This is a genomic window from Agromyces sp. NPDC056965, from assembly GCF_042673425.1.
Classification (GTDB): Bacteria; Actinomycetota; Actinomycetes; order Actinomycetales; family Microbacteriaceae; genus Agromyces.
In genome coordinates this window covers 1-41760 of record NZ_JBHURI010000039.1, presented here as the reverse complement: position 1 = coordinate 41760, position 41760 = coordinate 1, and the positions used below count along the sequence as shown (strand labels likewise).

Here is a 41760-nt window from a genome sequence, read left to right as displayed (position 1 = left end):
CTCGGTCACGGCGTGTCGCGCGATTCATCCGGCGACTCGGCGCGGCGGATGGGAGTGGGCTCGGTCAGCGAGGGCGCGGGCGCGGCGGGAGCCGGAAGGGTGGGCAGGGGAGGAACCGGGGCTACTGCTCGGCGTGCGCCTCGAGGAACCGGTAGACCGCGGAATCGTCGACGCCCGGGAACGTGCCGGAGGGCAGCGGCGAGAGCACGTGCGCGTGCAGGCGGGCGCTCGGCCAGGCCCGCCCGGCCCACCGCTCGGCGAGCTCCGACGGCGCACGGCGGCAGCACGACTCGTCGGGGCAGGTCGACACGGCGCGCTGGGTCGTCTCGCGCCCGCGGAACCACTTGGCCTGGTTGAACGGCACGCCGACCGAGATCGAGAACTCCGCGGCATCCGTGCGCCCCGTCTGCGTGGCGCACCAGAAGGTGCCGGCGGGAGTGTCGGTGTACTGGTAGTTCTCGGTCGTGCGGTTGGTGTGGCCGAACGCGGTGCGGGCGCTCCACCTCTTGCACACCCACTGGCCCTCGATCGATCCCGTGACGTCGGTCGGCAGGGGCAGGCCGTCGTTCTCGTACCCCTTCAGCAGGGCGCCGTCGCCCGCGACGCGGAGGAAGTGCAGCGTCATGTCGAGGTGGCTCGTCGCGAGGTTCGTGAAGCGCAGCGCCGCCGCCTCGTGCGTGACGCCGAACGCGTCGCGGAAGTCCTCGATGGCGAGTCGCTTCTCCTTCTTCGCGGCCTGCAGGAACGAGACGGATGCCTCGCGGGGCATCAGGCACGCGGCGGCGAAGTAGTTGATCTCGAGCCGCTGCCAGAGGAACTCCGCGTAGCTCGCCGGTCGCTCGTGCCCGAGCAGGCGGTGCGCCATCGCCTGGAGCGCCATCGAGCGCAGGCCGTGGCCGCCGGGGATCGACGCCGGCGGCAGGTAGATGCGCCCGTTCGCGATGTCGGTGATCGACCGCGTCGAGTCGGGCAGGTCGTCGACGTAGATGAGCTGGAAGCCGAGCTTCTCGGCCATGACGCTCACCTCGCGGTGGGTGAGGGCGCCCGAGCGGTGGCCGGAGGAGCGCACCTGGTCTTCGGCGAGCTGCTCGATGTCGGGGAAGTAGTTGTCGCGCTCGCGCATGCGCTCGCGCAGCTCGGTGTTGGCCCGCCGCGCCTCCTCGGGCGTCGCGATGGCCTCGCTCGCCCGCCGCTGCAGCTCCTGGTGGAGCCCGACGATCGCCTCGAGCGATTCGTCGGTGATGCCGCGGCCGGGGCGGATCGCGGGCAGTCCGAGGCTCGCGTACAGCGGGCTCGACTGCGCGCGCCCGAGTTCGAGCTCGAGCGCGGCGCGCCGGCTCGGCGCCTCGCGGGAGAGGAGGTCGGCCAGCTCGACGTCGAGCGACGCCGCGAGCGAGTCGAGCAGCGAGAGCTTGGGCTCGCGCTTGCCGTTCTCGATGAGCGAGAGCTGGCTGCCGGCCATGCCGACCGCATCGCCGAGCTGGTCGAGCGTGAGCCCGCGCCGGCTGCGGAAATGGCGGATGCGCTGGCCGAGGGTCGCGAGATCGGGGGAGCCTGCCTTCATGGCTTAAGGATAGCGAAAGATCGCACATTCTTAACGATCGATTTGGCCGAACGGATGCTCCAACAGCCCGCATTCTTGAAGTACGAACCAGTTCCGGCCCTCGGTCGGCACCTTTTGGAAAGGGACGAAGATGACCATCTCCGAGTTCTCGATCGGCACAGAGGCATCCGACTCGGCCGGCAGCATCCGTCGCGGAACCACCGACGCAGCCCTGCGCGCGTGGGTCGACGAGATCGCCGGCCTCACCAAGCCCGATGAGATCGTCTGGTGCGACGGTTCGCAGCACGAGGCCGACCTGCTGACGAAGCAGCTCGTCGCGGAGGGCAAGCTCATCAAGCTGAACCCCGAGTGGCGGCCCAACAGCTTCCTCGCGCGCACCGACCCGAAGGACGTCGCGCGCGTCGAGGATCGCACGTTCATCTGCTCGACGTACGAAGAGGACGCCGGCCCCACGAACAACTGGCGCGACCCGCGCGAGATGCGCGCGGAGCTGACCGACGTCTTCGACGGCTCGATGAAGGGCCGCACGATGTACGTCGTGCCCTTCTCGATGGGCCCGCTCGGCGGCCCCATCTCGCAGCTCGGCGTCGAGATCACCGACTCGCCCTACGTCGTGCTCTCGATGGGCATCATGACCCGCATGGGCGACGCCGTCTACCGCCTCATCGAGGCCGGCGAGCCGTGGGTGCGCACCGTGCACTCGGTCGGCTACCCGCTCATCGACGGCGTCGGCCACCGCCGCGCCGAGGCCGACTGGCCCTGCAACGACACCAAGTACATCGTGCAGTTCCCCGACTCCCGCGAGATCTGGTCGTACGGCTCGGGCTACGGCGGCAACGCGCTGCTCGCCAAGAAGTGCTTCGCGCTGCGCATCGCGAGCGTCATGGCGCGCGACGAGGGCTGGCTCGCCGAGCACATGCTGCTCATCAAGATCACCTCGCCCGAGGGCAAGGCGCACCACGTGGCCGCCGCGTTCCCGTCGGCGTGCGGCAAGACCAACCTCGCCATGCTGCGCCCGACGATCCCCGGCTGGAAGGTCGAGACGATCGGCGACGACATCGCCTGGATGCGCCCCGGCGACGACGGCCGCCTCTACGCGATCAACCCCGAGGCCGGCTTCTTCGGCGTCGCGCCGGGCACCGGCGAGACCACGAACCCGACGGCCGTGCAGACCCTCTGGGGCAACACGATCTTCACGAACGTGGCGCTGCGCCCCGACGGCGACATCTGGTGGGAGGGCCTGACCGACGAGGCGCCCGCCGAGCTCACCGACTGGCAGGGCAATCCGTGGACGCCCGACTCGGGTCGCCCCGCTGCGCACCCGAACTCGCGCTTCACCGTGGCAGCGGCCCAGTGCCCGCAGATCTCCGATGACTGGGACGCCCACGACGGCGTGCCGATCGACGCGATCCTGTTCGGCGGCCGCCGCGCGACGAACGTGCCGCTCGTCGCCGAGGCGCGCAGCTGGAAGCACGGCGTCTTCATGGGCGCGACGATCTCGTCGGAGAAGACCGCCGCCGCCGAAGGCACCGTCGGTGAGCTCCGCCGCGACCCGTTCGCGATGCTCCCGTTCTGCGGCTACAACATGGCCGACTACTGGGGCCATTGGGTCAAGATGGGTCGCGTGCTCGGTGAGAACGCGCCGAAGATCTTCCAGGTCAACTGGTTCCGCAAGGGTTCGGACGGCTCGTTCCTCTGGCCCGGGTTCGGTGAGAACTCGCGCGTGCTCGAGTGGATCGTCGGTCGCATCGAGGGCACGAGCGACATCGTCGAGACGCCCATCGGCCTGATCCCGGCCTCCGGGTCGCTCGACCTCGACGGCCTCGAGATCACGGATGACGCGCTCGAGCAGCTCTTCGACGTCGACCGCGACTCGTGGCTCGCGGAGTGCGAGCTCACCGATGCGTACTTCGGCCAGTTCGGCGACCGGGTGCCTGCGGCGCTCCGCGCCGAGCTCGCGAGCCTGCGCTACCACCTGCAGCACCAGGACGCGTAGCGTCCACGGAGGTGCCACCGCCGCGTGATCGCGGGGGTGGCGCCGCCGTGCCGCCTGCGGATGCCGCGGACGCCTGCGCTCGGGAAGGCGCGCGCCCGCGGCATCCGTCGACGGCACGGCGGCACGCCTGACGCGGTGCCGACCTGACCCGCGCTACCGTGTGCGCGAGGGGGCGCTCATGGAGTTCGGCACGGTCATCGAAGCGATCGGCGAGGTCATCGACGTGCTCGGCGTCGCGGCGATCGTGATCGGCATCGTCTACGCGGTCGTCGACGCGGCGGTGCGGGGCCTCCGCCGGGTGAACCCGGTGTACACGCGATTCCGCCGGGTGCTCGGGCGGGCGATCCTGCTCGGGCTCGAACTGCTCGTGGCCGCCGACATCATCAAGACCGTCGCGGTGACCCCGACGCTCGACTCGGTCGCGGTGCTCGCGATCATCGTGCTCATCCGGACGTTCCTCAGCTGGTCGCTCGAGCTCGAGATCTCCGGCCGCTGGCCATGGCAGAAGCGCAGCTCGCCCGATGACGAGCCGTCGCTCGCGCAGACCGAGGCGGGCTGACGGAGGTCCGCCTCAGTCGGGCGCCGTCGGCGGGGCCGAGTCGGTGACGGATGCCTCGCCGAGCGGCCACGCGCCGAGCACTCGCCGGTGATGGGCGCCCGACGAGGGCCGCATGTCGATGAGCGCGAGCTGCCGGAGCACCACCCGATCGCCGAGGCTCAGTCGGCCGTGGCGTTTCGCGGTGACGTGGGGGCGGAAGTCGGCCCGAGGATGGATGATCTCGATCCCGGCGGCGGCGAGGGCCGCGAGCCCCTTCGTGCGCAGCGCGGCGATCTCACCGCCGTCGCGGACGAGGTTCACGGGCACGTCGTGTCGGCGGCCGAACAGGGCCGGCTCGCCGGCGGTGCTGCTGATCGCCCGGGCCTCGAGTGCGACGCCGCTGAGCGCTGCCGCGATGAGCTGCGGCGGCCGGTCCGTGAGGAACGGCTCGACGAGCGTGACGTGCAGCGGCCAGTCCGCCACCGTGAACGACGCGTCCGCGGTGAGCGGCGAGAGCGGCAGGACGACGACGTAGCGCGTCATCCGCCGATTCTCGTCCACCACGGCTGAGGAGTACAGCGCGGTGTTCCCCGAGCGTGCTCAGCCGGCGTGCGGCTCGTCGAGTCGGCCGAGCAGCCGCAGCATGGCGGCGGGCGCGTAGCGGAACTCGATCGTGCCGCTCGCGCCGGGATCGGTCGGCCCGATCCAGGTGCTCGAACCCTCGTGCACGCGCACCCACCCGTTCTCGAAGAGCAGGTCGGTGCCGATGACGAAGGCCATCGCCGGGGACTCGCCCTGGCGCACGGCGATCGAGCCCTCGAAGACCTGAGATGCCGAGGCGTCCTGGTCCTCGCGGCACTGCACGCCCATGAGCGGACGTGCGATCGGCGTGGCGAAGCCGGTGACGTGGAACGGGCTGGCCTTCGCGGCATCGGCGACGACCCCGAAGTTCACGCTCGTCGAGACGAGGCTGAGCGCGGCCTGCCCATCGAGCACGAGGCGGCTCGAGACGCGGAACCGGTAGAAGAGCCGGCCCGACTCCCGTGCCGGCGGCAGCACGGCGAGGCTCGCCCAGTTGCGCGACCACGCGAGCGGTTCGCCGTCGCGGTTCGGCGGGTCGTAGAGGCTCGCGGTCAGCCGCACGGCACCGTCGGGCCGGGTCGAGGCGGCCTGCAGCGATGAGCGGCCGCGGTCGTCGTCGGGCATGACGTCGCGCACGGCGGTGAACGCCGGCAGCTGCAGCGGCTCCCAGTGCCGGAGCCAGCCCTGGATGCCGGCCTGGACACGATCGAAGGAGTTGCCGAGACCGCTTCGGGTCGTGGCGGTCTCCGCGTCGTCCCTCGAGTCGGGCAGCTCGTCGATGAGGTCGACGGGCAGTTCGTCGAGGGGTGCGAGATCGCGCTCGTTCGAGACGGTTGCGATGGTCATGGTGGTCCTCCGTGGGGCGTGGGCGCTTGGCATCCGATGGGGGGATGCGGGAGTCCACGCTACGAAGGTCGAGCCGGTGCGCCATCCGAGCGAGCACTGAGTTTCACTCGGGTTCGCACTGAGGGTGGCATCGCCGCAGCTCCGCGAGGAGCCGCGGCGACGCGCACGTCACACGAGCAACTGGTGCGCCGCGAGGTCGCGGTACAGGGGCACGGCTGCGACGAGCTCGGCATGGGTGCCCTCGCCGATCACTCGCCCCTCGTCGAGCACGATGATGCGGTCGGAGTCGATGACCGTCGAGAGCCGGTGCGCGATCACGATGAGCGTGCGACCCTCGGAGACCGCGTCGACGGCATCGCGCATCATGCGCTCGTTGACGCCGTCGAGCGAGGAGGTCGACTCGTCGAGCAGCAGGATCGGGGGAGCGGCGAGCAGCGCGCGGGCGATCGCGAGTCGTTGGCGCTCGCCGCCCGAGAGCATGATGCCGTCGTCGCCCACTGCGGCGTCGAGGCCTGCGGGGTCGCGATCGAGCACGCCGCCGAGGTTCACGGCGCGCAGCACCTGCTCGCACGCCGCGTCGCTCGCGTCGGGGCTGCCGAGCTTCAGGTTGTCGCGGAGGCTGCCGGCCAGCACCGGGGCATCCTGTTCGACGTAGCCGATCTGCGCCCGGAGCTCTGCCCGGTCGATCGATCGCAGGTCGAGGCCGCCCATGCGCACCGTGCCGACGGAGGGGTCGTAGAACCGCTCGACGAGCGCGAGGATCGTCGACTTGCCGGCGCCCGAGGGGCCCACGAGCGCGATGCGCTGCCCTCGCGGCACCTGGAAGGAGACGCCGCGCAGGACCGGCTGGCGGTCGGTGACGTCGGGCTCGGGCAGGTGCTCGTCGGCGGACTCGTTCGCGGGGTCGGCCGGATCCTGTCGCGTCGTCGCGTAGGCGAAGGTGACGTCGTCGAAGGCGATCGCCGGGGCCTCCGGCAGCACGCCCTCGTTCGCCGCGCCGACCATGAGCGCGAGCGGCGCGAGCTCCCGGTCGTGCGCGTCCTCATCGGGCAGATCGAGGATCTCCTGGATGCGGCCGAGGGCTCCGAGCGCCTGGTTCACCGAGGTGATCGCCCCGAAGAACAGCCCGAGCGGCATGATCATCATGAACAGGAAGAGGATGAAGGCGACGAGGTCGGCGACCTCGAGAGCGCCGGATGCCACGCGGAAACCGCCGACGCCGAGCACCACGAGGAACGACACCTGCATCGCGATGCCCGCGACCGGCACGATGAGGGCGGAGATCTTCGCGACCTTCACGCCCATCTGCCAGGCGCCCTCGGCGTGCGCCTCGACGTCGCGGATCTCGCGTTCGGTGGCCCCGGCCGCGCGGATCGTGCGCACGGCGCCGATCGCGCGTTCGACGGATGCCGCGACGTCGCCGACCTTCGCCTGCGCCGCGTGCGACGCCTCGCGCACGTGCCTCGACAGCAGCGTGACGGTCGTGATCGCGATCGCGATGACGAGCACGGTCAGGCCGAGCAGCACGGGGTCGATGACGAGCATCGCGATGAGCGCGCCGATGAAGGTGACCGTGCCGCCGATGGCCTCGACGAGGCCCTGCGTGAGCACCGCACGCAGCATCGTGGTGTCGCTGCCCACGCGCGAGACGAGGTCGCCGGTGCGACGCGTGTCGAACTCGGCGATCGGCAGTCGGAGCAGCTTGCCGATGAGGCGCTTGCGGCTCGACAGCACGACGCCCTCGCCGGTGCGCTGCAGCAGGTAGTGCTGGTAGCCCGTGATGACGCCGCTCACGATGACGAGGGCGACGAGCGCCCAGACGATGCCGCCGAGTGCGGCGCCGGCCTCGACGACCTGGATCACCTGGGCGACGAGCAGCGGCTGGGCGAGGCTCGCGAGGGCGCCGATGACGGAGAGGATCGCGACCCAGATGAGCACCGGGCGGTGCTCGAAGATGAACGGCAGCAGTTGCCGGAACGTGGCGCGAGGGCCGGTGGCCTCGCCGCGCCGCGAGAAGGGGGATCGTCGGGTCCGGGTGTCGCTCATGTCCTCTTCCTGGCCTGCGCGACGAGCGGATGCCGCATCCGCCCGAGTGTCGCAAAATCGCCGTCTTGCAGCTTACGTGCCCTACCTGCGTCCGTACTTCTTGTGCACCGCCTGCTTGGAGACCTCGAGCGCGAGGGCGATGAGCTGCCAGCTCGCCCCCGTTGCGCGCGCCCGCCGGACGGCGGTGGCCTCGGCGCGGTCGAGCTCGCGGGTGAGTTCGACGCGCGCGTGGTGGAGTGTGCGGAGCGCGCGGTACGGGTCGTCGCCGTCTGCTGCCGCGATCGCGGTGCGAATGGTGTTGTCGTCCATACGCGTCAACGGTAGTTGACGTTTTGCAACGCGTCAATGCAGGTTGACGTGCGGCGACGGTTGCGGCAGGGCACGATGGGGGGATGGACCCGACCACGGCCGCACTCGTCGGCATCTCGCACGGCACCGCATCGCCCGACGGGCAGGCCGCGGTGCAGCGGCTCATCGACGCCGTCGAATCGTCGGCGTCGGCCGAATCCCCGGTCACGGTGCGCCTCGGTCACGTCGACGTGCAGCAGCCGGATGTCGCGGCCACCCTCGGCGCGCTCCCGCCCGAGTCGCCCGCGGTCGTCGTGCCGCTGCTGCTCTCGGCGGGGTACCACGTGCATGTCGACCTTCGACGCGAGATCGCGTCCGTCGCCGATCGCCCCGTGCGGCTCGCCGCCGCCCTCGGCCCCGACGACCGACTCGTCGACGTGCTTCGCCGCCGTCTCGACGAGGCCGGCGCGAGGCCCGGCGATCTCATCGTGCTGGCCGTCGCCGGGTCGAGCGACGCACGCGCCGTCGACGACTGCCGGGACATGGGCGAGCGACTCTCGTCGGCGCTCGGTGCGCCGGTGACGGTCGGCTTCCTCTCCGCGGCGGAACCCCGGCTCGCCGATGCGATCACCGAGGTGCGAGCGGCAGCCGGCTCGCGCCGGGTCGTCGCGGCGAGCTACCTGCTCGCGCCGGGGTACTTCCAGGATCTCGCGGCGGCCGCCGGCGCCGACCTCGTCACCGAGCCGCTGCTGACCCCCGACGACGCCCCCGACGAGCTCGTCGACGTCGTGCTCGACCGATTCGCGGAAGCGATCGCGGCGGTGGATGCAGAGGCGGTCGCGGAGAGCTCCGGACCGGCGCGGGGAGCATAGCGCGAGTCGCCCCGCCGTACCGATTGTGACGCAGCATTGCCGTGATTGACGCCGTGTTGCCTTCCTTGCCGTGATGTGACGGCCCTCGTTCCGGCGCGCTGCCAACCCGCCTAGCCTCGGTCCAACCCGCACTCAGCGGTGACCGAGGAGAGACATGACGCAGGAGACGATCGAGGCGCCGAACCGCCCGGCGACCCGCTCCGGCGAGCGTCCGCCCCGCCCGGCGAGCCGCCCGCACGGGCAGTGGAAGGTCGACGGCACGGCACCGCTCAACGGCAACGAGGAGTGGAAGCAGGTCGACAACGGCCTGAGCGTGCGCGAGCGCATCGAGCGCGTCTACTCGAAGGGCGGATTCGCGTCGATCGATCCGACCGACCTGCACGGCCGCTTCCGGGTCTGGGGGCTGTACACGCAGCGCAAGCCCGGCATCGACGGCGGTCGCACCGCGACGCTCGAGCCGCACGAGCTCGAAGACGAGTACTTCATGCTGCGCGTGCGCATCGACGGCGGCCAGCTCACGACCGAGCAGCTCCGCGTGATCGCCGACATCTCGATCGACTTCGGCCGCGACACCGCCGACCTCACCGACCGGCAGAACATCCAGCTGCACTGGATCCGCGTCGAGGACGTGCCCGAGATCTGGCGCCGCCTCGAGGCCGTCGGGCTCGGCACCACCGAAGCCTGCGGTGACGTTCCCCGCGTTGTGCTCGGGTCACCCGTCGCCGGCATCGCCTCCGACGAGCTCATCGACCCGACCGCGCAGATCGACGCGATCACGAGCCGCTTCATCGGCGACGAGACGCTCGCGAACCTGCCCCGCAAGTTCAAGACCGCGGTCACCGGGCACCCGAGCCAAGACGTGGTGCACGAGATCAACGACGTCGCGTTCGTCGCGGTGGCGCACCCCGAGCTCGGCATCGGCTACGACCTCTGGGTCGGCGGCGGGCTCTCGACCTCGCCGCGCCTCGCCGAGCGCCTCGGCGTCTTCGTCGCCCCCGAACAGGTCGCTGACGTCTGGCACGGCGTCGCCCAGATCTTCCGCGACTACGGCTACCGGCGCCTCCGCAACAAGGCGCGCCTGAAGTTCCTGCTCGCCGACTGGGGCACCGAGAAGTTCCGCGAGGTGCTCGAGACCGAGTACCTCGACGCCCCGCTGCCCGACGGGCCCGCGGCCCCCAAGCCGCTCGCGCACGGCGACCACGTCGGCGTGCACCGCCAGAAGGACGGCCGGTTCTACGTCGGCGCCACGCCGATCGTCGGCCGCGTCTCGGGCCCGACACTCGCGAGACTCGCCGACCTCGTCGAAGCGCACGGCTCGTCGCGGCTGCGCACCACGCCGCACCAGAAGGTCGTGATCCTCGACATCCCCGAGGACCGGGTCGAGTCGCTCATCGCGGGCCTCGACGAGCTCGGCCTCTCGGCCCGCCCGAGCCTCATCCGCCGCGGCACGATCGCCTGCACGGGCATCGAGTTCTGCAAGCTCGCGATCGTCGAGACGAAGGCGTTCGCCACCGCTGCCGTGCTCGACCTCGAGCGCACGCTCGACGGGTTCGACCTGCCGCACCCGATCAGCCTGCACGTCAACGGCTGCCCCAACTCGTGCGCCCGCATCCAGACGGCCGACATCGGCCTCAAGGGCCAGCTCGTCATGAACGATGCCGGCGAGCAGGTGCCCGGCTACCAGGTGCACCTCGGCGGCGGGCTCGCATCGGCCGACCGCGACGACGCCGGCCTCGGCCGCACCGTGCGCGGCCTCAAGGTCGAAGCCGACGGCATCGCCGGCTACGTCGAACGGGTCGTCAAGCGCTTCCTCGACGATCGCGACGCCGTCGCCGACGAGACGTTCGCCGAATGGGCGCACCGCGCCGACGAGGAGGTGCTGCGATGAGCGTCTCGCTCGCCCCGCGCGCCACGGCGCTGCGCACCCACGACGAACTGCGGGCGCTCGCGGAGTCGGGCAACGTCGAACTCCGCAGCCTCGCCGCCGACGAGGCATCCGCCTACGAGGTCATCGCCTGGGTCGCGCGCAACTTCGACGCGGATGCCGCGGCCGTCGCCTGCTCGATGGCCGACGCCGTGCTCCCGCACGTCGTGGCCCAGTCGCTGCCGGGCGTCGACGTGCTCTTCCTCGACACCGGCTACCACTTCGCGAAGACGTACGAGACGCGGGATCGGGTCGCATCGGCGCTCGACGTGCGCGTGGTCGACGTGCTGCCCGAGCTCACGGTCGCTGAGCAGAACGCGAAGTTCGGGCTCGACCTGTTCGCCCGCGACGCCGCAGAGTGCTGCGCCATGCGCAAGGTCGCACCCCTGCACGATGCGCTCGGGGGCTACGAGCTGTGGTTCACGGGGGTGCGCCGCGACGAGGCGCCCACTCGCACGAACACCCCGCTCGTGACGTTCGACGATCGGAACGGCCTCGTGAAGGTCAACCCGCTCGCGGCGTGGAGCTTCGACGAGCTGATCGACTACTCGAACGCCTTCGGCGTGCCCGTGAACGAGCTGCTGACCCAGGGGTACCCGTCGATCGGCTGCGAGCCGTGCACCCGGCAGGTGGCCGAGGGCGAAGACCCGAGGGCCGGCCGCTGGTCGGGTCTCGACAAGACGGAATGCGGGTTGCACGTATGAGCGCCATCGACACCTTCCCCGTCGAGACCGGCATCGACGCGCTCGACGCCCTCGAGTCCGAGGCGATCCACATCATCCGCGAGGTCGTCGCCGAATTCGAGCGGCCCGTGCTGCTCTTCTCGGGCGGCAAGGACTCGGTGCTCGTGCTGCACCTCGCGGCCAAGGCCTTCTGGCCGGGCAAGGTGCCGTTCCCCGTGCTGCACGTCGACACGGGCCACAACTTCCCGGAGGTCATCGACTTCCGCGACCGCACGGTCGAGCGGCTCGGGCTGCGCCTCGAGGTCGCCGCCGTGCAGGACTACCTCGACGACGGCCGGCTGCAGGAGCGGGCCGACGGCACGCGCAACCCGCTGCAGACGCAGCCGCTGCTCGACGCGATCGCAGCGGGCCGGCACGACGCCGTCTTCGGCGGGGCCCGACGCGACGAGGACAAGGCGCGCGCCAAGGAACGGATCCTGAGCCTCCGCGACGAGTTCGGCCAGTGGGACCCGCGCAACCAGCGCCCCGAGCTCTGGGACCTCTACAACGGCCGCCACACCGTGGGCCAGCACGTGCGGGCGTTCCCGATCTCGAACTGGACCGAGCTCGACGTGTGGCGCTACATCGAGCGCGAGCAGATCGAGCTCCCGCCGCTGTACTACGCGCACGAGCGCGAGGTCTACCGCCGCGACGGCATGTGGCGTGCGATCTCCGAGGTCTCGCCCCCGCGTCCCGACGAGTTCGTCGAGCGACGCACCGTGCGGTATCGCACCGTCGGCGACATGAGCTGCACCGGCGCCGTCGAGTCCGCCGCGGCATCCGTCGCCGATGTCGTGGCCGAGGTCGCGACCTCGACGCTCACCGAGCGGGGTGCGACGCGTGCCGACGACCGCATCTCGGAGGCCGCCATGGAGGATCGCAAGAAGGACGGGTACTTCTGATGAGCGACGCACTGTTCCGGTTCGCCACCGCCGGCTCGGTCGATGACGGCAAGTCGACCCTCGTCGGCCGCCTGCTGCACGACTCGAAGGCGATCCTCGCCGACCAGCTCGAGTCGGTCGCCCGCACCTCCGCCGAGCGCGGCTTCGGCGGCGAACCCGGCGCGATCGACTTCGCGCTGCTCACCGACGGCCTGCGCGCCGAGCGCGAGCAGGGCATCACGATCGACGTCGCCTACCGCTACTTCTCGACCGGCCGGCGGTCGTTCATCCTCGCCGACTGCCCCGGGCACGTGCAGTACACGCGCAACATGGTGACCGGCGCCACCACCGCCGACGCCGTCGTCGTGCTCGTCGACGCCCGCAACGGCGTGCTCGAGCAGACCCGGCGCCACCTCGCCGTCGTCGCGCTGCTGCGCGTGCCGCACGTGATCATCGCCGTCAACAAGATCGACCTGCTCGGATACTCGCAGGCCGCGTACACCGCGGTCGCCGACGAGGTCTCCGCGCTCGCCGTCGACCTCGGCCTGCCCGCGGCGCATGTCATCCCGGTCTCGGCGCTCGCCGGCGACAACGTCGTCGACCGTTCGGCGAACACGCCCTGGTACGACGGCCCGAGCCTCATCGAACTGCTCGAGGCGCTGCCCTCCCTCGACGAGCTCGAGACCGAACTCGAAGCGCTGCGGATGCCGGTGCAGCTCGTCATCCGCCCGCAGGGCGCCGTGGCGCACGACGCCGAGGACCCGGAGCGGTTCCGCGACTACCGCGCGTTCGCCGGGCGCATCGCCTCGGGCACCGTGCGCGTCGGCGATCGCGTGCAGGTGTTCCCCGGGGGTGCGACGACGACCGTGACGGGCATCGACGCCGGACCGCGCGAGCTCGACGCGGCATCCGCACCCCGCTCGGTCTCGCTCCGCCTCGCCGACCAGCTCGACGCCGCACGCGGCGCCGTCATCGTGGCGGCCGGCGCACTGCCCGAACCGCGTCGCGAACTCGACGCCGCGCTGTTCTGGCTCGGGGCGGTTCCCCTTCGCCCGGGCGCCCGCGTGCTCGTGAAGTCGGGCACGACGACCGTGCAGGCGCTCGTGCCCGAGATCGTCGGACGCCGCGACCTCGACTCGCTCGATCTCGAGCCGGCCGAGCTGCTCGAGATCAACGACATCGGCCAGGTGCGTGTGCGCCTCTCGGCCGAGCTGCCCGTCGAGGAGTACGCCGCGCACCGCCGCGCCGGCGCGTTCCTCGTCATCGACCCGCAGTCGGGCGCCACGCTCGCCGCCGGGATCGTCACCGCACCGGTGACCCCAGACACCGGCGATGCCGGGAGCACCCGCACGACCACCGACACCGAAGGAGTAGCAGCATGACCGCAACATCACGCACCCGTTCCCGCCTCGGCCTGGTCGCGGGCATGATGCTCGCCGCGGCGATCGTCACCGCGGCGGTGCTCTCCCTGAGCGGCTGCGCGCCGCAGTCGGCGGCCGGGGAGGCCGCGGAAGCCTCGGCCTCGACCACGCCGGCAGCCGAGCTCCGGCTCGGGTACTTCGCGAACGTCACCCACGCCCCTGCGCTCGTGGGCCTGCAGGAGGGCCTCTTCGCCGACGCGCTCGGCGACACGAAGCTCACGACCCAGGTGTTCAACGCCGGCCCTGCCGCGATCGAGGCGCTCTCGGCCGGAGCGATCGACGCGACCTACATCGGGCCGAACCCGTCGATCAACACGTTCATCCAGTCGGGCGGGCAGTCGGCGCACATCGTCGCCGGCGCTGCGACCGGGGGAGCGGCGCTCGTCGTCCGCGACGGCATCGACTCGGTGGAGGACCTCGAGGGCACGACCATCGCGACGCCGCAGCTCGGCAACACGCAGGACGTGGCGCTGCGCTCGTGGCTCGCAGGCGAGGGCTTCGAGACCGACACGACGGGCGGCGGCGACGTGCACATCACGCCGACCGAGAACGCGCAGACGCTCACGCTCTTCCAGCAGGGCGGCCTCGACGGCGCCTGGCTGCCCGAGCCGTGGGTCTCGCGACTGATCGTCGACGCCGGTGCCCACGTGCTCGTCGACGAGGCCGATCTGTGGGAGGACGGCGCCTTCCCGACGACCGTGCTGCTCGTTCGCGCCGAGTTCCTCGAGGAGCACCCCGAGACGGTGCAGGCGCTGCTCGAGGGCCACGTGGCATCCGTCGCCTGGCTCGGCGACCACGCGGCCGAGGCGCCGACCGTCATCAACGCGGCGCTCGAGGCCGACACGGGCAAGCCGCTGGCCGACGAGGTCATCACCCGGGCGCTCGAGCACGTGACCTTCTCGGTCGACCCGCACGCCGAGACGTTCGAGACGCTCGTCGCGAACGGACTCGAGGCGGGCACCCAGAAGGACGGCTCGATCGACGGGTTGTTCGACCTGCGGCTCCTGAACGGGCTGCTCGAAGCCGGCGACGCCGAACCGGTCTCGGCCGGCGGCCTCGGCGAGGAGTAGAAGCGATGAGCGGGCAGACGGCCATCCGCATCGAGCAGCTCGGCAAGCGCTTCGGCGCCGGCCCGCTCGTGCTCGACGACGTGAACCTGACGGTCTCGACCGGAGAGTTCGTCTGCCTGCTCGGAGCCTCGGGGTGCGGCAAGTCCACGCTCCTGAACCTCATCGCGGGCCTCGACCGCCCGACGACCGGAACCATCGACGTTCCGGCAGAAGGCGCCGCGGTGATGTTCCAGGAGTCGGCGCTCATGCCGTGGCTCACCGCCCGCCAGAACGTCGAGCTCGCGCTGCGCCTGCGCGGCGTCGCACGCTCGGCACGGCGGGGCGAGGCGCTCGAGCTGCTCGACACGGTCAACCTCGCGGATGCCGCGGAGAAGCGCCCCCACGAGCTCTCGGGCGGCATGCGCCAGCGCGTCGCCCTCGCCCGCGCACTCGCGCAGGACCGGCCGGTGCTCCTCATGGACGAACCGTTCGCCGCCCTCGACGCGATCACCCGCGACCTGCTCCACGAGGAGCTCGAGCGCGTCTGGCGCCGCACGGGGCGCACCATCGTCTTCGTCACACACAATGTCCGCGAAGCTGCTCGGCTCGGGCAACGGGTCGTCCTCCTGTCGTCCCGGCCCGGCCGAGTCGCGGGCGAGTGGCGCATCGCCGAGACATCCGGCCGTCGCATCGAGTCGCCCGAGGTCGCGGCGCTCTCGATCGAGATCACGGAACAGCTCCGGAAGGAGATCCGCCGAAATGCCGCATGACATCGTGACCGAGGCTCCGCTGCTCGACGAGTCCGCGCTCGCAGAGGCCGAAGCCGGCACGCCGGGCCCGTCTCGAACCGCCCAGGACGACCTCCGCAGCCTCGAGGCGGGCCTCGACCGCCTGCAGACCGACCCCGAGCACGCGCCCGGCATCTGGCAGCGCTTCGTCACGAGCGTGCTGCCGCCCATCCTCTTCGTCGTCGCCCTCGTCGCGGCGTGGCAGCTCTACGTCGTGATCGCGCAGCCGCGCCCCGACATTGTGCCCGGCCCGCTCGACGTCGTCGCCGCGATCTCCGGGGCCTGGGAGTCGGGCCGACTGCAGCTCGCCGTCGTCACGAGCCTCGAGCGCGGGGTCGTCGGATTCCTCATCGCCGTCGTCGTGGGCACCCCGCTCGGGCTCCTGCTCGCCGAGGTGAAGCCGCTGCGCCGTGCCATCGGCCCGATCATCTCGGGCCTGCAGGTGCTGCCGTCGGTCGCGTGGGTGCCGGCCGCGATCATCTGGTTCGGCCTGACCGACGCGACGGTCTACTTCGTCGTGCTCATGGGGGCCGTGCCGTCGATCGTGAACGGGCTCATCGCGGGGGTCGAGCAGGTGCCGCCGCAACTCCGCCGAGTCGGCACGGTGCTCGGCGCGGGGCCGTCGCGGCTCGCCGCCTTCATCGTGCTCCCCGCGGCGCTCCCCGGCTACGTCGCCGGACTCAAGCAGGGCTGGGCGTTCTCGTGGCGCTCGCTCATGGCCGCCGAGATCATCGCCGTCGGCGGCACGATCGGCTTCGGACTCGGCTCGATGCTCGACCAGAGCCGCGAACTCGCCGACCTCGCCGGCGTGCTCGCGACGATCCTCGTGATCCTCGCGATCGGCATCCTCATCGAACTCGTGGTCTTCGCCCCGCTCGAACGACGGATGCTGCGCCGCCGCGGCCTGCTGGGAGGCACCCGATGACCGCGGAGACGCGCGGCGACGTCGTGCGCGGCGACGTCGTGCGCGGCGACGTCGTGCTCGTCGGGGCCGGGCCGGGCGATGCTGGGCTCCTCACGATCCGGGGCCTCCGTGCGCTCGAGGCCGCCGACGTCATCGTCGCCGATCGGCTCGGCGCCCGCGGCGTGCTCGACGGACTCGCCGCCGAGGGTGTCCGGCTCCGCGCCGAGGTCGTCGACGTCGGCAAGCTCCCCGGCCATCACGCCGTGCCGCAGGACGCGATCAACGCGCTGCTCGTCACGCTCGCCCGGGATGGCAAGCGCGTCGTGCGCCTGAAGGGCGGGGACCCGTTCATCTTCGGCCGCGGCGGCGAGGAACTCGCCTTCTGCCGCGACCACGGCATCGACGTCGAGGTCGTGCCCGGCATCACGAGCGCCATCTCGGTGCCCGCGATCGCCGGCATCCCGCTCACGCACCGCGGCCTCGCGACGACCTTCACCGTCGTCACGGGCCACGACCAGATCCAGTCGCTCGGCGGCGGCCGCGACCACACGGTCGTGCTGCTCATGGGCATCGGCACCCTCGCGAACTCCGCGATCACCCTCGCCCGCGGTGAACGCGGCGGCGACTGCCCCGTCGCGATCGTGGAAGACGGCTACGGGCCGGCACAGCGCGTCACCGTCGGTACGCTCGACACGATCGCCCTGCAGGCGGCGCGGCGCGGCATCCGCTCGCCCGCGGTCGTCGTCGTCGGCGATGTCGTGGCCCTGAGCCCGTACGCCGAACCGCTCGTCGAAACCAGTGCAACCCACCGAAAGGCCCAGCAGCAATGACCCGATCCCTCCGCGTCGCGATCGTCGGCGCCGGCCCGGCCGGCATCTACGCCGGCAACATCCTGAGCCGGCAGGTCGCCGAGGCCGACGGCGAGGTCGCGATCGACCTGTACGAGTCGCTGCCGGCGCCCTACGGCCTGATCCGCTACGGCGTTGCGCCCGATCACCCCCGCATCAAGGGCATCGTCAACTCGCTGCACGAGATGCTCGACGCCGGCACGATCCGCCTCATCGGCAACGTCGAGGTGGGGCGCGACATCACCGTCGACGAACTGCGCGAGCGCTACGACGCCGTCATCCTCGCCACCGGCGCCCTGCGCGACGCTCCGCTCGACATCCCGGGCATCGACCTGCCCGGTTCCTTCGGCGCGGCCGACTTCGTCGCCTGGTACGACGGCCACCCCGACGTGCCCCGCACCTGGCCGCTCGAGGCGCAGTCCATCGCCGTCATCGGCAACGGCAACGTCGCGCTCGACGTCGCCCGCGTGCTCGCGAAGCACCCGAGGGACCTGCTGTCGACGGACGTCCCGGCGAACGTCGTCGAGGGGCTCGAGGCGTCGCCCGTCACCGACGTGCACGTCTTCGGCCGCCGCGGCCCCGGCCATGTGAAGTTCACGCCGATCGAGCTGCGCGAGCTCGGCGAGGTGCCCGACGTCGACGTCATCGTCTACGACGCCGACTTCGTGCGCGCCGAGAACGACCCGCACGCCGAGCAGCTGTTCGCATCGAACAACCAGGTCAAGGTCATGACACGCACGCTCAACGGCTGGCGCAAGCCAGAGGGCCACGAGTACACCGCCTCGCGACGCCTGCACCTGCACTTCCTGCACGCGCCCGTCGAGGTGCTCGGCACCGACGCCGTCGAGGCCGTGCGCTTCGAGCTCACGCGCCCCGTCGGCGACGGCTCGGTCGAGGGCACCGGCGAGTTCGCCGACATCCCCGTGCAGGCGATCTACCGCGCCGTCGGCTACGCGAGCTCGCCCGTCGACGGCGTGCCGTTCGACGACCGCACTGCCGTCATCCCCAACGAGGGCGGCCGCGTGACGGATGCCTCGGGCGCGCACCTGCCCGGCGTCTACGCGACCGGCTGGATCAAGCGCGGCCCCGTCGGCCTCATCGGCCACACCAAGGGCGACGCGCTCGAGACCATCACGAACCTGCTGGCGGATGCCGCGGCACGGGTGCTGCCCGAACCGACCGTCGCCTCGGGGCCCGACCGCGACGAGGTGTTCGAACTGCTCGAGGCGCGAGGCATCCGCTTCACGACCTGGGCCGGCTGGCTCGAACTCGACGCGCACGAGCGCGGCCTCGGCGCGGCGTGGGAGCCGGCTGCGGCCGCCCACCACGGCATCGTGCGCGAGCGCGTGAAGGTCGTGCCCCGCGACGAGCAGGTGGAGATCTCGCGCGACGGCGCCCTGGCGCTGTCGTGACCTACGTCATCGCGCTGCCGTGCGTCGACGTCAAGGACCGCGCGTGCATCGACGAGTGCCCGGTCGACTGCATCTACGAGGGTGAGCGCTCGCTCTACATCCACCCCGACGAGTGCGTCGACTGCGGTGCGTGCGAGCCGGTCTGCCCCGTCGAGGCGATCTACTACGAAGACGACCTGCCCGACGTCTGGGCCGACTACTACAAGGCCAACGTCGAGTTCTTCGACGAGATCGGCTCGCCCGGCGGCGCGGCGAAGACCGGGGTGCTCGATTTCGACCACCCGCTCATCGTCGCACTGCCGCCGCAGGCGGCCCACGCCTGACCCGTCGCCCGAGGAGCCGGCGCGCCGGGATCCGGTCTCAGCCGAGTCCGGGGCGGGCGAGCGCAGCGAGCGTGCGCGCGAGCACGTACCGGGTGCGCCCGGTCGGAGTCCGAGGGTCGTACCCGAGCTGCGCGGTGATGGCGTCGGCGCGGGCCTGCACACTCGAGTGGTGCATGCCGAGCATGGATGCCGCGGCCCGCATGCTGCCCGCGTCGGCGACCGCCTCGAGCACCTCGCGCGATCGGGCGTCGAGCTTCGCGAGCGCCGTGGCGTCGGGATGGGGCGCGCCGCGGCGGTCGGCCCCCTCCGCGACGAGCAGCACGGCGCCGAGTTCGGCGGCGTCGACCACGGGCTGGCGGTCGGTGCTCAGCCGAAGCGCCACGAGCGCCGATGCCCAGGATTCGGGCAGTCGTTCCGTCGGCCCGCCGACGCCGATGCCGGCCGCGACGCTCGTGGGCAGTTCGACGGCGTGATCGACGAGGACGACCCGCGCGAGACCGCGCGAGGTCGCCACGATGGCGTTCGGGCCGGGCGTGATCGCCGCGGCATCGGGATGGAACGCGATCGCGCGAACGGCCTCACGGCCGTCGAACCGCAGCCTCGCTGCCGCGACCGCGCGTTCCGCGGGCGTCGCGCTCGCCGAGACCACGACCTCGACGGCGGCATCCGCCGTGTTCGCGCGTCGCGCCGAGGTGATCGCGACGGCGAGCGCCAGTCGCTCGAGCACCATCGCGTCGTTCGCATGCGCGGCGCCCTCGCGTTCGATCCAGACGTGCGAGCCGTCGCTCGTCTCGCGTGACGGCCAGCCCGCCGCTGCGGCATCCGCGATCGGCTCCGCCCGCTCGCCGTCGGGGGTGATGCGGATCGCCGCCCTGCCCTCGGCCGCACGGCCGGCGGTCGTGCCGGTGAGCACTGCGGCACCGCGCAGGAGCGTTTCGATGCCGACGCCGCCGGCGACGAGCGTGTCGAAGTACGAGACGACCTTCAGGGTGTCGCTCGCCTCGGGGTCCAATGCGGTCAGTCGACCGACGAGTTCCTGCATGTGCGGGCTCCATCGCGGGGTTCGTCCAACACTATCGAGCACTGCGGTGGTTCCCGCGGCCGCGGGCGGGGGCAGGCGTTGCTCGCCGCCCGCGGCCGCGGAGGATCAGGCCCCGAGGATGCGGCCGACCCAGTTCGTGCGCGCCTCCGTCATCGAACGGGAGAGCGCCGCGTGGGGAGCCATCATGTCGAAGCCGTGGAAGCCGCCCGGCCAGACGTGCAGTTCCGCCTGGCCGCCGTCGGCCCAGATCTGCGTCGCGTAGGCGACGTCCTCGTCGCGGAAGACCTCGGCGCTGCCGCAGTCGATGAACGCGGGCGGCAGTCCGGAGAGGTCGGTCGCACGCGCGGGAGCGGCGTAGATCGAGACATCGCCGGTGGCGCGGCGGTCGCCGAGCAGGGCGCCCCAGCCGGTGATGTTGCTCGTGCGGTCCCAGACGCCGACGCCGTCGATCTGTCGCGTCGAGACGGATGCATCGCGATCGTCGAGCATCGGGTAGATCAGCACCTGCCCGGCCAGGGCGGGGCCGCCCCGGTCGCGTGCGAGCAGCGAGACGCCCGCGGCGAGTCCGCCGCCGGCGCTCGCCCCGGCGATGATGAGCCGGTTCGGATCGATGCCGAGCTCCTCGGCGTGCGCGGCGGTCCAGACGAGGCCGGCGTAGGAGTCCTCGACCGGGAACGGGTCGGGGAACTCGGGTGCGAGGCGGTACTCCACGGTCACGCAGACGGCGTCGAACCGCTCGATCCAGTCGACGACTCCGGCGATGCCCACGAAGCGATCGCCGATGATCATCCCGCCGCCGTGCGTGTGGAAGATGCCCGGCCCGATGCCCGTGCGACCCTCGCGAGCCAGCACCGTGACCACGATGTCCGCACCCTCGTGCCCGGGAATCGTGACGTCGCGCCGGGTGATCCCCCGCTCGACGAGGAGGTCGTCGACCGATGCGACGACCGGGGCCTGGCGCATGAGGGTGATCATCTCGGGCGTGATCGACGGCGGCATCGATTCCGCGAGGACGCCGAGCACGGCCTCCAGCTCGGGGTCGAAGGGGGGACGGGCCAGGGTGTCGGTCATGTGGAGCTCCTCCATCGTGCGTCACCTCGTCGTGACGACTCCTTCGATCCTCCGGCGACGACGACGGCGCCCGGAACCGCCGTCCGCGGCGGGATCCGAGCCATTCTCCCGCCGTTCGGCGGTTCATTTCCGCGTGTGACGGGCGCCCGCGACATCCGCTCGCCTGCGGCGTATCGTGGCCGCAACGAACCCCGAGGAGCCCTCATGTCGCACCGTGAACCGCACACCCGCACCGAGCCGCACGCCGGCACGGTCATGGGCATGCGCGGTTGCGAGGCGGCGGCGACGTGCGGCAGCGACCGGCCGGGTCATCGGCTGCACGCGATGCAGGAGCGGCTCGCCGGCGCGACGGCGAGCAAGTGGATCGACGCGATCGTCGTCGACAGCGACGACGACGGGTTCGCGACCGTCGCCGAGTTCACGGGCGGGAGACTGCGCCGCGTGTGGCACCACGACGCCTTCGAGGGCGTGCTGGTGGTCGGCGCGCCGGTCGCCGTGCACGACGTCTACGGCGTGCTCGCGCACGGCGGTCGCCGCTTCAGCGTCGCGACGGCCTGACCGGTCCCGGCGGGCCGGGCGCTCCGATCGGGATCAGGTCGTCGGCATCGCCCCGCTCATCGAGCCCATCATCTTCTCCATCGCCATGACGGCCTGATCGCACGCCATCGCGCAGAGCCGGCACTGCTCGCTCATGTCGGCGTGCGACATGCACTCGGCCGAGCAGGCGCGCGCCATCATGACGGTCGACTGCATCATCGACATCATCACCTGCATGTCCCAGCCGTGCATGCGCAGCATCATGCGCATCATCGTGCTGCACATGTCGGCGCAGTTCGCACAGAGGCTCGAACATCGGCCCATGCCCGCGGCGGCGTCGGAATCGGCGCACATCACGCAGGCCTGCATGCATGCGGACAGGGCTTCCATGCACTCCTGCATCATCGCCGGATCCATGCCCTGCATCGGCATCTCCGACGACGACATCGCGCCCTTCATCATGTCCATCGTCATGTTCATCGGCTCGACCCGCCGTCCTGGGCGCTGAGCGTCGACGATGCCGGCGGATGACTCGGCGACCCTGTTCGCAGCCATGCTACGCCCGCCCGTCACGGCCGAGAAGGGGTGCGCGTGACGATCGTGTGAACGATCGGCGGGGACGACGAAGGGCGGATGCCACGCGGCATCCGCCCTTCGAACCGCTCGGAATCAGGCGTCGATGTCGACGTCCTTCGTCTCCTTCGAGACGAGCAGGGCGATGAGCGTGAGCACCGCCATGGCCGACAGGTAGATGCCCACCCAGAACGGGCTGCCGCCACCGGCCTGCCACAGCGCCACCGCGATGAACGGGGCCACAGCCGCACCGAGGATCGACGACACGTTGTACGAGATGCCCGAGCCCGTGTAGCGCACGTTCGTCGGGAACAGCTCGGGCAGGAGCGCGCCCATCGGGCCGAACGTCATGCCCATGAGCGAGAAGCCCACGACGAGCCAGAGCATGACGCCCCAGAAGCCGGCGCCGAGGAGTGGCACCCAGACGAGGCCGAACACGATGATGCCGAGCGTGACCCAGATGAGCGTCTTGCGGCGGCCCCATCGGTCGGCCCAGGGGCCGGAGAGCAGCGTGAAGATCCCGAAGAACACGACGCCGCCGATGAGCATCAGCACGAAGGTGTTGTACGAGTAGCCGAGGCCGGGCAGCGCGCCTTCGGCGGGTTCGACCGCCGCGCGGCCGTAGCTGAGCGAGAACGTGGTCATCAGGTAGAAGAGCACGTAGGTCGCCAGCATGAAGAACGTGCCGAGGATGAGCTGCTTCCAGTGGTGCTTGAAGACCTCGCCGAGGGGGAGCTTCTTGAGCTTGCCCTCCTTCGACGCCTTCGAGAACGCGGTCGACTCGACGAGGCGCAGGCGCACCCAGAGGCCGACGATCACCATGACGACGGAGAACAGGAACGGGATGCGCCAGCCCCAGTCGAGGAAGGCCTGCGAGGGCATCGTCGGGTCGTCGGACGGCAGCACCGCCGCGATGATCAGGAAGAGGCCGTTCGCGATGATGAACCCGATGGGGGCGCCGAGCTGCGGGAACGTGCCGTACCAGGCGCGCTTGCCCTTCGGTGCGTTCTCGGTCGCCACGAGCGCGGCGCCCGACCACTCGCCGCCGAGCGCGAAGCCCTGCGCGATGCGGAGGACCACGAGGAGGAGCGGGGCGAGCCAGCCCACCATCGCGTACGTCGGCAGCAGGCCGATCAGGAAGGTCGCGATGCCCATCGTGAGCAGCGCACCGACGAGGGTGGCCTTGCGTCCGTGCTTGTCGCCGAGGTGGCCGAAGATGACCGCGCCGAGGGGGCGAGCGACCATCGCGGCGCCGAAGACGGCGAACGAGGCGAGCAGCGCCGTCGTCGGGTCGCCGGTCGGGAAGAAGAGGTGCGGGAAGACCAGCACGGCAGCGGTCGCGTAGACGTAGAAGTCGTAGAACTCGATCGTCGTGCCGATGAGGCTCGCGAGGATGACGCGGCTGCGCGGATTCGCGGGGGTTGCGGGGGCGGCCGTGGCCGCGGTTGAGGTGGACATCGTCTGCGAGGACTCCAAGGGGTGATCGATGCGCCCGTCTCCGGGCACGTCGGTCGGGCGTCGAGCGGAGTCGGTGGGGTGGAATCGTCGCTTGTGGCAACCGCACTAGCGTACGCCTCGATCGTTGACGATCCCCCAGATCGAGGGGCTCACGTGCGACGAACGGTGGCATCGGCGCGATGAACGGCGCTCGCCGGCCGAGCGGGATGGATCGAACGACGGATGCCGCGGCATCCGCCTCGTCGTTAGGCTGAGCCCATGGATACCCTGATCAGCATTCTGCACGTCGCAGGCGCCGTCTTCATCGTCGGCCCGATGGCGATCCTCCCGATGACCGCGATGCGGGCGGTGCGCGCCGGCAACGGGGCGCAGGTCGCTGTCCTCGCGAAGTCCACGACGATCTTCACGTGGCTGTCGCTGCTCGTCTTCGTGTTCGGCTTCGGTGCGATGAGCATGGCGCCCGAGGAGTTCGACCTGTCGATCACGACCCCGTGGATCCTCTGGTCGATCATCCTCTACATCATCGCCTTCGCCCTGACGCTCTTCGTCGTCGTGCCGTCGATGAAGAAGGCCGCAGAGGCGCTCGGCGCTGATGCCGGCGCGGGCGCCGACGCGCCGAAGGCGAGCTACCCCGCGATCGCAGCGGGCAGCGGCATCGCGTCGCTGCTCCTCGTCGCGGTCGTCGTGCTGATGGTCTGGAAGCCGTAGCTCAGCTCAGCTCAGCTCAGCTCAGCTCAGCTCAGCGCGCCGCTTCGGCGTGCGCTGCGCCACACGACGTGGAGCAGCCGGCGCCGAAGTGGCGCGCAGCGATCGGCTGGGATCAGCGCGCGAGCTCGCGGAGTGCCCGCACCGTCGCGATGGCGGCCTCGGCCGCCTCGCGACCCTTGTCCTCCTTCGAGCCGGGCAGGCCGGCTCGGTCGAGCCCCTGCTGCTCGTCGTCGAGGGTGAGCAGGCCGAAGCCGACGGGCTTGCCGGTGTCGAGCGCGACTCGCGTGAGCCCGTCGGTCGCCGCCGCCGAGACGTACTCGAAGTGCGGGGTGCCGCCGCGGATGATCACGCCGAGCGCCACGACCGCATCGGCTCCGGCCTCGAGGGCGGCCTTCGCGACGACCGGCAGCTCGAAGCTGCCGGGCACGCGAACGAGCGAGAAGTCGGCGCCGGATGCCTCGAGCGTGCGCGTCGCCCCGGCGATCAGGCCGTTCGTGATCTCGTCGTGCCAGCTGCCGGCGACGATCGTCACCGTCAGGCCGCGGCCGTCGACGTCGAGTGCGGGGGATCCTGCTCCGCTCATGATGGGTGTCCTTCCAGGAGGGTCTCGGCTGCACCGTCGGTGAGCTGCTGGTCGTCGATCGTGTGGCCCATGCGCTGCCGCTTCGTGTCGAGGTAGCCGGTGTTGCCGGTGCCGACGCCGACGACGAGCGGCAGCCGCTCGCTCACGGTGATGCCGTGCGCCTCGAGCTGCCGCACCTTCTCGGGGTTGTTGGTCAGCAGCCGCACCCGGTCGACGCCGAGGTCGGTGAGGATCGCGGTCGCCGCGCTGTAGTCGCGTGCGTCGATCGGCAGCCCGAGTGCGAGGTTCGCGTCGAGCGTGTCGAGGCCGTCCTCCTGCAGCCGGTACGCCCGGAGCTTGTTGATGAGGCCGATGCCGCGCCCCTCGTGGCCGCGGAGGTAGATGACGACCCCGCCGTCCTGCTGGATGGTCTCGAGCGCGGCGTCGAGCTGCGGCCCGCACTCGCACTTGAGCGAGCCGAACGCCTCGCCCGTGAGGCACTCGGAGTGCACGCGCACGATCGCGCCGTCGACCGCCGTAGCGGGGTCGCCCGCGATGATCGCGACGTGGTCGGCGCCCGTGGCGCGGTCGCGATAGGCGCGCACGCGGAACTCGCCGTGCTCGGTCGGCAGTGCCGTCTCGACCTCGAAGTCGACCGACGAGCTCTCGGGCACCGCTGCCGCGGGGGGCGTCGCTGCGAGGTCGTGGCCGGCATGGTGCTGCTCGAGCCAGTCGATGAGCGCCGCGACCGTCGTGACGGGCAGTCCCTCGCGCTCGCCGAGCTCGATGAGCCCGGGCAGCCGCATCATCTCGCCGTCGTCGGCGATGATCTCGCCGATGACGCCGACGGGCGCGAGGCCCGCGAGTCGCATGAGGTCGACCGCCGCCTCGGTGTGACCTGCTCGCTCTCGAACGCCGCCGTCGACCGCGCGGAGCGGGATGACGTGGCCGGGCCGGATCAGCCGGTCGGGGGTCGACGTGCGATCGGCGAGCACGCGCAGCGTGTGGGCGCGATCGGACGCCGAGATGCCCGTCGACGTGCGGTCGGCCGCATCGACCGAGATCGTGTAGGCCGTGCCGCGTGCGTCTTCGCTGCGCTCGGTCATGAGCGGCAGTGCGAGGCGGTCGGCGAGCTCGTTGGGCATCGGTGCGCAGAGGTATCCGCTCGTGTTGCGCACCATCCAGGCGATCCACTCCTGCGTCGCGAACTCGGCCGCCATGATGGCGTCGCCCTCGTTCTCGCGGGCCTCGTCGTCGGCGACGATCACGGGCTTCCCTGCGCGGAGGGCCTCGAGCACCTCGGGCATCGTTGCGAGGCTCATGCCGCGCCTCCGTTCGTCGGCTGCGGTTCGGAGAACGGCGTCGCCTGGAACCCGATGACCGAGTTCGCGCGCGTCTCGGGCTCGCCCGCCCATCGCGGATCGAACCTGAGCATGCGGGCCACCTGTCGCGCGACGATGTCGGTCTCGATGTTCACCCGGTCGCCGATCGCGCGCTCGCCGAGCGTCGTCGCGGTGAGCGTCTCGGGGATGAGGGAGACCTCGAACCACGAGCCGCCGGGCTCGTCGCCGACGGCGCTGACCGTGAGCGAGACGCCGTCGACCGCGATCGAGCCCTTGTCGACGACGAGTGGCGCGTGCTCGGGGTCGAGCGAGAAGCGCACGACTCGCCAGGCCTCGCCCGGGCGGATCTCGAGCACCTCCGCGGTGCCGTCGATGTGGCCCTGCACGATGTGTCCGCCGAGGCGGTCGCCCACTCGCGCTGCACGTTCGAGGTTCACGGCGAGCCCCTCGCGCACGGCGTCGAGGGTCGACATCGCGAGGGTCTGGGCCATGACGTCGGCCGTGAAGCGCTCGGCGTCGAACTCGACGACGGTCAGGCACACGCCCGACACGGCGATCGAGTCGCCGTGCTGCACGCCTTCGACGGCGAGCGGGCCTCGCACCGTGAGTCGCGCGGCGTCGGCGGTGCGCTCGACGCGCTCGACCGTGCCGAGCTCCTCGATGATTCCGGTGAACATGTCAGTTCCCTTCCGTGGGCTTGGGTCTGGCGACGAGCAGCACGTCGTCGCCGAGCCGTTCGATGACGGCGAAGTCGAAGCGGAGCGCCGCGTCGATCGACGGGACGCCGAGCTCGCCGAGGGCGAGGCGCGGGCCGCCGAGGAGCGCGGGCGCGAGGTAGACCAGGAGTTCGTCGACGAGCCCGGCCGCGATGAAGGCGCTCGCGAGCGTCGGTCCGCCTTCGATGAAGAGCGAGCGGATGCCGCGGCGCGCAAGCTTGGCGAGGTCGGCGTGCAGGTCGGTGCCCTCGAAGAACAGGGGCGCGTGCGGGTGGCGGGTGATCGCGGCATCCGACGGCGTCGCCCGGCGCCCGAAGACGACCGGCACCGGCTGGGCGTCGAAGAACTCGCCGCCCGGTGCTCGTGCGGTGAGCGAGGGGTCGTCGGCGAACACCGTGCCGGTGCCGACGGCGATCGCGTCGGCGGCCGATCGGCGGCGGTGCACGTCGGCGCGCGCCTCGGCGCCGGTGATCCACTGGCTCGTGCCGTCGGCCGCGGCGGCGCGGCCGTCGAGGCTCGCCGCCCATTTCACGGTGACATGCGGGCGGTGGTTCCGGGCCGCGAAGAGCCAGTCGTCGAGCATCGCCTCGACCTCGTCGCCGAGCACGCCCGCGGTGACGTCCACCCCGGCCGCTCGCAGCGTCTCCGCGCCGCCGGAGGAGTGCTCGCCGGGGTCGCCGACGGCGTACACGACGCGGCCGATGCCGGCATCGACCAGGGCGACGGCGCACGGGCCGGTGTGCCCGGTGTGGTTGCAGGGTTCGAGGGTCACGACCGCGGTCGCGCCCCGAGCCGCGCCGGGTGCGAGTTTGGCGAGCGCGTCGACCTCGGCGTGCGCGGTGCCTGCGCCGCGGTGCCAGCCTTCGGCGACGATCTCGCCCGCGGGGGAGAGGATGACGCAGCCGACCCGCGGGTTCACGCCCCGCGCCGGGCCGCGAACGGCGAGTTCGAGCGCACGGCGCATCGCCGCGGCATCCGCTGCCTGCTGCTGTTCCGCACTCATCCGTGATCCTGTCTCAGGGCTCCGGGGTGCTGGGCGGCGCCGACGCTCGTCGACGACCTTCGCCGGCGGCGCGAACGCGCTGCCGACACGTGCCCCTCCCATCCGGACTTTCACCGTCGGTACCGGAATTCCACCGGTTCGACCACGGGTGCGGGGCCTCTCGACCTCGCGCTCGCAGTTCGCGGACTGTCACCGCCGGTTCGGACTTACACCGACCCCGGAGCACGTTTCTGTGTTCGATTCTAGGTCAACGCCTGAGGCGCCCGGCTATTCCCGGACTTCGGGCGACTCGACGAGCGCTCGCGCGGTGCCTTCGTCGACGATGAGGTCGGCGCGGATGCTGCCCGGCTATTCGTGCGGCGACTCGACGAGCGCTCGCGCGGTGCCCTCGTCGACGATGAGGTCGGTGATGAGTCCAGCGGCGAGGGCGCCGCGGAGGCTCGCGAGCTTGGCCCGGCCCGAGACCACGCAGATGCGGCGGGGTGCGCGCCGCAGCACGGCGAAATCGGGGCCCGTGGCGCGCTCGTTCAGAGAGATGCCGTCGGTCGAGCCGTCGGCCCGGTAGAACACCGTCGCGACGTCGCCGACGGCGCCCTCGCGGGAGAGGCCCTCGTAGTCGGCCCGCTCGAGGTAGCCGCCCTGGTAGACGTGGCTCGGCACCTCGGCGAAGGGGGAGCCGACGCCGAAGAGCGCGACGTCCATGCGCTCCTGCAGGTCGAGGAGGCGCCGCGTGCTGCGTTCGCGCCAGAACGCGCGTCGCGTCTCGGGGTCGTCGAAGAAGGCGGGCACGGGGAACTGCTGCACGCGGGCGCCGAACGCGTCGCCGAAGCGCCGCAGCAGCTCGCTCGCGTAGACGATGCCGGTCGTGCGGCCGTTGCCGGCGCCGTTGAGCTGCACGACCTCGGAGTTGTGGGTCGCCTTCGGCACGAGGTGCCGGCTCATCGCGCTCATCGTCGAACCCCACGCGATGCCGATCGTCTGGTTCGAGTCGACGAATCGTCCGAGAATTCGTGCAGCCGAGAGGGCGACGCGGTCGAGCCGGTCGACGTCGCTCGCGTGGTCGGGCACCGGGATGACGTGCGCGCCGACCGCGAAGCGCTCGAGGATCTCCTGCTCGATGCGGCTGGGCAGGTCGAGCGGGGAGTGGATCGAGATCTCGACGAGGCCGCTGGCCCTGGCATGGCTCAACAGGCGCGAGACCGAGGATCGCGAGGTGTGCAGCTCGTGCGCGATGGCATCCATCGTGAGGTCCTGCATGTAGTAGAGGTGGGCCGCGCGCAGCGCGTCGCGGGTCTTCCCGGGCACCGCCTCGGTGCCGTCCTCGACGGGAATCGTCGCCTGCTCATTCATCCTGGCCATCCTTGCACGTTTGTTCACCCGGCTTGCAAGTTCGTTCCGCCGTGTTCACGATGTATTCATCCACACCAGGCATGCTCATGCAAGCCGCCGTTCCACACCCCGAGAGGACAGCGATGTCTCCGCAGCAGACGATCCCCACCACGCCCCGCCCCGGTTCGGGCGGCGAGCGAGCGGATGTCGCGGCCATCCGAACCCGGCCGAAGGCCTCCGTGCTCGTGATCGGCGCCGGCATCAACGGCATCGCGACCTTCCGCGACCTCGCCCTGCAGGGGGTCGACGTCGTGCTGGTCGAACGCGGCGACTTCGTCTCCGGGGCGTCGGCAGCCTCGTCGCACATGATCCACGGCGGCATCCGCTACCTCGAGAACGGCGAGTTCCGCCTCGTGAAGGAGTCGGTGACCGAGCGCAACGCCCTCATCCGCATCGCGCCCCACTACGTGAAGCCGCTCGAGACGACGGTGCCGATCTTCTCGACCTTCTCCGGCATCCTGTCGGCGCCGCTGCGCTTCCTCACCCACAAGTCGGGCAAGCCCACCGAACGCGGCGCCGCCCTCATCAAGACCGGCCTCACGATCTACGACGCCTTCTCGCGCGACGGCGGCTCCGTGCCGCGCCACCGCTTCCACGGCCGCAAGCGCTCGCTCGCCGAGCTGCCGGCCCTGAACTCGGGCATCAAGTACACGGCGACCTACTACGACGCGAGCATGCACGACCCCGAGCGCCTCGCACTGGACGTGCTCTTCGACGGCCTCGCCGCGGGCGACGCCCGCGCAGCGAACTACCTCGAGGCCGTCGGCATGGGCGCAGCGGGCGTGCGCCTGCGCGACACCCTCACCGGCGCGGAGTTCGACGTCGCTGCCGACGTGGTCGTGAACACCTCCGGGCCGTGGACCGACCTCACGAACGAGGAGCTCGGTCGCCCGACCTCCTTCATGGGCGGCACCAAGGGCTCGCACATCGTGCTCGACAACGACGAGCTCCTCGCGGCCACCGGCGGCCGCGAGATCTTCTTCGAGCACGAGGACGGCCGCATCGTGCTGATCTACCCGTTGAAGGGCAAGGTCATGGTCGGCACGACCGACCTCGAACACGACATGCGCGAGCCCGCCGTGTGCACCGAGGCCGAGGTCGACTACTTCTTCGAACTCATCGCGCACGTTTTCCCAGCGGTGTCCGTCGACCGTTCGCAGATCGTCTACCGCTTCTCGGGCGTGCGCCCGCTGCCGCGTCACGACGACGAGGCGCCCGGCTTCGTCTCCCGCGACTACCGCATCGAGCGAGCGGATGTCCCGGAGCGCCCTGGCACCACGCTGCTGAGCCTCGTCGGCGGCAAGTGGACCACCTTCCGCGCCCTCGCCGAGCACCTCTCGGACGAGGTCCTGGCGCTCCTCGAGCGTGACCGCACCCGCTCCACGGCGGGCCTCGCGATCGGCGGCGGCGCCGGCTACCCGACGACCGACGACGCGCGTCGCGTCTGGACCGTCACCCACGGCGACGAGGTCGGCCGCCCCCGTGCCGAGGAGCTGCTCGAGCGCTACGGCACCCGCGCCGAGGCGTTCATCGCCTCGACCGAGGGTGAGCGCGACGAACCGCTCGCCCACCACACGGGGTACAGCCGCCGCGAGATCGCCTGGCTCGCCCGCACCGAGCGGGTCGTGCACCTCTCCGACATCGTGCTGCGCCGCACCAGCATCGCGTTCACCGGTGCGCTCACCGCGCCCCTCCTCGACGAACTGGCCGAGGTCGTCGGTGCGGAGCTGGGCTGGGACTTCGAGCGTCGCGCCGTCGAGATGGCGACCACGAGGGAGCTGCTCGCCGAGCGTCACGGCGTCGAGCTGGAGGCATCCGCCACCCTCGTCTGAGTCGCGCGCAATCTGCACGGATGTGCACCGGAATCCGCACGATTCGGGCTGGAACGCCCGATAGCTTCGACGGAGCCTCCCGGTCGACGGTCGACATGGCGGCGGGCACCACACCTCAAGAAAGAAGGTCAACGTGGACAATCTCGGAATCGTCTTCCTGTCCGAACTCGTCGGTACGGCGATGCTCGTGCTCCTCGGCTGCGGCGTCGTCGCGAACGTCATCCTCGCCAAGACGAAGGGCTTCGGCGGCGGCACGCTCATGATCAACTTCGGCTGGGGCCTCGCGGTCTTCGCCGGCGTCATCGTGTCGTACGCCTCGGGTGCGCACTTGAACCCGGCCGTCACGGTCGGCCTCGTCGCGAACGGCGCGACCGAGTTCGGCAACGCCGCAGCGGGCATCGAGGTGCCCGTCGGCGTCGTGTCGGTGCTGACGTACATCGGCGCCCAGATGATCGGTGCCTTCCTCGGCGCGGTCGCCTGCTGGCTCGCCTACAAGCAGCACTTCGACGCCGAGCCCGAGGCCGGCAACAAGCTCGGCGTCTTCTCGACCGGCCCCGCGATCCGCTCGTACGGCTGGAACCTCGTGACCGAATTCATCGCCACGTTCGTGCTCGTCTTCGTCGTGATCGGCTTCGGCGGTGGACGCCAGGGCGACGGCGGACTCGCGGCGCTCGGTGCGCTGCCCGTCGCGCTGCTCGTGATCGGCATCGGCGCCTCGCTCGGCGGCCCGACCGGCTACGCGATCAACCCGGCCCGCGACCTCGGCCCGCGCATCGCGCACGCCATCCTGCCGATCCACGGCAAGGGCGGCAGCGACTGGTCGTACTCGTGGGTGCCGGTCGTCGGACCGCTGCTCGGCGGCGTCGCGGCTGGCTGGGCGGCGATCCCGCTGCTCCCGCTGCTCGGCTGACCCTCACCACCACCTCACCCATTCGTTTCACTGACAGCAACGGAGTTCTCAGATGGCCGACTACATTCTCGCGATCGACCAGGGCACGACCTCGTCGCGCGCGATCATCTTCGACAAGGCCGGATCGATCATCTCGACCGGGCAGCTCGAGCACGAGCAGATCTTCCCGAAGGCCGGCTGGGTCGAGCACGACCCCGCCGAGATCTGGCGCAACACCGGCGAGGTGATCGGCCAGGCCCTCGGCAAGGTCAACCTGACCCGGCACGACATCGCCGCCGTGGGCATCACGAACCAGCGCGAGACCGCGGTGGTGTGGGACAAGACCACCGGTGAGCCGGTGTACAACGCGATCGTGTGGCAGGACACCCGCACGCAGTCGATCGTCGACCGGCTCGCGGCCGACGGCGGCGTGGAGCGGTTCAAGCAGCAGGTCGGCCTGCCGCTGGCGACCTACTTCTCGGGCACGAAGATCGTCTGGATCCTCGAGAACGTGCCCGGTGCGCGCGAGAAGGCCGAGGCCGGCGACCTGTTGTTCGGCACGACCGACACCTGGGTGCTGTGGAACCTCACGGGCGGCGTCGACGGCGGCGTGCACGCGACCGACGTCACGAACGCCTCGCGCACGATGTTCATGGACCTCGAGACCCTCGCCTGGGACGACGACATCCTCGCCGCGTTCGGCGTGCCGAAGTCGATGCTCCCCGAGATCAAGTCCTCCTCCGAGGTCTACGGCATCGCGAACGAGCACTCGCTGCTTCGCGGGACCCCCATCTCGGGCATCCTCGGCGACCAGCAGGCCGCGACCTTCGGCCAGGCGGCGTTCGAGACCGGCGAGGCGAAGAACACCTACGGCACGGGCAACTTCCTGATCTTCAACACGGGCGAGGAGATCGTCCATTCGAAGAACGGACTGCTCACGACCGTCGGCTTCAAGCTCGGCGACGAGCCCGTGCACTACGCGCTCGAGGGCTCGATCGCGGTCACCGGTTCACTCATCCAGTGGCTCCGCGACAACCTCGGCCTCATCTCCTCGGCCGCCGAGGTCGAAGAGCTCGCCAAGTCGGTGGAGGACAACGGCGGTGCGTACTTCGTGCCCGCGTTCTCGGGCCTGTTCGCACCGTACTGGCGTCCCGACGCCCGCGGCGCGCTCGTCGGCCTCACGCGCTACGTGAACAAGGGCCACATCGCCCGCGCGGCCCTCGAAGCCATCGCCTTCCAGACGCGCGACGTCATCGAGGCCGTGAACGCCGACGCCGGGGTGGATCTCACCGAGCTCCGCGTCGACGGCGGCGCCACCGCCAACGACACGCTGCTGCAGTTCCAGGCCGACATCCTCGGGGTGCCGGTGGTGCGTCCCGTCGTCGCGGAGACCACCGCGCTCGGCGCGGCCTACGCCGCCGGCCTCGCGGTCGGCTTCTGGTCGAGCCTCGACGAGCTGCGCGCCAACTGGCAGGAGGACAAGCGCTGGACTCCGTCGATGGACGAGGCCGAGCGTGCACGCCTCGACCGCAACTGGAAGAAGGCCGTCTCGAAGACCCTCGACTGGGTCGACGAAGACGTCGTCTGATCGTCGGCCGTGCGTCTGCGAGCTGGGAGCGCGCAGACACACGGTGACGTGATGACGGTTCGATCGACCGTGCCGAAGTACGGTTGACGAGCGGGGCCGGGCGCATGGGGGTGCGCCCGGCTCTTCTCATGTCCGCTGTTCAGGTCCCCGATCCCGCAGCATCGGGGCAGCCTCGACGAGGCGGCCGCGGTCAGTCGGCGAGGAGCGGCTCGAGCAGGGCCGGCAGCTGGGCGAGCGACGCGATCTCGAGCACCCCGGATGCCGCGGCGCTCGGCGTCTGCGCATCGCCGGTGCGATTCAGCCAGACGCCGATGAGTCCGGCCTCGGCGGCGCCGACGGCGTCGGTCTCGAGACGATCGCCGATGTACGCGGCCCGGCCGGCGGGCGCCTCCACGCCGAATCGCTCGAGCGCGATGCGGAAGATCTCGGCATCGGGCTTCGTCACGCCGACGTCGCCCGACGCGATGACGTGCTCGAATCGGTCGCCGATGCCGAGCCGCTCGAGCTTGGCGAGCTGGAAGTCGAGTTCGCCATTGGTGATGATGCCGAACCGGGCACCGGGAAGCGCCCGGGCGAGCGCATCGAGCGCCGGGAGCGCGTCGTCGTGCAGCGCCCACGATTCGCGGTAGCGCTCGAAGTAGCGATCGAACCAGGCGCCCGCCGCGAGGTCGTCGAGCTCGTCGCCGTGGGCGACGGCGAAGTCTCGTGCACGCGCCCTGCGCTGCCCCTCGAACGTCAGCCGGCCCGCGAGATAGGAGTGGTAGTGCTCCTCTTCGAGGTCGTGCCAGAGGTCGGATGCCGCGGCGCTCTCGCCCTCGTATGCCAACTCCTGCATGTGCAGCGCGATGCCGGCGCGCACCGCCGCACGGTGGGCCATGAGCGTGTCGTCGAGATCGAAGAGCACGACCGGTGCGGTGCTGAGCGAGCCCGCAGCGTCGCTCATGTCGCGTCCCCGAGGATCGACTCCCACGAGGTGAACGCGCCGGGATCGATCTCGGCGCGGCGCTCGGCGTGCCACGCGGCGAGCGGGCTCCCGTCGCGCCCGGGCACCGTCGCGATCTTCGGGGTCGTGCGCCGGAATCCTGCGGCACGCGCGACATGCGCCGAGGCGAGATTGCCCTCGTTCGCCCGCCAGAGCATCGGCCCGTCGCCGGCGATCGCGCTGCCGAACGCCCAGTCGCAGACGGCGTTCACGGCCTCGGCCATGAGGGCATCGCCGCGGTGCTCTGCGCCGAGCCAGTAGCCGATCTCGTGGTTCCGCCGGAGGCCGACGACGCCGAGCAGCGGTGCGCCGTCGGCGCGCCGGATGGCCCACGTCAGTTCGTCGCCGGACGCCCATGCCACCGGTACATACTCCGTGAGGAATGATCGTGCGTGCTCGACGGTGTACGGCCACGGTGTCGTGAGGTACTTGAGGAACAGGGGGTCGGCGCAGTAGTGCGCCACGAGCTCGGTGTCGGTCTCGACTGGGAGGTCGAGCACGAGCCGTTCGCTGCGGAGCACGACGGGCTGCATGGTCAGCGCGCGCGCCGGAGGAAGCCGACGCGGTCGTAGACCGTTGCGAGCGTGGCCTCGGCGACCTCGCTCGCCCGGTCGGCGTTGACGCCGAGCAGGCGGTCGAGTTCGGCCGGGTCGTCGAGCAGTTCGAGGGCCCGTGAGCGGATCGGTTCGAACACGCCGACGACCACCTCGGCGAGCGCCTTCTTGAAGTCGCCGTAGCCGCGACCCGCGAACTCCTGTTCGATGTCGACGACGGTGCGGCCCGAGAGCACGGAGAAGATCGTGAGCAGGTTCGAGACGCCCGGCTTGTGCTCGCGGTCGAAGCGCACCTCGCCGTCGGTGTCGGTCACGGCGCGCATGATCTTCTTCGCGGTGACCGCGGGCTCGTCGAGCAGCCACAGGATGCCGGCCGGGGTCTCACCGGACTTCGACATCTTCGACGTGGGGTTCTGCAGGTCGTAGATGCGAGCCGTCTCGCGCTGGATGACGGGCTCGGGCAGCACGAAGGTGTCGGCGCCGAACCGTGCATTGAACCTCGCGGCGAGGTCGCGGGTCAGCTCGACGTGCTGCTTCTGGTCGTCGCCGACGGGCACGACCTCGGTCTGGTACAGCAGGATGTCGGCGGCCATGAGCACGGGGTACGCGAAGAGTCCGACGCTCGTGGCGTCGGCGCCCTGCTTCTGCGACTTGTCCTTGAACTGCGTCATGCGTCCGGCCTCGCCGAAGCCCGTGATGGTGTTCAGCACCCACGCGAGCTCGGCGTGCGCCGGAACGTGCGACTGCACGTAGAGCGTCGAGTTCGAGGGGTCGATGCCGGCGGCGATGTACTGGGCGGCCGTGCGGCGGGTCTTCTCGCGAAGTTCGGCGGGGTCTTGGGCGACCGTGATGGCGTGCATGTCGACGACCGAGAAGAAGGCGTCGTGCGTGGACTGCAGCTCCTTCCACTGGAGGAGGGCGCCGATGTAGTTGCCGGCGTGGAGCGAGTCGGCGGAGGGCTGCATGCCCGAATAGAGGCGGGGCTTCTGCGTCATGGGGAGTTCCTTCGAAGTGTGCGGCCGCGGTGCGGCGGGTCAGATGGCGTAGTCGACGACCACGGGAGCGTGGTCGGACCATCGCGTGTCCCACGAGTCGGCCCGATCGATCACGTACGAGACGGCGCTCTCGGCGAGTGCGGGAGTCGCGAGCTGGTAGTCGATGCGCCAGCCGGTGTCGGTGTCGAAGGCCTTGCCGCGCTGCGACCACCACGTGTACGGGCCGTCGACCTCGCCGGCGAAGCGGCGGCCGAGGTCGATCCAGCCGAGACCGGCGCCCGCGTTGTAGTCGTCGTCGCCCTCGGCGCCGACGAAGCGGTCGAAGTAGGCGCGTTCTTCGGGCAGGAAGCCGGCGCGCTTCACGTTGCCCTTCCAGTTCTTGATGTCGAGGGTGCGGTGGCCGACGTTGAGGTCGCCGACGATCACCGCGAGCTCCGAATGCTCGGCGAGCCGCGGCATCCGCTCGACCATCGCGTCGAGGAACTTGTACTTCTCGACCTGCTTCGGGGTGTCGACCACGCCGGAGTGCACGTACGCCGACACGACGGTGACGATGCGGTCGCCGACCTCGTAGTCGGCCTCCAGCCAGCGGCCCGCGCTGTCGAAATCGGTCGCGCCGAGCTCGACCCGGTGGATGCTCGCACGGTTGCGGCTCGCGATCGCGACCCCCGCGCGGCCCTTGGCGGTCGCCGGGTCGTGCAGGATGTCCCACTCGTCGCCGAGGAGTCCCTGCAGGTCTTCGGTGGAGGCGCGCACCTCTTGCATCGCGAGGATGTCGACGTCTCGCCCGGCGAGCCATTCGCCCATGCCCTTGCGGAATGCTGCGCGCACTCCGTTGACGTTGACGCTGGCCAGACGGAGGGGCTTCGCTGAGGGCATGGATCGATCCTACGGGAGGCCCCCGACCTCGCTTCGCCGCTCGGCGGGAGGCGCCGACGCCTCGAGATCCGCGAGCTGCTGCTCCGCCTTCTCGAGTCGGCGCCGAGCCGGGATCCGCTCGAACCATCTGGCCGCCTCGAGCGCCGTGCGCGCCTCGCGGACCCGGACCTGCGCCGCCGTCACGAGCGCGCGCTGCTCGAGCTCGAGCTGTTCGGCCGCGAGCTGCTCGGGCGTGACCATGCGCAGCGATTCGTGCGCGTCGGATGCCTCGACGGCGATCCAGCTCGCGGCGACCAGGATCACGATGCTCGTGAGCCGGAACCACAGCAGCAGGGCGATGAACACGGTGAAGGTCGCGAGCAACGGGTTCGTGCCGGAGCGCGAGAGCAGGGCGCCGCCGACGATCTGGAGTACCGAGAGCGCGGCGGAGCCGAGCAGCGAGCCGACCCACATGCGATGCCAGGGCATCGCGGCACCCGACAGGAAGCGGAACATCACGGCGAGCGCGAATGTGTCGATCGCGAAGACCACGATCAGCGAGCCGCCCTGCACGAGGAATCCGTACCAGCCAGAGTCGTCCGAGAGTCCGAGCAGTTGCGACAGCCAGCCGAGGAACGAGGTGGTCGCGACGGAGACGACCGTGGCGAGGAGCAGGATCGCGCCGAAGCCGAACCCGGCGAGGAAGTCGCGCGCCTTGAGGAAGACGTAGGCGCGGCGGTCCTTCGGAAGTCCGAAGATGCTGCGCACCGCCATGCGGGAGTACGTGATCCACCCGATCGCGGTCCAGATGAAGCCGGCCAGGGCGACGGCGCCGGTCCAGCCGAAGAGGCTCGTGCTGGAGGCGGCGATCTGCGTGAGCTCTTCCGTCGGGATGACGCCGTTGTCGCCGATCAGGCCCGGGGCGTAGGTGTTGAGCAGCGCGATGAAGGCGTTCAGGGTCTCATCGTTGCTCGTGAGCCAGATGCCGAAGACCGCGAAGGCGACGTAGACGGCGGCGAAGATCGCGAAGAGCGCCTGGTAGCTCATGCCCGACGAGAGGATGAAGCCGTTGCGGTCGAGGAAGTGCCGCCAGACGCGCACCGGGAACAGGGCGAGCGTCTTCTGCGTCAGCGTGCTGACCTTGCTGATCGGTTCTTCGAACCGGTCGCGGATCGGCTGGCTCATCGCGTCGAACCGCTCCTTCGCCGAGGGGGAGTGGTCGTCGAGGCCCAGCGGATCCCGACCGGCGCGTTCGTCGAACGTCTCCCCGTGGTGGGGGGCTCCCGACCCGCGCTCGCTCACGCTCCAACCCTAGCGAGGGCGGGGCTGCCGGCCGGTCGGAGCCTCACCCGGACGACGCACCCCGACGGGCAGATCGCTCCATCGACTCCGATTTCGTACCCCGCGAACTGGGGGACACCAAGAGATGAGAAATCCTTGAATTCTGCGGAAATGTGCGAGGAGACTGGTGCCGCTGACCCGAGAATTCGCCCGAGCCGGCCTCTCAGCACCCGAACGTGGAGTTCGTCATGCATCGCAGACTGCGCACTCGATCCGCCGCCCGTTCCGATGAATCCGCACCCCCGCCACCCTCGCCGATCCGAGCGCTGCTCGCCGCGGTCACGGTCGGTGCGCTGATCCTGTTCGGCGGCCCGACGCTCGCCGCCGCCGACGAGCTGGCGACCCCGCCCGCAGCGTCGGACGAGGCGACCCAGGCGGAGGAGCCGGCCGCGACGGAGGCGCCGGTGCCGCCCGCCGAGGAGGCTCCTCCCGCAGAAGCGGTCGAGCCGCCGGCCGAGGAGGCAGCACCGCCCGCCGAGGAGCCGGCGCCTCCGGCCGAGGAGGTCGAGCCTCCCGCCGAAGAGGCAGCGCCCCCGGCCGAGGAAGCGGTGCCTCCGGCCGGCGATGCCGCAGAGCAGCAGATCGCCGCGCCCGCGCCCGTCGACTGCATGGCGATCCCGATCGGCAACGACGACCGCAGCGCGCGCGACGCATGCCTGGCCGAACAGCAGGCCGGGCTCCGCAGCCTGATGTCGACCAGCGGCGACGATCCCTATGATCCCTCCGATCCGAACCCCGATCTTCCGGATGTCTGCGGGCTCGACTTCGCGCTCATCCTCGACAAGTCCGGTTCCATCGGCGACACGGGTATGGAGAACCTGAAGGATGCCGCGGACGCGTTCACCGACGCGCTGAAGGACACCGGCTCGCAGGTCTCGGTGACCTCGTTCGACCAGGACGCGGCGCTCCTGCAGTCGGCGATCGACCTCACGAGTGCCAACCTCGGGGCGATCCAAGGCTCATACAGCGGCCTCGCCTCCGACGGCTGGACGAACTGGAAGCGTGGACTCGAGGTCGGCCTCGGCTCGTTCGGCGGCTTCAGCGACTCGCCCGTCGAACTCACCATCGTGATCACCGACGGCAACCCGAACACGGTCGACCCCGCCAACGGTGGAGAGTTCTCCGACGGATCGCCTGAGGCCGTGAACCCGGCGATCGCGCAGGCCAATTCGATCAAGGGCGACCCCTCGCACGTCTTCGTGGTGGCGGTCGGCCCGAACGTCTCGCTCGGACCGATCGAGGCGATCTCGGGCGGCACCGAGTTCGACGGCTCGAACATCTCGACTGCCGACTACATGACGACCGACGACTACGCGAGCCTCGCCGATGACCTGCAGCTCGTCGCGAAGGCGCTCTGCGGCGGAAACGTCATCATCCACAAGCAGGTCGGCGCGGCATTCCCCGGTGTCGCCGGAGGGGCCGGCTGGGAGTACTCGACGGCGACGTCGAATGTCGATCCGACCTCCGACGCCACAGACGCGACCAGCCAGACCGATCCCTACGAGGTGACGGGCTTCGCGGCAGGGCCGAACCCGCCTGCTCGAGATGTCGTCTTCACCGAAACGGCGAGCGGCGGCAGCATGCTCATGGGGGCCCGTTGCGGCACGAGTGCCGACTTCGGCGGCGCGGTCGACGTCCCCTTCGACACGAATGCGCGCACCTTCACGGCGACCGTCGCGAAGGAGAGCACCACGCACTGCTGGGTGCTCAACACGTTGGCGCCGGTCGACCTCGGCATCGTGAAGGACTACGAGCTTCCCGAAGGCGTCGAGGCGATCGACAACACCGACCCAGAGGCATCCGAGTTCTGGTTCACCCTGACGGTGACCAACCACGGGCCGGACGTTCCCGGCGCCATGGTGACCGATCTCCTGCCCGACACGCTCGAGGTGATCAGCGGAATCACGATCACCCCTCCGGGTCTGTGGACGGCCGGCTTCGTCGGCAACCAGTTCACGGCTGAGCACTCCGGCGTCTACGCCGCCGGATCCGTCACGGAGTTCCGGTTCCAGGTGCGCTTCCTCGGCGAGCCGATCGGACCGTTGCCCGAGAACCCCGAGGTGCCGCCCGAGCCGGTGCCGGCCGAGCCGGTCGTGAACGAGGCGTGCGTCTCGATCGTCGAGCCCGTCGGCGTCGCGCTCACGACGACCGACCAGCCGTCGTCGCCGATCAGCGACGAGAACCCCGGCAACGACTGCGACGACACCACGGTGCCCACGAAGGCCATGCAGGCGAACGCGTACGTCCAGTGCATCAACGATGTGCCGTGGCTGTACCACAACGTCATGACGGCCGGACCGGTGACTCCCTCGGACATCACCGTCACCTGGACGCCCGACCCGGCGTTCTACCCCGACGCCGTGCCGATCGTGCAGACGATCCCGTGGGCCGAGCGCAACGGCCGGCTGCTGTGGCCGTACGGCGAGGTCAACGCCGAGGGGATCTCGATCGGCTGGCCCGGATGGCGCCTCGCCGAGCCGGGAGACGTCGTCGGCCAGGGCACGATCGTGGACTCGTGGGAGAACATGGTGAAGGACTCGTCGCTTCCGAGCTACGCGTTCGCCGACCAGCTGCACCCGATGACGATCACCTTCGAGATCAACCCGAGTCAGTCGGTGCTCGCGGTCTACCCGCAGGCGACACCCGCCTGCGCAGTGACCCGCGAGGCGGGGCCGCTGATCGAGAAGACCTCGAGCGTCACCTCGGTGATGCCCGGCGGAACGTTCGACTACACGCTGTCGATCACGAACCCGGGCCTCGGCGCGACGAGGGCGATGGAGCTCTTCGACGAGATCCCGGGCCACCTCAAGGTGAACTCGATCACGACGCCGCCCGCTCCGGCGTTCCCGCGCTGGGACGACTGCGAGGTGACGGGCAAGGACGCCGGCGGCTACGGCGGCACCCTGCACTGCGTCCTGAACGGTCAGATCGGCGGCACGCGGCCGGATGCGCCCGACGTGGTGCTCTCGGTCACGCTGAGTCCGACGTCGACCTGGTCGAGCATCGTCAACACCGGTGAGATCTGCTGGAACGACCTGCCCGACGACCAGACCGCCCCGGCGGCCGAGGGAGCGTTCCTGCTAGACCCGGCCGAGCCGATCCTGTGCGACGACTCGACCGTCACCGTGCATGTTCCGCAACCCGGCGCCGCCATCGCGAGCACCGGATTCGCCGGCGCACCGTTCGTCTGGATCGCGGCGGGCATGCTGCTCGTCGGCGGCGTCGCGGTCGCGTTCGTCGTGATCAGGAGGCGCCGCACCGGGGGAGTGTAGGCGCGGGCGACCAGCCACGCGGATGCCGCGGCTCACGTGAGCC

The 41760-nt window shown here is 70.9% G+C and carries 38 protein-coding genes and 1 riboswitch; of the genes, 19 read left to right on the top strand and 19 right to left on the bottom strand.

The features are described 5' to 3' along the window. Positions 1-121: 121 nt before the first annotated feature. On the bottom strand, positions 122-1564 hold the full coding sequence (locus ACFTQE_RS11600; protein WP_376925212.1) for a helix-turn-helix domain-containing protein: 1443 nt from the start codon (positions 1562-1564) through the stop codon (positions 122-124). Positions 1565-1694: 130 nt separating this feature from the next. On the opposite strand from ACFTQE_RS11600, the gene ACFTQE_RS11595 reads away from it, so the two are divergent. Together ACFTQE_RS11595 and ACFTQE_RS11590 are read left to right on the top strand one after the other, a co-directional pair. Continuing rightward, positions 1695-3560 carry a phosphoenolpyruvate carboxykinase (GTP) gene (locus ACFTQE_RS11595; RefSeq protein ID WP_376925211.1) on the top strand — a complete coding sequence of 622 codons (1866 nt, stop codon included), beginning with the start codon at positions 1695-1697 and terminating at the stop codon, positions 3558-3560. Between the two features lie 178 nt (positions 3561-3738). Further along, the gene (locus tag ACFTQE_RS11590; protein WP_376925210.1) at positions 3739-4119 is read left to right on the top strand and encodes a DUF1622 domain-containing protein; all 381 of its coding nucleotides are present in this window, start codon (positions 3739-3741) and stop codon (positions 4117-4119) included. A 12-nt stretch (positions 4120-4131) separates the two neighbouring features. Here ACFTQE_RS11590 and ACFTQE_RS11585 read toward each other — a convergent pair whose 3' ends face one another. The 4 genes from ACFTQE_RS11585 to ACFTQE_RS11570 all read right to left on the bottom strand — a co-directional run bounded on the left by ACFTQE_RS11585 (position 4132) and on the right by ACFTQE_RS11570 (position 7881). Continuing rightward, positions 4132-4641 (bottom strand): 2'-5' RNA ligase family protein, encoded by a 510-nt coding sequence (locus ACFTQE_RS11585; RefSeq protein WP_376925209.1) that lies wholly within the window; start codon positions 4639-4641, stop codon positions 4132-4134. Positions 4642-4698: 57 nt separating this feature from the next. After that, positions 4699-5526: a hypothetical protein gene (locus tag ACFTQE_RS11580; RefSeq protein ID WP_376925208.1), complete on the bottom strand. Its 828-nt coding sequence runs from the start codon at positions 5524-5526 to the stop codon at positions 4699-4701. A 168-nt stretch (positions 5527-5694) separates the two neighbouring features. Next, a complete protein-coding gene (locus ACFTQE_RS11575) occupies positions 5695-7572 on the bottom strand; it encodes an ABC transporter ATP-binding protein (protein ID WP_376925207.1) in 1878 nt (625 codons plus the stop codon). 81 nt (positions 7573-7653) lie between these two features. Further along, a complete protein-coding gene (locus tag ACFTQE_RS11570) occupies positions 7654-7881 on the bottom strand; it encodes a hypothetical protein (protein ID WP_376925206.1) in 228 nt (75 codons plus the stop codon). 83 nt (positions 7882-7964) lie between these two features. On the opposite strand from ACFTQE_RS11570, the gene ACFTQE_RS11565 reads away from it, so the two are divergent. From ACFTQE_RS11565 to fdxA, 11 genes are all read left to right on the top strand, one after another. Beyond that, complete coding sequence (locus tag ACFTQE_RS11565; protein WP_376925205.1) at positions 7965-8732, top strand: sirohydrochlorin chelatase; 768 nt, start codon at positions 7965-7967, stop codon at positions 8730-8732. Between the two features lie 154 nt (positions 8733-8886). Continuing rightward, complete coding sequence (locus tag ACFTQE_RS11560) at positions 8887-10620, top strand: nitrite/sulfite reductase (RefSeq protein WP_376925204.1); 1734 nt, start codon at positions 8887-8889, stop codon at positions 10618-10620. Further along, entirely contained in the window at positions 10617-11360 is a 744-nt protein-coding gene (locus ACFTQE_RS11555; protein WP_376925203.1) for a phosphoadenylyl-sulfate reductase, read from the top strand. Before ACFTQE_RS11560 ends, ACFTQE_RS11555 begins: the two co-directional genes overlap by 4 nt. Then, positions 11357-12280, top strand: coding sequence for a sulfate adenylyltransferase subunit CysD (gene cysD / locus ACFTQE_RS11550; RefSeq protein ID WP_376925202.1), 924 nt, complete (start codon positions 11357-11359; stop codon positions 12278-12280). The genes ACFTQE_RS11555 and cysD overlap by 4 nt, the downstream gene beginning before the upstream one ends. After that, entirely contained in the window at positions 12280-13641 is a 1362-nt protein-coding gene (locus tag ACFTQE_RS11545) for a sulfate adenylyltransferase subunit 1 (protein ID WP_376925201.1), read from the top strand. The genes cysD and ACFTQE_RS11545 overlap by 1 nt, the downstream gene beginning before the upstream one ends. After that, on the top strand, positions 13638-14750 hold the full coding sequence (locus tag ACFTQE_RS11540) for an ABC transporter substrate-binding protein (RefSeq protein ID WP_376925200.1): 1113 nt from the start codon (positions 13638-13640) through the stop codon (positions 14748-14750). The genes ACFTQE_RS11545 and ACFTQE_RS11540 overlap by 4 nt, the downstream gene beginning before the upstream one ends. A gap of 5 nt (positions 14751-14755) precedes the next feature. Continuing rightward, positions 14756-15499 carry an ABC transporter ATP-binding protein gene (locus ACFTQE_RS11535; protein ID WP_376925199.1) on the top strand — a complete coding sequence of 248 codons (744 nt, stop codon included), beginning with the start codon at positions 14756-14758 and terminating at the stop codon, positions 15497-15499. After that, on the top strand, positions 15489-16442 hold the full coding sequence (locus ACFTQE_RS11530) for an ABC transporter permease (protein WP_376925198.1): 954 nt from the start codon (positions 15489-15491) through the stop codon (positions 16440-16442). The genes ACFTQE_RS11535 and ACFTQE_RS11530 overlap by 11 nt, the downstream gene beginning before the upstream one ends. Continuing rightward, positions 16439-17251 (top strand): uroporphyrinogen-III C-methyltransferase, encoded by an 813-nt coding sequence (gene cobA / locus ACFTQE_RS11525; RefSeq protein WP_376925197.1) that lies wholly within the window; start codon positions 16439-16441, stop codon positions 17249-17251. Before ACFTQE_RS11530 ends, cobA begins: the two co-directional genes overlap by 4 nt. Further along, on the top strand, positions 17248-18681 hold the full coding sequence (locus tag ACFTQE_RS11520; RefSeq protein ID WP_376925196.1) for an FAD-dependent oxidoreductase: 1434 nt from the start codon (positions 17248-17250) through the stop codon (positions 18679-18681). Before cobA ends, ACFTQE_RS11520 begins: the two co-directional genes overlap by 4 nt. Further along, positions 18678-19004: a ferredoxin gene (gene fdxA / locus ACFTQE_RS11515; protein WP_375834400.1), complete on the top strand. Its 327-nt coding sequence runs from the start codon at positions 18678-18680 to the stop codon at positions 19002-19004. The genes ACFTQE_RS11520 and fdxA overlap by 4 nt, the downstream gene beginning before the upstream one ends. A 37-nt stretch (positions 19005-19041) precedes the next feature. Here the strand turns inward: fdxA and ACFTQE_RS11510 are convergent, their stop codons facing one another. Both ACFTQE_RS11510 and ACFTQE_RS11505 read right to left on the bottom strand, forming a co-directional pair. Beyond that, positions 19042-20046 (bottom strand): helix-turn-helix domain-containing protein, encoded by a 1005-nt coding sequence (locus tag ACFTQE_RS11510; RefSeq protein WP_376925195.1) that lies wholly within the window; start codon positions 20044-20046, stop codon positions 19042-19044. Between the two features lie 105 nt (positions 20047-20151). Next, a complete protein-coding gene (locus ACFTQE_RS11505) occupies positions 20152-21117 on the bottom strand; it encodes an alpha/beta hydrolase (RefSeq protein WP_376925194.1) in 966 nt (321 codons plus the stop codon). Between the two features lie 204 nt (positions 21118-21321). On the opposite strand from ACFTQE_RS11505, the gene ACFTQE_RS11500 reads away from it, so the two are divergent. After that, positions 21322-21675 (top strand): hypothetical protein, encoded by a 354-nt coding sequence (locus ACFTQE_RS11500; protein ID WP_376925193.1) that lies wholly within the window; start codon positions 21322-21324, stop codon positions 21673-21675. Between the two features lie 33 nt (positions 21676-21708). Here ACFTQE_RS11500 and ACFTQE_RS11495 read toward each other — a convergent pair whose 3' ends face one another. Continuing rightward, positions 21709-22116, bottom strand: a complete 408-nt coding sequence (locus tag ACFTQE_RS11495; protein ID WP_376925192.1) for a hypothetical protein — start codon at positions 22114-22116, stop codon at positions 21709-21711. A gap of 207 nt (positions 22117-22323) precedes the next feature. Further along, entirely contained in the window at positions 22324-23685 is a 1362-nt protein-coding gene (locus ACFTQE_RS11490) for an MFS transporter (protein WP_376925191.1), read from the bottom strand. Between the two features lie 258 nt (positions 23686-23943). Between ACFTQE_RS11490 and ACFTQE_RS11485 the strand changes: the two genes are divergently transcribed. After that, the gene (locus ACFTQE_RS11485; protein ID WP_376925190.1) at positions 23944-24393 is read left to right on the top strand and encodes a DUF2269 family protein; all 450 of its coding nucleotides are present in this window, start codon (positions 23944-23946) and stop codon (positions 24391-24393) included. A 112-nt stretch (positions 24394-24505) separates the two neighbouring features. Here ACFTQE_RS11485 and ribH read toward each other — a convergent pair whose 3' ends face one another. The 5 genes from ribH to ACFTQE_RS11460 all read right to left on the bottom strand — a co-directional run bounded on the left by ribH (position 24506) and on the right by ACFTQE_RS11460 (position 29367). Continuing rightward, positions 24506-24976, bottom strand: a complete 471-nt coding sequence (ribH, locus tag ACFTQE_RS11480; protein WP_376925189.1) for a 6,7-dimethyl-8-ribityllumazine synthase — start codon at positions 24974-24976, stop codon at positions 24506-24508. Then, entirely contained in the window at positions 24973-26277 is a 1305-nt protein-coding gene (gene ribA, locus ACFTQE_RS11475) for a GTP cyclohydrolase II (RefSeq protein WP_376925188.1), read from the bottom strand. Before ribA ends, ribH begins: the two co-directional genes overlap by 4 nt. Further along, positions 26274-26975, bottom strand: a complete 702-nt coding sequence (locus tag ACFTQE_RS11470) for a riboflavin synthase (RefSeq protein WP_376925187.1) — start codon at positions 26973-26975, stop codon at positions 26274-26276. Before ACFTQE_RS11470 ends, ribA begins: the two co-directional genes overlap by 4 nt. Before the next feature lies 1 nt (position 26976). Continuing rightward, on the bottom strand, positions 26977-28017 hold the full coding sequence (ribD, locus tag ACFTQE_RS11465) for a bifunctional diaminohydroxyphosphoribosylaminopyrimidine deaminase/5-amino-6-(5-phosphoribosylamino)uracil reductase RibD (protein WP_376925186.1): 1041 nt from the start codon (positions 28015-28017) through the stop codon (positions 26977-26979). A gap of 86 nt (positions 28018-28103) precedes the next feature. Continuing rightward, positions 28104-28246: riboswitch (FMN riboswitch) on the bottom strand. 119 nt (positions 28247-28365) lie between these two features. Next, complete coding sequence (locus ACFTQE_RS11460) at positions 28366-29367, bottom strand: sugar-binding transcriptional regulator (protein WP_376925185.1); 1002 nt, start codon at positions 29365-29367, stop codon at positions 28366-28368. A gap of 122 nt (positions 29368-29489) precedes the next feature. Between ACFTQE_RS11460 and ACFTQE_RS11455 the strand changes: the two genes are divergently transcribed. From ACFTQE_RS11455 to glpK, 3 genes are all read left to right on the top strand, one after another. Next, entirely contained in the window at positions 29490-31238 is a 1749-nt protein-coding gene (locus ACFTQE_RS11455; protein ID WP_376925184.1) for an FAD-dependent oxidoreductase, read from the top strand. A 181-nt stretch (positions 31239-31419) separates the two neighbouring features. Continuing rightward, positions 31420-32148, top strand: coding sequence for an MIP/aquaporin family protein (locus ACFTQE_RS11450; protein WP_376925213.1), 729 nt, complete (start codon positions 31420-31422; stop codon positions 32146-32148). A gap of 52 nt (positions 32149-32200) precedes the next feature. Next, positions 32201-33715 (top strand): glycerol kinase GlpK, encoded by a 1515-nt coding sequence (glpK, locus tag ACFTQE_RS11445; protein ID WP_376925183.1) that lies wholly within the window; start codon positions 32201-32203, stop codon positions 33713-33715. A gap of 190 nt (positions 33716-33905) precedes the next feature. On the opposite strand, the gene ACFTQE_RS11440 is transcribed toward glpK, so the two are convergent. Genes ACFTQE_RS11440 through ACFTQE_RS11420 form a run of 5 tightly spaced genes read right to left on the bottom strand, consistent with a single transcriptional unit; the run spans position 33906 to position 38406 of the window. After that, on the bottom strand, positions 33906-34658 hold the full coding sequence (locus tag ACFTQE_RS11440) for an HAD family hydrolase (RefSeq protein ID WP_376925182.1): 753 nt from the start codon (positions 34656-34658) through the stop codon (positions 33906-33908). Next, positions 34655-35230: a GNAT family N-acetyltransferase gene (locus tag ACFTQE_RS11435; RefSeq protein ID WP_376925181.1), complete on the bottom strand. Its 576-nt coding sequence runs from the start codon at positions 35228-35230 to the stop codon at positions 34655-34657. The genes ACFTQE_RS11440 and ACFTQE_RS11435 overlap by 4 nt, the downstream gene beginning before the upstream one ends. A gap of 2 nt (positions 35231-35232) precedes the next feature. After that, positions 35233-36246 carry a tryptophan--tRNA ligase gene (trpS, locus tag ACFTQE_RS11430; RefSeq protein ID WP_376925180.1) on the bottom strand — a complete coding sequence of 338 codons (1014 nt, stop codon included), beginning with the start codon at positions 36244-36246 and terminating at the stop codon, positions 35233-35235. Positions 36247-36285: 39 nt separating this feature from the next. Beyond that, on the bottom strand, positions 36286-37125 hold the full coding sequence (locus ACFTQE_RS11425; RefSeq protein ID WP_376925179.1) for an exodeoxyribonuclease III: 840 nt from the start codon (positions 37123-37125) through the stop codon (positions 36286-36288). A gap of 9 nt (positions 37126-37134) precedes the next feature. Continuing rightward, positions 37135-38406, bottom strand: a complete 1272-nt coding sequence (locus tag ACFTQE_RS11420) for a YhjD/YihY/BrkB family envelope integrity protein (RefSeq protein WP_376925178.1) — start codon at positions 38404-38406, stop codon at positions 37135-37137. 227 nt (positions 38407-38633) lie between these two features. On the opposite strand from ACFTQE_RS11420, the gene ACFTQE_RS11415 reads away from it, so the two are divergent. Beyond that, positions 38634-41717, top strand: coding sequence for a VWA domain-containing protein (locus ACFTQE_RS11415; protein ID WP_376925177.1), 3084 nt, complete (start codon positions 38634-38636; stop codon positions 41715-41717). The last annotated feature ends 43 nt before the right edge of the window (positions 41718-41760 follow it).

Coding starts and splice junctions, on each gene's coding strand:
- ACFTQE_RS11575 (WP_376925207.1), bottom strand. CDS start 7,572: ATGAGCGACACCCGGACCCGACGATCCCCCTTCTCGCGGCGCGGCGAG.
- ACFTQE_RS11570 (WP_376925206.1), bottom strand. CDS start 7,881: ATGGACGACAACACCATTCGCACCGCGATCGCGGCAGCAGACGGCGAC.
- ACFTQE_RS11535 (WP_376925199.1), top strand. CDS start 14,756: ATGAGCGGGCAGACGGCCATCCGCATCGAGCAGCTCGGCAAGCGCTTC.
- ACFTQE_RS11435 (WP_376925181.1), bottom strand. CDS start 35,230: ATGCAGCCCGTCGTGCTCCGCAGCGAACGGCTCGTGCTCGACCTCCCA.
- ACFTQE_RS11450 (WP_376925213.1), top strand. CDS start 31,420: ATGCTCGTGCTCCTCGGCTGCGGCGTCGTCGCGAACGTCATCCTCGCC.
- glpK (WP_376925183.1), top strand. CDS start 32,201: ATGGCCGACTACATTCTCGCGATCGACCAGGGCACGACCTCGTCGCGC.
- ACFTQE_RS11425 (WP_376925179.1), bottom strand. CDS start 37,125: ATGCCCTCAGCGAAGCCCCTCCGTCTGGCCAGCGTCAACGTCAACGGA.
- ribA (WP_376925188.1), bottom strand. CDS start 26,277: ATGAGCCTCGCAACGATGCCCGAGGTGCTCGAGGCCCTCCGCGCAGGG.
- ACFTQE_RS11560 (WP_376925204.1), top strand. CDS start 8,887: ATGACGCAGGAGACGATCGAGGCGCCGAACCGCCCGGCGACCCGCTCC.
- ACFTQE_RS11530 (WP_376925198.1), top strand. CDS start 15,489: ATGCCGCATGACATCGTGACCGAGGCTCCGCTGCTCGACGAGTCCGCG.
- ACFTQE_RS11545 (WP_376925201.1), top strand. CDS start 12,280: ATGAGCGACGCACTGTTCCGGTTCGCCACCGCCGGCTCGGTCGATGAC.
- ACFTQE_RS11460 (WP_376925185.1), bottom strand. CDS start 29,367: ATGAATGAGCAGGCGACGATTCCCGTCGAGGACGGCACCGAGGCGGTG.
- ACFTQE_RS11510 (WP_376925195.1), bottom strand. CDS start 20,046: ATGCAGGAACTCGTCGGTCGACTGACCGCATTGGACCCCGAGGCGAGC.
- cysD (WP_376925202.1), top strand. CDS start 11,357: ATGAGCGCCATCGACACCTTCCCCGTCGAGACCGGCATCGACGCGCTC.
- ACFTQE_RS11600 (WP_376925212.1), bottom strand. CDS start 1,564: ATGAAGGCAGGCTCCCCCGATCTCGCGACCCTCGGCCAGCGCATCCGC.
- ACFTQE_RS11495 (WP_376925192.1), bottom strand. CDS start 22,116: ATGATGAAGGGCGCGATGTCGTCGTCGGAGATGCCGATGCAGGGCATG.
- ACFTQE_RS11455 (WP_376925184.1), top strand. CDS start 29,490: ATGTCTCCGCAGCAGACGATCCCCACCACGCCCCGCCCCGGTTCGGGC.
- ACFTQE_RS11440 (WP_376925182.1), bottom strand. CDS start 34,658: ATGAGCGACGCTGCGGGCTCGCTCAGCACCGCACCGGTCGTGCTCTTC.
- ACFTQE_RS11490 (WP_376925191.1), bottom strand. CDS start 23,685: ATGTCCACCTCAACCGCGGCCACGGCCGCCCCCGCAACCCCCGCGAAT.
- ACFTQE_RS11565 (WP_376925205.1), top strand. CDS start 7,965: ATGGACCCGACCACGGCCGCACTCGTCGGCATCTCGCACGGCACCGCA.
- ribD (WP_376925186.1), bottom strand. CDS start 28,017: ATGAGTGCGGAACAGCAGCAGGCAGCGGATGCCGCGGCGATGCGCCGT.
- cobA (WP_376925197.1), top strand. CDS start 16,439: ATGACCGCGGAGACGCGCGGCGACGTCGTGCGCGGCGACGTCGTGCGC.
- ACFTQE_RS11485 (WP_376925190.1), top strand. CDS start 23,944: ATGGATACCCTGATCAGCATTCTGCACGTCGCAGGCGCCGTCTTCATC.
- ACFTQE_RS11505 (WP_376925194.1), bottom strand. CDS start 21,117: ATGACCGACACCCTGGCCCGTCCCCCCTTCGACCCCGAGCTGGAGGCC.
- ACFTQE_RS11555 (WP_376925203.1), top strand. CDS start 10,617: ATGAGCGTCTCGCTCGCCCCGCGCGCCACGGCGCTGCGCACCCACGAC.
- ACFTQE_RS11595 (WP_376925211.1), top strand. CDS start 1,695: ATGACCATCTCCGAGTTCTCGATCGGCACAGAGGCATCCGACTCGGCC.
- ACFTQE_RS11580 (WP_376925208.1), bottom strand. CDS start 5,526: ATGACCATCGCAACCGTCTCGAACGAGCGCGATCTCGCACCCCTCGAC.
- ACFTQE_RS11500 (WP_376925193.1), top strand. CDS start 21,322: ATGTCGCACCGTGAACCGCACACCCGCACCGAGCCGCACGCCGGCACG.
- ACFTQE_RS11590 (WP_376925210.1), top strand. CDS start 3,739: ATGGAGTTCGGCACGGTCATCGAAGCGATCGGCGAGGTCATCGACGTG.
- ACFTQE_RS11415 (WP_376925177.1), top strand. CDS start 38,634: ATGCATCGCAGACTGCGCACTCGATCCGCCGCCCGTTCCGATGAATCC.
- trpS (WP_376925180.1), bottom strand. CDS start 36,246: ATGACGCAGAAGCCCCGCCTCTATTCGGGCATGCAGCCCTCCGCCGAC.
- ACFTQE_RS11540 (WP_376925200.1), top strand. CDS start 13,638: ATGACCGCAACATCACGCACCCGTTCCCGCCTCGGCCTGGTCGCGGGC.
- ACFTQE_RS11585 (WP_376925209.1), bottom strand. CDS start 4,641: ATGACGCGCTACGTCGTCGTCCTGCCGCTCTCGCCGCTCACCGCGGAC.
- ribH (WP_376925189.1), bottom strand. CDS start 24,976: ATGAGCGGAGCAGGATCCCCCGCACTCGACGTCGACGGCCGCGGCCTG.
- ACFTQE_RS11470 (WP_376925187.1), bottom strand. CDS start 26,975: ATGTTCACCGGAATCATCGAGGAGCTCGGCACGGTCGAGCGCGTCGAG.
- ACFTQE_RS11520 (WP_376925196.1), top strand. CDS start 17,248: ATGACCCGATCCCTCCGCGTCGCGATCGTCGGCGCCGGCCCGGCCGGC.